This window comes from Deinococcus radiopugnans ATCC 19172 (assembly GCF_006335125.1).
In the GTDB taxonomy this organism is placed as follows: domain Bacteria; phylum Deinococcota; class Deinococci; order Deinococcales; family Deinococcaceae; genus Deinococcus; species Deinococcus radiopugnans.
Map to the genome: position 1 here is coordinate 1 of NZ_VDMO01000015.1, position 54,361 is coordinate 54,361.

At 67.8% G+C, this 54,361-nt stretch carries 58 protein-coding genes (1 of these 58 cut by a window edge); 24 read left to right on the top strand and 34 right to left on the bottom strand.

The window, feature by feature from the left end; translation table 11 throughout:
- Nucleotides 1-156 precede the first annotated feature (156 nt).
- The 4 genes from FHR04_RS13710 to hisF all read right to left on the bottom strand — a co-directional run bounded on the left by FHR04_RS13710 (nucleotide 157) and on the right by hisF (nucleotide 3,497).
- Nucleotides 157-1,221, bottom strand: a complete 1,065-nt coding sequence (locus FHR04_RS13710; protein ID WP_170213961.1) for a metallophosphoesterase — start codon at nucleotides 1,219-1,221, stop codon at nucleotides 157-159.
- Between the two features lie 67 nt (nucleotides 1,222-1,288).
- Nucleotides 1,289-1,870 carry a 5-formyltetrahydrofolate cyclo-ligase gene (locus tag FHR04_RS13715; protein ID WP_139403930.1) on the bottom strand — a complete coding sequence of 194 codons (582 nt, stop codon included), beginning with the start codon at nucleotides 1,868-1,870 and terminating at the stop codon, nucleotides 1,289-1,291.
- A 149-nt stretch (nucleotides 1,871-2,019) separates the two neighbouring features.
- A complete protein-coding gene (hisIE, locus tag FHR04_RS13720; protein ID WP_139403931.1) occupies nucleotides 2,020-2,694 on the bottom strand; it encodes a bifunctional phosphoribosyl-AMP cyclohydrolase/phosphoribosyl-ATP diphosphatase HisIE in 675 nt (224 codons plus the stop codon).
- Complete coding sequence (gene hisF, locus FHR04_RS13725; protein ID WP_139403932.1) at nucleotides 2,691-3,497, bottom strand: imidazole glycerol phosphate synthase subunit HisF; 807 nt, start codon at nucleotides 3,495-3,497, stop codon at nucleotides 2,691-2,693. Before hisF ends, hisIE begins: the two co-directional genes overlap by 4 nt.
- A gap of 410 nt (nucleotides 3,498-3,907) precedes the next feature.
- Between hisF and FHR04_RS13730 the strand changes: the two genes are divergently transcribed.
- Both FHR04_RS13730 and FHR04_RS13735 read left to right on the top strand, forming a co-directional pair.
- Complete coding sequence (locus FHR04_RS13730; protein ID WP_039681675.1) at nucleotides 3,908-4,345, top strand: response regulator; 438 nt, start codon at nucleotides 3,908-3,910, stop codon at nucleotides 4,343-4,345.
- 103 nt (nucleotides 4,346-4,448) lie between these two features.
- On the top strand, nucleotides 4,449-5,276 hold the full coding sequence (locus FHR04_RS13735; RefSeq protein WP_139403933.1) for a DUF72 domain-containing protein: 828 nt from the start codon (nucleotides 4,449-4,451) through the stop codon (nucleotides 5,274-5,276).
- A 9-nt stretch (nucleotides 5,277-5,285) separates the two neighbouring features.
- On the opposite strand, the gene FHR04_RS13740 is transcribed toward FHR04_RS13735, so the two are convergent.
- A complete protein-coding gene (locus tag FHR04_RS13740; protein ID WP_139403934.1) occupies nucleotides 5,286-5,729 on the bottom strand; it encodes a hypothetical protein in 444 nt (147 codons plus the stop codon).
- 37 nt (nucleotides 5,730-5,766) lie between these two features.
- On the bottom strand, nucleotides 5,767-6,978 hold the full coding sequence (locus tag FHR04_RS13745) for an ABC transporter substrate-binding protein (RefSeq protein ID WP_249039130.1): 1,212 nt from the start codon (nucleotides 6,976-6,978) through the stop codon (nucleotides 5,767-5,769).
- 121 nt (nucleotides 6,979-7,099) lie between these two features.
- Between FHR04_RS13745 and FHR04_RS13750 the strand changes: the two genes are divergently transcribed.
- Both FHR04_RS13750 and FHR04_RS13755 read left to right on the top strand, forming a co-directional pair.
- Nucleotides 7,100-7,786: a phosphatidylserine decarboxylase gene (locus FHR04_RS13750; RefSeq protein ID WP_139403935.1), complete on the top strand. Its 687-nt coding sequence runs from the start codon at nucleotides 7,100-7,102 to the stop codon at nucleotides 7,784-7,786.
- Between the two features lie 92 nt (nucleotides 7,787-7,878).
- On the top strand, nucleotides 7,879-8,829 hold the full coding sequence (locus FHR04_RS13755) for a hypothetical protein (protein WP_139403936.1): 951 nt from the start codon (nucleotides 7,879-7,881) through the stop codon (nucleotides 8,827-8,829).
- Nucleotides 8,830-8,919: 90 nt separating this feature from the next.
- On the opposite strand, the gene FHR04_RS13760 is transcribed toward FHR04_RS13755, so the two are convergent.
- A complete protein-coding gene (locus FHR04_RS13760) occupies nucleotides 8,920-9,489 on the bottom strand; it encodes an Hsp20/alpha crystallin family protein (RefSeq protein WP_081994785.1) in 570 nt (189 codons plus the stop codon).
- A 307-nt stretch (nucleotides 9,490-9,796) separates the two neighbouring features.
- Between FHR04_RS13760 and pyrR the strand changes: the two genes are divergently transcribed.
- From pyrR to FHR04_RS13775, 3 genes are read left to right on the top strand one after another with little or no spacing between them, the layout of a single operon-like run.
- Nucleotides 9,797-10,363, top strand: a complete 567-nt coding sequence (pyrR, locus tag FHR04_RS13765; protein ID WP_039681680.1) for a bifunctional pyr operon transcriptional regulator/uracil phosphoribosyltransferase PyrR — start codon at nucleotides 9,797-9,799, stop codon at nucleotides 10,361-10,363.
- Nucleotides 10,360-11,295 (top strand): aspartate carbamoyltransferase catalytic subunit, encoded by a 936-nt coding sequence (locus tag FHR04_RS13770; RefSeq protein WP_139403937.1) that lies wholly within the window; start codon nucleotides 10,360-10,362, stop codon nucleotides 11,293-11,295. The genes pyrR and FHR04_RS13770 overlap by 4 nt, the downstream gene beginning before the upstream one ends.
- Nucleotide 11,296: 1 nt before the next feature.
- Complete coding sequence (locus FHR04_RS13775; protein ID WP_139403938.1) at nucleotides 11,297-11,698, top strand: hypothetical protein; 402 nt, start codon at nucleotides 11,297-11,299, stop codon at nucleotides 11,696-11,698.
- Here FHR04_RS13775 and hisD read toward each other — a convergent pair.
- From hisD to FHR04_RS13790, 3 genes are all read right to left on the bottom strand, one after another.
- Entirely contained in the window at nucleotides 11,695-13,011 is a 1,317-nt protein-coding gene (gene hisD / locus FHR04_RS13780; RefSeq protein WP_139403939.1) for a histidinol dehydrogenase, read from the bottom strand. The genes FHR04_RS13775 and hisD overlap by 4 nt on opposite strands.
- Nucleotides 13,012-13,105: 94 nt before the next feature.
- Nucleotides 13,106-13,762, bottom strand: coding sequence for a hypothetical protein (locus FHR04_RS13785; protein ID WP_139403940.1), 657 nt, complete (start codon nucleotides 13,760-13,762; stop codon nucleotides 13,106-13,108).
- Between the two features lie 11 nt (nucleotides 13,763-13,773).
- Nucleotides 13,774-14,952 (bottom strand): phosphopentomutase, encoded by a 1,179-nt coding sequence (locus tag FHR04_RS13790; protein ID WP_139403941.1) that lies wholly within the window; start codon nucleotides 14,950-14,952, stop codon nucleotides 13,774-13,776.
- Between the two features lie 142 nt (nucleotides 14,953-15,094).
- On the opposite strand from FHR04_RS13790, the gene lptB reads away from it, so the two are divergent.
- Both lptB and FHR04_RS13800 read left to right on the top strand, forming a co-directional pair.
- Nucleotides 15,095-15,895, top strand: coding sequence for an LPS export ABC transporter ATP-binding protein (lptB, locus tag FHR04_RS13795; RefSeq protein WP_375782578.1), 801 nt, complete (start codon nucleotides 15,095-15,097; stop codon nucleotides 15,893-15,895).
- 16 nt (nucleotides 15,896-15,911) lie between these two features.
- Nucleotides 15,912-17,792 (top strand): DUF3084 domain-containing protein, encoded by a 1,881-nt coding sequence (locus FHR04_RS13800; protein ID WP_139403943.1) that lies wholly within the window; start codon nucleotides 15,912-15,914, stop codon nucleotides 17,790-17,792.
- A gap of 48 nt (nucleotides 17,793-17,840) precedes the next feature.
- Here FHR04_RS13800 and FHR04_RS13805 read toward each other — a convergent pair whose 3' ends face one another.
- Together FHR04_RS13805 and FHR04_RS13810 are read right to left on the bottom strand one after the other, a co-directional pair.
- The gene (locus FHR04_RS13805) at nucleotides 17,841-18,539 is read right to left on the bottom strand and encodes a peptidylprolyl isomerase (protein WP_249039131.1); all 699 of its coding nucleotides are present in this window, start codon (nucleotides 18,537-18,539) and stop codon (nucleotides 17,841-17,843) included.
- A 57-nt stretch (nucleotides 18,540-18,596) separates the two neighbouring features.
- Entirely contained in the window at nucleotides 18,597-19,067 is a 471-nt protein-coding gene (locus FHR04_RS13810; RefSeq protein ID WP_170213962.1) for an Lrp/AsnC family transcriptional regulator, read from the bottom strand.
- A 174-nt stretch (nucleotides 19,068-19,241) separates the two neighbouring features.
- Between FHR04_RS13810 and ald the strand changes: the two genes are divergently transcribed.
- The 3 genes from ald (at nucleotide 19,242) to FHR04_RS13825 (ending at nucleotide 22,454) form a co-directional block, all read left to right on the top strand.
- Complete coding sequence (gene ald / locus FHR04_RS13815) at nucleotides 19,242-20,369, top strand: alanine dehydrogenase (protein ID WP_139403945.1); 1,128 nt, start codon at nucleotides 19,242-19,244, stop codon at nucleotides 20,367-20,369.
- A gap of 86 nt (nucleotides 20,370-20,455) precedes the next feature.
- On the top strand, nucleotides 20,456-20,962 hold the full coding sequence (locus FHR04_RS13820; RefSeq protein ID WP_139403946.1) for a DinB family protein: 507 nt from the start codon (nucleotides 20,456-20,458) through the stop codon (nucleotides 20,960-20,962).
- Between the two features lie 97 nt (nucleotides 20,963-21,059).
- On the top strand, nucleotides 21,060-22,454 hold the full coding sequence (locus tag FHR04_RS13825; protein WP_211344202.1) for an 8-oxoguanine deaminase: 1,395 nt from the start codon (nucleotides 21,060-21,062) through the stop codon (nucleotides 22,452-22,454).
- Here the strand turns inward: FHR04_RS13825 and FHR04_RS13830 are convergent.
- Entirely contained in the window at nucleotides 22,451-22,909 is a 459-nt protein-coding gene (locus FHR04_RS13830) for a DUF6194 family protein (protein ID WP_139403947.1), read from the bottom strand. The two genes, FHR04_RS13825 and FHR04_RS13830, sit on opposite strands and share 4 nt — an antisense overlap.
- Before the next feature lie 77 nt (nucleotides 22,910-22,986).
- Between FHR04_RS13830 and FHR04_RS13835 the strand changes: the two genes are divergently transcribed.
- Complete coding sequence (locus FHR04_RS13835) at nucleotides 22,987-23,349, top strand: cupin domain-containing protein (protein ID WP_139403948.1); 363 nt, start codon at nucleotides 22,987-22,989, stop codon at nucleotides 23,347-23,349.
- On the opposite strand, the gene FHR04_RS13840 is transcribed toward FHR04_RS13835, so the two are convergent.
- On the bottom strand, nucleotides 23,346-24,350 hold the full coding sequence (locus tag FHR04_RS13840) for an AAA family ATPase (RefSeq protein ID WP_139403949.1): 1,005 nt from the start codon (nucleotides 24,348-24,350) through the stop codon (nucleotides 23,346-23,348). The genes FHR04_RS13835 and FHR04_RS13840 overlap by 4 nt on opposite strands.
- Nucleotides 24,343-24,933, bottom strand: a complete 591-nt coding sequence (locus FHR04_RS13845; RefSeq protein WP_139403950.1) for a nicotinamide mononucleotide transporter family protein — start codon at nucleotides 24,931-24,933, stop codon at nucleotides 24,343-24,345. Before FHR04_RS13845 ends, FHR04_RS13840 begins: the two co-directional genes overlap by 8 nt.
- Before the next feature lie 232 nt (nucleotides 24,934-25,165).
- On the opposite strand from FHR04_RS13845, the gene FHR04_RS21600 reads away from it, so the two are divergent.
- The gene (locus FHR04_RS21600; RefSeq protein WP_260170199.1) at nucleotides 25,166-25,291 is read left to right on the top strand and encodes a hypothetical protein; all 126 of its coding nucleotides are present in this window, start codon (nucleotides 25,166-25,168) and stop codon (nucleotides 25,289-25,291) included.
- A gap of 6 nt (nucleotides 25,292-25,297) precedes the next feature.
- Here FHR04_RS21600 and FHR04_RS13850 read toward each other — a convergent pair whose 3' ends face one another.
- From FHR04_RS13850 to mqnE, 8 genes are all read right to left on the bottom strand, one after another.
- Nucleotides 25,298-25,900, bottom strand: a complete 603-nt coding sequence (locus FHR04_RS13850; RefSeq protein WP_139403951.1) for a hypothetical protein — start codon at nucleotides 25,898-25,900, stop codon at nucleotides 25,298-25,300.
- Nucleotides 25,897-26,607, bottom strand: coding sequence for a TIR domain-containing protein (locus FHR04_RS13855; protein ID WP_139404009.1), 711 nt, complete (start codon nucleotides 26,605-26,607; stop codon nucleotides 25,897-25,899). The genes FHR04_RS13850 and FHR04_RS13855 overlap by 4 nt, the downstream gene beginning before the upstream one ends.
- Nucleotide 26,608: 1 nt before the next feature.
- Nucleotides 26,609-28,021 carry a nicotinate phosphoribosyltransferase gene (locus tag FHR04_RS13860; protein ID WP_139403952.1) on the bottom strand — a complete coding sequence of 471 codons (1,413 nt, stop codon included), beginning with the start codon at nucleotides 28,019-28,021 and terminating at the stop codon, nucleotides 26,609-26,611.
- Nucleotides 28,022-28,228: 207 nt separating this feature from the next.
- Nucleotides 28,229-28,714: a hypothetical protein gene (locus FHR04_RS13865; protein ID WP_139403953.1), complete on the bottom strand. Its 486-nt coding sequence runs from the start codon at nucleotides 28,712-28,714 to the stop codon at nucleotides 28,229-28,231.
- A gap of 82 nt (nucleotides 28,715-28,796) precedes the next feature.
- Nucleotides 28,797-29,537, bottom strand: a complete 741-nt coding sequence (locus tag FHR04_RS13870) for an enoyl-CoA hydratase-related protein (protein WP_139403954.1) — start codon at nucleotides 29,535-29,537, stop codon at nucleotides 28,797-28,799.
- A gap of 272 nt (nucleotides 29,538-29,809) precedes the next feature.
- Complete coding sequence (locus FHR04_RS13875; RefSeq protein ID WP_139403955.1) at nucleotides 29,810-30,652, bottom strand: menaquinone biosynthetic enzyme MqnA/MqnD family protein; 843 nt, start codon at nucleotides 30,650-30,652, stop codon at nucleotides 29,810-29,812.
- 115 nt (nucleotides 30,653-30,767) lie between these two features.
- Complete coding sequence (locus FHR04_RS13880; RefSeq protein ID WP_245616384.1) at nucleotides 30,768-31,127, bottom strand: nuclear transport factor 2 family protein; 360 nt, start codon at nucleotides 31,125-31,127, stop codon at nucleotides 30,768-30,770.
- Between the two features lie 41 nt (nucleotides 31,128-31,168).
- Complete coding sequence (gene mqnE, locus FHR04_RS13885; RefSeq protein ID WP_039681697.1) at nucleotides 31,169-32,299, bottom strand: aminofutalosine synthase MqnE; 1,131 nt, start codon at nucleotides 32,297-32,299, stop codon at nucleotides 31,169-31,171.
- An 83-nt stretch (nucleotides 32,300-32,382) separates the two neighbouring features.
- Between mqnE and FHR04_RS13890 the strand changes: the two genes are divergently transcribed.
- On the top strand, nucleotides 32,383-33,018 hold the full coding sequence (locus FHR04_RS13890; RefSeq protein WP_139403956.1) for a DUF1684 domain-containing protein: 636 nt from the start codon (nucleotides 32,383-32,385) through the stop codon (nucleotides 33,016-33,018).
- A gap of 11 nt (nucleotides 33,019-33,029) precedes the next feature.
- Here the strand turns inward: FHR04_RS13890 and FHR04_RS13895 are convergent, their stop codons facing one another.
- The gene (locus FHR04_RS13895) at nucleotides 33,030-34,397 is read right to left on the bottom strand and encodes a TldD/PmbA family protein (RefSeq protein WP_249039132.1); all 1,368 of its coding nucleotides are present in this window, start codon (nucleotides 34,395-34,397) and stop codon (nucleotides 33,030-33,032) included.
- Complete coding sequence (locus FHR04_RS13900) at nucleotides 34,394-35,818, bottom strand: TldD/PmbA family protein (protein WP_249039133.1); 1,425 nt, start codon at nucleotides 35,816-35,818, stop codon at nucleotides 34,394-34,396. Before FHR04_RS13900 ends, FHR04_RS13895 begins: the two co-directional genes overlap by 4 nt.
- Nucleotides 35,819-35,990: 172 nt before the next feature.
- On the opposite strand from FHR04_RS13900, the gene FHR04_RS13905 reads away from it, so the two are divergent.
- The 3 genes from FHR04_RS13905 to FHR04_RS13915 all read left to right on the top strand — a co-directional run bounded on the left by FHR04_RS13905 (nucleotide 35,991) and on the right by FHR04_RS13915 (nucleotide 38,270).
- Nucleotides 35,991-36,392, top strand: coding sequence for a DUF3006 domain-containing protein (locus FHR04_RS13905; RefSeq protein ID WP_249039134.1), 402 nt, complete (start codon nucleotides 35,991-35,993; stop codon nucleotides 36,390-36,392).
- The gene (locus FHR04_RS13910; RefSeq protein WP_139403957.1) at nucleotides 36,389-37,441 is read left to right on the top strand and encodes a ComEC/Rec2 family competence protein; all 1,053 of its coding nucleotides are present in this window, start codon (nucleotides 36,389-36,391) and stop codon (nucleotides 37,439-37,441) included. Before FHR04_RS13905 ends, FHR04_RS13910 begins: the two co-directional genes overlap by 4 nt.
- Before the next feature lie 61 nt (nucleotides 37,442-37,502).
- On the top strand, nucleotides 37,503-38,270 hold the full coding sequence (locus tag FHR04_RS13915) for a hypothetical protein (RefSeq protein ID WP_139403958.1): 768 nt from the start codon (nucleotides 37,503-37,505) through the stop codon (nucleotides 38,268-38,270).
- On the opposite strand, the gene FHR04_RS13920 is transcribed toward FHR04_RS13915, so the two are convergent.
- On the bottom strand, nucleotides 38,267-39,178 hold the full coding sequence (locus FHR04_RS13920) for an RluA family pseudouridine synthase (protein WP_183944807.1): 912 nt from the start codon (nucleotides 39,176-39,178) through the stop codon (nucleotides 38,267-38,269). The genes FHR04_RS13915 and FHR04_RS13920 overlap by 4 nt on opposite strands.
- 122 nt (nucleotides 39,179-39,300) lie before the next feature.
- Here FHR04_RS13920 and FHR04_RS13925 point away from each other — a divergent pair, with 122 nt between their 5' ends.
- Nucleotides 39,301-40,878 (top strand): Rqc2 family fibronectin-binding protein, encoded by a 1,578-nt coding sequence (locus FHR04_RS13925; protein WP_139403959.1) that lies wholly within the window; start codon nucleotides 39,301-39,303, stop codon nucleotides 40,876-40,878.
- 33 nt (nucleotides 40,879-40,911) lie between these two features.
- Here the strand turns inward: FHR04_RS13925 and FHR04_RS13930 are convergent, their stop codons facing one another.
- A complete protein-coding gene (locus FHR04_RS13930; protein WP_139403960.1) occupies nucleotides 40,912-41,721 on the bottom strand; it encodes a methyltransferase domain-containing protein in 810 nt (269 codons plus the stop codon).
- Nucleotides 41,722-41,967: 246 nt separating this feature from the next.
- On the opposite strand from FHR04_RS13930, the gene FHR04_RS13935 reads away from it, so the two are divergent.
- Entirely contained in the window at nucleotides 41,968-42,642 is a 675-nt protein-coding gene (locus FHR04_RS13935; protein WP_139403961.1) for a DsbA family protein, read from the top strand.
- Nucleotides 42,643-42,687: 45 nt separating this feature from the next.
- Here the strand turns inward: FHR04_RS13935 and FHR04_RS13940 are convergent, their stop codons facing one another.
- The 6 genes from FHR04_RS13940 to FHR04_RS13965 form a co-directional block, all read right to left on the bottom strand.
- Nucleotides 42,688-43,848: a GNAT family N-acetyltransferase gene (locus FHR04_RS13940; RefSeq protein WP_139403962.1), complete on the bottom strand. Its 1,161-nt coding sequence runs from the start codon at nucleotides 43,846-43,848 to the stop codon at nucleotides 42,688-42,690.
- A complete protein-coding gene (locus FHR04_RS13945; RefSeq protein ID WP_170213963.1) occupies nucleotides 43,830-44,891 on the bottom strand; it encodes an agmatine deiminase family protein in 1,062 nt (353 codons plus the stop codon). Before FHR04_RS13945 ends, FHR04_RS13940 begins: the two co-directional genes overlap by 19 nt.
- Nucleotides 44,892-44,914: 23 nt before the next feature.
- A complete protein-coding gene (thrC, locus tag FHR04_RS13950) occupies nucleotides 44,915-46,348 on the bottom strand; it encodes a threonine synthase (protein ID WP_139403963.1) in 1,434 nt (477 codons plus the stop codon).
- Between the two features lie 84 nt (nucleotides 46,349-46,432).
- Nucleotides 46,433-46,771: a hypothetical protein gene (locus tag FHR04_RS13955; RefSeq protein ID WP_139403964.1), complete on the bottom strand. Its 339-nt coding sequence runs from the start codon at nucleotides 46,769-46,771 to the stop codon at nucleotides 46,433-46,435.
- 38 nt (nucleotides 46,772-46,809) lie between these two features.
- Complete coding sequence (locus FHR04_RS13960) at nucleotides 46,810-47,082, bottom strand: hypothetical protein (protein ID WP_039681708.1); 273 nt, start codon at nucleotides 47,080-47,082, stop codon at nucleotides 46,810-46,812.
- Nucleotides 47,083-47,325: 243 nt separating this feature from the next.
- Nucleotides 47,326-48,708 (bottom strand): RNB domain-containing ribonuclease, encoded by a 1,383-nt coding sequence (locus FHR04_RS13965; RefSeq protein WP_139403965.1) that lies wholly within the window; start codon nucleotides 48,706-48,708, stop codon nucleotides 47,326-47,328.
- A gap of 239 nt (nucleotides 48,709-48,947) precedes the next feature.
- On the opposite strand from FHR04_RS13965, the gene FHR04_RS13970 reads away from it, so the two are divergent.
- The 3 genes from FHR04_RS13970 to FHR04_RS13980 all read left to right on the top strand — a co-directional run bounded on the left by FHR04_RS13970 (nucleotide 48,948) and on the right by FHR04_RS13980 (nucleotide 50,953).
- Entirely contained in the window at nucleotides 48,948-49,823 is an 876-nt protein-coding gene (locus FHR04_RS13970; protein WP_139403966.1) for a DUF4097 family beta strand repeat-containing protein, read from the top strand.
- A gap of 61 nt (nucleotides 49,824-49,884) precedes the next feature.
- The gene (locus tag FHR04_RS13975) at nucleotides 49,885-50,241 is read left to right on the top strand and encodes a hypothetical protein (RefSeq protein ID WP_139403967.1); all 357 of its coding nucleotides are present in this window, start codon (nucleotides 49,885-49,887) and stop codon (nucleotides 50,239-50,241) included.
- 37 nt (nucleotides 50,242-50,278) lie between these two features.
- Nucleotides 50,279-50,953 carry a hypothetical protein gene (locus FHR04_RS13980; protein WP_139403968.1) on the top strand — a complete coding sequence of 225 codons (675 nt, stop codon included), beginning with the start codon at nucleotides 50,279-50,281 and terminating at the stop codon, nucleotides 50,951-50,953.
- Nucleotides 50,954-51,201: 248 nt separating this feature from the next.
- Here the strand turns inward: FHR04_RS13980 and alaS are convergent, their stop codons facing one another.
- On the bottom strand, nucleotides 51,202-53,883 hold the full coding sequence (gene alaS / locus FHR04_RS13985; RefSeq protein WP_139403969.1) for an alanine--tRNA ligase: 2,682 nt from the start codon (nucleotides 53,881-53,883) through the stop codon (nucleotides 51,202-51,204).
- Between the two features lie 114 nt (nucleotides 53,884-53,997).
- Between alaS and FHR04_RS13990 the strand changes: the two genes are divergently transcribed.
- Nucleotides 53,998-54,361 carry the 5' portion of a hypothetical protein gene (locus tag FHR04_RS13990; RefSeq protein WP_139403970.1) on the top strand. 524 nt of this gene lie beyond the right edge of the window, so only the first 364 of its 888 coding nucleotides appear in the window; it begins with the start codon at nucleotides 53,998-54,000; the stop codon falls past the right edge of the window.

Genomic DNA, 54,361 nt, shown 5'->3' on the forward strand with positions numbered 1-54,361 from the left:
CACTTTCGGGTGGACATGCACATTGAACTCCAGTGCATGGAGCTGTTGGTCGGCGGCTTCGCTGATCTCGATCTGTCGTGCGGGACGACCCATCCCTAATTCTACTTCTTATTCGCGATCTACTTAGATGCTAGATGCCCCACCCCGGCCCACCGCCTACGCGCAGGCTGGGGCGGGTTGGCTTTGGACACATTCCGGGAGATCACGGATCATCTGTGACCAAGCCTGCGTGGGTACTCCATCCACTGCTACCGTAAAAACCCAAACGATCAGCGTCTGCGCCGACATTCCTAACCACAAAAACCCCGGCTTCCCATAAACCTCGGCGGCGGCGGCACGACTCCCCACCCTGCCCCCCTCGGTCTTGCCCGCCGCGCCGGAAACGGCAGTCCAGGTGCCGGGGCATTCAGGCTGGGGGGCAAACACTTCCAGAGCATGATCGTGACCGCTCAGCATCAAATCTGCCTTGCTACACGCCAGCCCATACAAATCGCGCACCGCGTCCCCCCGCTGGAAGGCGAAGGGCAGTCCGTCGTAGCTTCCGGCATCTCCATGCTTGCCGTTGGAGAAGAGCGGATGGTGGCCCAGCACGATTTTCCAGCGGGCGGTGCTGTTCCCCAATGCCTGGATCAGCCACGCGCGCTGCGCCATGTCCCACGGGCCGCCAGGGCGCTCGCTGGCGCGGCGGACGGGCAGATAGGCGGCCAGCGGCGCGGTATCAACCACGAAGAACTCGGCCAGGGTGTTCACGGGGGCGCGGTAGGTGCGCCCCGGCATTACCCACTGCGGGTTGAGCTTGCCGTAGGCGATCTGCGCCTCCGCGCCCCGCGCGTCCGAGCCGTCGCCGCCGAAGAAACCGCTCTCGTCGTGGTTGCCTGGAATCATCAGGAAGGGGATATTCAGCGGGCCGTACAGGTCTTCAAAACGGGTCTTGAACAGCGGCGAGTCGGCTGATTTCGGTCCCGCCGGGTAAAAGTTATCGCCCAGACCTATGCCCAGGTCACAGCCCTGCGCCGCGCACACTGCTTGCATGGCCGCCGCCACCTGCCGCTGTACCTCCGTCCCAGTGCCCTGATCGCCCATGACAATTACCCGCAGGCGTTCGGGATCGGGGATGGTGATGGTTGCGGTGAGGTCCGGGAGAGGCTGGACCGGGCCGGTGACGGTGGGGGCGCAGGCCGTCAGGAGCAGACCCAGCAGCGACAGAGACGAGCGCGACATGCCCGCATGGTACAGAGAGCATATGCGTTCGGGCGGGCGCGGCCTTACGGTATGGGCCTCTGGCCCGTCAGCCACCTCCATCCGAGCTGGCGACGGGAACGCGCAGCACGCCGTCCTCCGTCGCCAGCCACGCCACCGGGCAGTCGTGATCTTCGGCGGGCAACTCCGGCACGATTAGCGCGCCCGCAATCACGCCCACCGTCAGGCCGTGGAAGGCGGGCAGCAGGCGGTCATAGAAGCCGCCGCCGTAGCCCAGGCGAATGCCCCGCCCGTCGAAGGCGAGGCCGGGCAGCAGCACGGCGTCTATTGTGTCCAGCGAAACTTCCGGCGCGTCGGCGGGCGGCTGGAGCACCCCGAAACGGCTGGCTTCGGTGGCCGTGGCCCAGGGATGCAGCGTCAACCGGGGCGTGGGGCGGAAGCGGGCGCGAGGGGCCAGCAGTTCAAAATCGTGGGCCAGCGCCGACACGTCCGGCTCGCCGGGCAGGGCGCGGTAGGCCAGCACCCGCCGCGCGCCCGCCTCCCGCAGGAACTGTCCCAGGTGGGCGGTGATCGCCGCCGAGGGATCGGGGAGCTGTTCCCTGTGCCGCCACGCCCAGGCCCGCCACTGGCCCTTGTCCCACAACGCCCAGGCCTCCGGGGGCAGGGTCATGGGCGGGTCTGCATCGACAACCATAAAAGCGTGGCGCACAAAAAAGTGGAACGCGTGCCTCCCCAGGTGGACACGCGCTCCTGAACAGCCATATGCGGCGGGCGCGCGTTCGGATCACGGCGGGGCTTCATGTTTTTCTCACCGCGCCGTCAGCCTGCCTCTTTTGGTCCCTTCAGCCCGCTGCGGCCCTCGCGCTCCTGCAGGACGGCAGCCACGTCGCCCGGCGAGACGCCCACCTCGGCCATCGCGAACAGGGTGTGGAACAGCAGGTCGGCCACTTCCGTCGCCAGTTCGGCGCGGTCATTGTTCTTGGCCGCCAGCAGCACCTCGCCGCTTTCCTCGCTGATCTTCTTCAGCACCCGGTCCAGGCCTCCCGCGTGCAGGCGGGCCACGTAACTGCCCTCCGGCAGTGTGGCCAGACGCTCCGAAATGGTGGAATAGACGCGCTCCAGCGTGCCGTCCAGCCCGGTGGCGGGGGTCTGCTCTTCCAGCAGCGGCGTGTGGAAGCAGGAATACTCCCCGGTGTGGCAGGCGGCCCCGGTCTGCTCCACGCGGTACAGCACGCTGTCGCCGTCGCAGTCGAGGGAAACCCCCACCACGCGCTGGGCGTGGCCGCTGGTGTGGCCCTTGATCCACTGCTCGCCGCGCGAACGGCTGTAGTAGGTGGCCTCGCGGGTCTGCAGGGTGCGTTCCAAGGCGGCCCGGTCCGCGTAGGCCTGCATCAGCACCGCGCCCGTGCGCGCGTCCTGCGTGACCACCGGAATCAGACCGTCGGCGCCGAAGTTGAGGGCAGAGAGGTCTGCCGCCCGCTCTGTTCTGTTCATCTGGCTTCGCCTTCCAATACGGCTGCGGTCTCCTGCCACTCGGGCCGCACCGCCACGCCCTGTTCGTGCAGGTACGCCTTGACCTGCGGCACGGTCAGTTCCCCGAAGTGGAAGACGCTGGCCGCCAGGGCCGCGTCGGCCTGCCCACGGGTCAGCACGTCGTAGAAGTCCGACAGTTGCCCGGCGCCGCCCGACGCGATCACCGGCAGGTCCACGGCCCTCGCCACGGCGCGGGTGGCCTCCAGATCGAAGCCGGCCCGCGTGCCGTCGGCGTCCATGATGTTCAGGCAGATCTCTCCCGCGCCCAGCGTTTGCCCGCGCACGGCCCATTCCAGCAGGTCCAGCCCGGTGTCCACCCGCCCGCCCGCGCGGAACACGTTCCAGCCCGTTCTGTCCGGGCGGCGCTTGGCGTCGATCGAGAGCATCACGCACTGCGCGCCGTGGTGATCACTCGCCTCGCGGATCAGCTCGGGACGGGTCAGGGCGCCGCTGTTGACGCTGATCTTGTCGGCCCCGGCCATCAGCAGCTGCCGGAAATCGCTCAGCGCGTTTACGCCGCCGCCCACCGTCAGCGGCATCATGACTTGCTCGGCCACCCGCGCGGCCACGTCCAGCATCAGGCCCCGGCCCTCATGGGTGGCGGTGATGTCGTAGAAGACCAGCTCATCGGCCTGCTGCTGCTCGTACGCCTGCGCCAGCACCAGCGGATCGCCCGCGTCCCGGTGGTCCTCGAAGAAACGGACGTTCTTCACCACCCGGCCATTCTGCACGTCCAGACAGGGAATGATGCGCTTGCTCAACATGCCCAGGAGTCTACGCGAGGGCGCCGTGACCAGCGGGCCAGCGTCTACAGAAGTGCCGCCCAGGCCCTTGTGTTCTTGGCCAGTCCACAGGTGCTGCCCGGACGCGCCCCCGTACGGCTCCTCGTCAGGGCACGCCTGTCTGGCGGATGATGGAAAGAAAACTGAAAATGGATGAGAGCGGTACGCCGTTGGCCTTGGTGTGAAGAATGACCACCCTGCGCGGCTATTTGAGGGAAAAATCACTTTTCGCCCCCCTTCATGAAGGTCCCAAAACTTTAAGAATCCTTCATGCTCCGTGCTAAGCTGGGGGCACTGATGGCTTCCCCAGGCCAAGTCAGCCACAGCCGATTGCCCCCGTGACAATGAAAACGGCGATCACTCCGGCCCGCCCCCACGTTTTGGAGAAAGCCGTGAACACGCACCGAATTCTGCTCGTCGACGACAACCCGAATGATCTGGAACTGGCCCTGTCGGCCATCGGCGACGGCAAGGTGGGCGAGTCCCAGGCCGAAGTCGCCGTGGCGGGCGGCGGCCAGGAGGCGCTGCAACAGCTGCGCTGCGCGGCCCGGCACGGGAAGCCCCTGCCGGACCTGATCCTGCTGGACCTCAAGATGCCGCAGATGGACGGCCTGGCCGTGCTGGACGCCATCCGTGCCGATCAGGACCTGCGCGATATTCCGGTCGTGATGTTGACCACCAGCGGTGAGGACCGCGATATCCGCGACTCCTACGCCCACGGTGCGAGCGCCTACGTGATCAAGCCGCTGGATTTCGTCCAGTTCAGTGAGGCGATGCACACCATCCAGGCGTTCTGGACCCGGCTGAACCGGCACCCGCGCCTGTACTGAGGAATGGCAAGGTCAGGGGACAGACAGGCCACCATCAAGGGCACGTCTTGAACCCGCCTTCATGCCCGCTCTCCGGCAGCGGCGGGCACCGTACCCTGAAGCCATGCGCGTGTATCTCGGCTGCGGCGGTTACAGCAATGACGACTGGACGGCCCCCGGCCTGATCTACGAGGGCGTCAGGAAGGACGGCTACCTGGACGCCTACGCCCGGCATTTCGACGCCGTGGAACTGAACAGTTCGTTCTACGCCATTCCCGGCCTCAAGGCGTTCGAGGGCATGGCCCGCAAATCGGGCGGGCGCACGCGCTTTGCGGTCAAGCTGAACCGGGCCTTTACCCATGACCGCGCCCCCACCGACGCCGATTTCGACCGCATGCTGCAAAGCCCCGAACCGCTGCGCGACGCGGGCCTGATGGGGCCGTACCTGGCGCAGTTCCCGTACTCGTTTCACCGCACCGCCGACAACCGCAAGTACCTGCTGGGGCTGGCCGAACGCTTTGCCGGGCACGAGCTGGCCGTGGAACTGCGCCACGCCAGCTGGGACAAACCCGAGGTCCGCGAGGGCATGGGCGAGTTTGGCCTGATCTGGGTCAGCCCGGATTACCCGCCGGTGGGGGGCATGCCCGAGCCGCAGGTGCATGTCACCGGGGACGTGGGGTACCTGCGCCTGCACGGGCGCAATGAGGGCAGCTGGTGGGAAGGCAAGAGCGCCGCCGAACGCCACGACTACCTGTACAGCCGCGCCGAGATGGACGAGTGGGCCGAGAAGATCGCGCTGGTGGCCGAGGACCTGAGCGAGCTGTACGTGTTTTTCCAGAACACCACCAGGGGCCACGCCCTCAAGAACATCCCCATGCTGCGCGAGGCCCTGAACGCGCGCGGGGTGCCGGTGGCCACGCCTGATCCGGGAGACGACGGGCGACTGCTGTAGAGATCAGGCCTACGTCTTGCGTTCCCGAACCGCTTTCAGGTTCGGGCAAGTCAATTCGCCGCGCAGGGTCAGCGCCTCCACCACGGCCCGTGGGGGCATCGCGCCCTCCACCTGGCTCTTTGCGCCCAGTCGCAACGGGCCGCCGGGGGTGCTCAGGATCGCCTCGGAACGCAGGCGCACGGCGCGTTCCACGCACGCGGCGTCCATGAAGTCCAGCACCACCGCCCGCTTGAAGATTCCGTCCGAGATGGTCAGCGTGACCGGCCCCGCCGGATACGCCGCCAGCGTCCGTGCCGAGCGCGCCTGCACGCTCAGCGCCCCGGTCATGGCCGCCAGGAGGGGCAGCAGCGCCGCCAGCCCCCACACGATGCCCGCGCGGGCCGCCGGGCGCACCAGCAGCGCCAGCAGCACGCCCGCGAAGGCCAGGGTCAGCAGCAGATACAGAACGCTCATCGGGCCGTAGTGTAGCGGGCGCGCAAAGGCGGAAGCGTTATTTCAGGGCCTGCCGCTGCGCCTCGTCCAGTGCGGCCCTGGCGCTCTGCTTTCCGGTGGTGGCCCGGTTGATCGCGTCTTCCAGCAGCCGGGTCCAGCCCTCGTAGGCGGGCACGGCGGGGCGCGGCACGGCGCGGTTCAGCTGGGCGTGGGCGGCGCGCAGCTGCGGATTCTTGGTGTACCAGCCCTCCAGCAGCGGCGTGACCGCTTTGCGGGGCGGGGCGTAGGCGGTGACCTGAACCCAGTTCGCCAGCCGCGCCGGCTCGTTCAGAAACTGCCAGAAGGCCAGCGCGCCCGCCTGGGCCGCCGCGCTGTTGCCGCGCGGCACGCTCAGGGTGGCTCCGCCCAGCGGCACGCTGCAGGCTCCCGGCTTCTCGCAGGGAAACGGCGCGATGCCCAGGTCAAAAAACGGCAGCTTGCGGGCGTCGATCCAGTTGGCGACGCTGGCGAGGGCAAAGACGTTCTGCCCACGCGCGAAGTCGAAGGCGGCGCGGGTGGCGTCGTTCAGGGTGCGGGGCTGGGCGGTCTTTGCCGCGCTCATGCGGGCCAGCTGGGTCAGGGCCTCCACAGCGTCGGGACTGTTCAGGGCTGGTTTCGTGCCGTCCACCAGCGCCCCGCCTCGCGACAGCACGTTGGCCTCGAAGGTCCAGGCATCGGCAACCGCCACCAGCGGGCGCTTTGAGCCGCCCGCGAGTCTGGCGGCGGCCGCCTCCAGTTCGGCCCAGCTGCCCGGCGCTTTCACGCCCGCCTTTTTCAAGGCTCCCGCGTTGTACATCAGCACCGGCACGCTGACATTCCACGGCAGACCGTACTGTCGGCCCCCGAACTGGCCCGACTTCCACACCGCCGGATAAAAATCGCCGGTCAGGCCACCGGGCAGCGCGGCCACGGCGCTGGTGAGGTCCAGCAGCTGACCTCCTGCCGCCAGCGCCGGAAACTGCGTGAACTCCACCTGGGCCAGCGCCGGGGGCGTTCCGGCCCGGATGGCGGCCTCCAGTTTGGGCTGCAGCTCGCGGTAGTTGCCCTGCGATACCGGCACGATCTCGTAGGCGCTCTGGGCCTTGTTGAAAGCCTGGGCGTACCCGTTGACCGTGTCCTGCACGCCGGTCATGGCGTGCCAGAATTCCAGCCGCAGCGGCGCGGCCTGGGCAGAACTGTGCAGCGTCGGGGTGGTCAGCAGCAGGGCCGTCAGGGGGGCAAGGAGGCGCACGCGCCGAGTCTAACGGCCAGGGCTGACCGAACTTTGAAGGCCGGACCCCGTGGCCCTCTCCTGCCCACTCCCAGCGAACGCTGAAGCCCCGCCGCAGGCCCCGGCCCGGTAGACTGCCCGCATGCGTCTGCGCCGTCTGCTGCTTCCCATCGCTGCTGGAACCGCCGTGTGGTACCTGCGGAGCGTCTACCGCTTCCGCGATCCGGTGCGCGTGCCGCCGCCCCAGTCGGACGTGGTGCTCAGTCCGGCCGACGGCGTGGTCAGTTTCGTGCGGCGAGTCGAGGCCGGCAAGGTCCAGAGCGACGCGCTGAACGCGGCCCTGAACGTGGGTGACCTGCTGGGCACAGCGGCGGCGATACCGGACGGCTGGCTGATGGGCGTCTTCGTCGGCCCGCTGGATGTGCATTACGTGTATGGGCCGGTGGGGGGGCAGGTGACGACCGTGCAGCACACCGGCAGCCGCCGCGACGTGGCCCTGCTGGGGGCGGCCGAGGCCCTGTCGATGCTGGCCGGGCAGCCCACCGACCTGCTGGCCGGGCGCGGCACGTTGGAAAACGAGCGTCTGGGCGCCGTGATCGAGGGCGAGGTGGGGCCAGTGACCGTGACCCTGGTGGCCCCCGGCGCCGGGCTGCACGCCACCTCCTACCTCAAGCCGGGGGACAGTGCCAGCGCGGGGCACAAGGCCGCCTTTCTGGCCGAGGGCGGACTGGTGGTGGTGCACTTTCCCGCCGCCCTGATGCCGCAGGTCAGCGTGGGCGAGCGCGTCGTGGGGGCGCAGACCGTGATCGCCTCGGGAGCGGGCCGCTAGGCCAGAACAGACTCCCCGGACATCAGCTTGGCCTAGGGCGCGCTAGACTTCTGCGCTGGCCCGCTATGCTGGGCCTGGGAGGAAGACAAGCCGTGCCACCATCTGCATCCGCCAAACATTCGGACCGTCACCCGCCGGAGCGTCCCTCGCCCGAGCGGGTGGGCGAACGTCTGGTGGCGGACCGCAAGGTGCGGGCGGTGGCGCAGGCGGGCAGCTACGGCACCGAACTGGCCTGGGCGGGCAGCCACCCCACCTTCGTGACCTTCGAGCGCGACCTGCTGTCGCCGCAGACCGAGGTCCGCGCGGGCGTGAGCGTGGAGCGTTTTCCCTTCGGCAAGCTCGAAGCGTGGCGCGACTGGGACGCGGCCCGCGCTGAGGCGCCGCTGGCCCTGCTGGCGACAGGCCGGGTGCTGTACGATCCCACCGGCAATTACGGACGTATTCAGCGCACCCTGTGGAACCTGAGCGCGGCACAGCGCGCCGCCTACCGCGCCGACCTGCTGAACCTGGCCGAGGAGGGGCTGGCCCAGACCCGCGCCGCCCACACCGGGCCGGGCCACGGCGTGCAGGAGCAGCTGCTGGCCCTGGCCGACGTCCGCGAAATTGCCCTGAACCTGCTGTACCCGGCGCTGCTGACCCACCTGCACCTGTGGCCTGAATTCGAGGTCCGGCTGCCCCATGCGTGGCGCGCGGCGGCGGGACTGCGTTTTCCCAAGGCGATCTACCGGCTGGAACAGCTCTACGCGTTCGGCGGGCAGGAGGAGGCCCGGCGGGCGCTGCTCGCCACGCGCGGCCTGGGGCTGCTGACTCAGGAGCGCCGCGCCCGCACCGCCTACACGGCGGGCTACTACGACGGCGCGCTGCGTTACCTGAGAGACGAGACCGCCCGCACCCACCGCCCCGATCTGGCCCGCTGGTCCAGCCTGTCGAGCGCCCGCCGCGAGAAGCTGGGCACCCTGTTGGGCGTGACCCGCGCTCCCCTCGGTCCCGCCGCGCTGAATCTGGCCGGGGAACTGCTGGAAGCGGTGCGGGACGGGGCATAGGCAGCGGTTGAAAGGGCCGGGGGCAGGCCGGGAATCGTTCATCCCGGCCTGCCCCCGGCCTTCAAAGTTCAGGCTCCGCAGCCCACTGGCTCAGGCGTTCTGCGCCTTGCTTTTCTGTGCACTCGACTGGCCCTTGTGGGCGGTCATCTCGCCTGATTCGTCCGTGCTGGCGTCACGCTTTTGCTCGTCCTTGCCACTGCCGTGCCCGGCGTCCAGCGTTCTGGAACCGCTGGACGGGGTGTCCTGGCCGCCGCTGCGGACGCTGATGCTGCGCTTCTGGGCGGCCTCGCTGCGCGGCACGCTGAGGGTCAGGGTGCCGTGGTCGAAGTCGGCCTGCACTTTGCCCAGGTCGTACTTGGCGGGCACGCTGAAGGTCCGCATCAGGGTGCCGTAGGCGCGCTCGACGCGGTGGGCGGTGCGGCCTTCCGTTCGGTGGTATTTGCGCTCGGCCTGCACAGTCAGGGTCTGGCTCTCGGCCTCGATCTGAATGTCCTCGGGCCGCACGCCGGGCAGGTCCAGGGTCAGCTCCAGCCCGCGCTCGTCCTCATGCACGTCCACCGGCGGCGCGAGGCGGGCATTGTCGCTCATGCCCTGGCCGAAGGCGCGGTCCATGCGCTGGGTCAGTTCTTCAATGTCGCGGAAGGGATCGAATCGCATCATGTCAAAACCTCCTTTGAATGAGGGCGCAGGCGGAGTTTTCAATCACCCGAACCCATCTGTCTTGTATCCTAAAATCTGAGCGTAGCATTGTCAAGTTTAGTGCGCCTTGAATTTCCGTTCAGATTGCGGCGGCGACCTGCTACACTCCTGGGCGGCAGAGAAACGACTCTGGCTTCGCCCCTCTCTCGGCAGTCCTGTGAGGCTGCGCCCGCCCCGTGAGGCAGGAGAAGGAGTTCACTATGATCATGTCTGCAACAGGCCCTCGGCACGCGCTGAGCGGCGTTTTTTTTGTCCCGGGGCGCGGCGCATGAGCGGTCCCAAGGCGATCATTCTCAGCGACGACGAGACGCGCCGCGCCCTGACCCGCATTGCCCACGAGATTATCGAACGCAATAAAGGGGCGGACCGACTGGCGTTGATCGGAATCCACACGCGCGGCATTCCGCTGGCCACCCGGCTGGCCGCCAAGCTGTCCGAGCTGGAGGGCGTGGACGTGCCCACCGGGATGCTGGACATCACCCTGTACCGTGACGACCTGAGCGAGGTGGCGCACCAGCCGATCATCCGCGAGACTCAGGTGCCCTTCGACATCTCCCAGCGCCGCGTCGTGCTGGTGGACGACGTGCTGTACACCGGGCGCACCGTGCGGGCCGCGCTGGACGCCCTGATCGACCTGGGCCGCCCCGCCGGCATCCAGCTGGCCGTGCTGGTGGACCGGGGGCACCGTGAGCTGCCGATCCGCGCCGACTACGTGGGCAAGAACCTGCCCACCGCCGCCAGTGAGGTGGTCAAGGTCAAGCTGCAGGAGACCGACGGCGGGGTGGACAGCGTGGAGCTGTGGGATCTGGCGGACCTGAAGGCGGAGCTGCGATGAGCGCCCCCGCCCCCCGGCCCCGGCATCTGCTGGACTTTCAGGACTGGTCCCCCGACCGCCTGACGGCCATGCTGGACAACGCCGACACCATGTTGCAGGTGCTGGACCGCCCGGTGAAGAAGGTGCCTGCGCTGCAGGGCCTGACCGTCTGCAACGCCTTTTTTGAGAACTCCACCCGCACCCGCACCAGCTTTGAGCTGGCGGCCCGCCGCATGAGCGCCGACGTGCTGACCTTTGCCGCCGGAAGCAGCAGCGTCAGCAAGGGTGAATCGCTACGCGACACGGTCGAGGTCCTGACCGCCTACAAGGTGGACGCCTACATCGTGCGCCACCACGCCGCCGGGGCCGCGCATCTGGTGGCGCGCTACAGCGGCAAGCCGGTGATCAATGCCGGGGACGGCCGCCGCGCCCACCCCACCCAGGCGCTGCTGGACGCCTACACGGTGCGCCAGGAATTCGGCAGCCTGGAGGGCAAGCGGGTGGCGATCATCGGTGACATCCGCCACAGCCGCGTGGCGCGCAGCAACGCCGAGCTGCTGCCCAAGCTGGGGGCCGAGGTCGTGCTGTGCGGCCCCGCCACCCTGCTGCCCGCCGACTTGGCCGCGCTGCCCGGCGTGACCCTGACCAGCGATCCAAAAGAAGCCGTGCGCGGCGCCCACGCGGTCATGGCCCTGCGGCTGCAGAAGGAACGCATGAACGGCGGCTTCCTGGGCAGCCTGCAGGAATACGCCGACGTGTATCAGGTCAACGAAAGGTTGCTGGCAGAGGCCGAGAGCGGCGCCATCGTGCTGCATCCCGGCCCCATGAACCGCGATCTGGAAATCAGCGGCGAGGCGGCAGACGGCCCGCGCAGCCGCATCCTGCAACAGGTGGAAAATGGGCAGGCCATCCGCATGAGCGTGCTGTACCACCTGCTGGTGGGGCGCGACTGAGATGAGGTTCGGCGCGTTGCTGGTGGCTGTGGTGCTGTGTGGGTGTCAGCCGGTCCAGACCCAGGGGCAGGCCCCGCCGCCCGCCGCAGCGTCTGCGCTTCCGGCACAGCCCCCGGCATGGACCGAGGCCCGCGCCTACCTGGCCGACGTGCGCGCCGCGCTGAACGTCGCGTACCTGCGGGACCGCGAAACCACCGTGTCGGGCGACTGCGACAGCCCGCGCTTCGAGGACATCACGCCGCCGGCCACGCTGGCCGTCGAGGCCTGTCGCCTGTCCATCGGGTCCAGCGCCGAGTACCGCGTCGAGGCCCGTTTCAGCGACGGCTCCACCTGGATTGCCGATCCGGACGGGATTCGGCCGGCGGAACCTGCCGAACTCAGCCTGCTGAAAGAGTCTTCTTAACCCTCGCCCAGCCGGCTTTCAATCGCCCGCGCGTGGGCTTCGAGTCCCTCGGCCCGCGCCAGGGTGGCCCCGGCTGGCCCGATGCGGCGCAGGGTGGCCTGGTTCACGCCCACCACGCTGATGATGTTCTGGAAGTCGCGCACGTTGACCGGGCTGGCAAAGCGGGCGGTGCCGCCGGTGGGCATCACGTGGCTGGGGCCGGCGACGTAATCGCCCAAAGCCTCCATGCTGTACTCGCCGATAAAGACGCCGCCCGCGCGCTGCACCCGGCCCAGCAGGCTCCACGGATCGCGGGTCAGCAGGCACAGGTGTTCGGGGGCGTACAGGTTGGACAGCTCCAGCCCCTCGTCCACAGTAGCGGCCAGCACGACTTTCATGCGGCTGGCGACGCTGTCGCGCGCCCAGCCCCGGTTGGGTTCGGGCAGCGCTTCCAGTTGACCGCTGAGTTCGGCCTGCACCTGAATCAGCAACTCCCGGCTGGTCGAGACCAGCACCGGCTCCGCGCCCAGGTGCTCGGCCTGGGCCAGCAGGTCGGCGGCGACATGGCGGGCGTCGGCGCTGTCGTCGGCCAGCACCAGCGTCTCGGTCGGCCCCGGCAGGCTCTCGATGCCGGTCTGTCCGTAGACCAGCCGTTTGGCGATCACCACGAACAGGTTGCCCGGCCCGGCGATCTTGTCCACCGCGCCGATGCTGGGGGTGCCGTAGGCCAGCGCCCCAATGGCCTGCGCGCCGCCCACCCGGTAGACCTCGGTGATGCCCAGTTCGCGGGCGGCCACCAGAATCGCCGGGTTGATCTGCCCGCCCTTGCCCGGCGGCGTCGCCACCACGATGTCCGGCACGCCCGCCACCCCCGCCGGAACCGCCGTGTGAATCAGCGTGCTGATCAGCGGCGCGAGCCCCCCCGGCACGTACACGCCCACCCGGCCCAGCGGGCGCACCAGTTGCCCCAGCGCTCCATCCGGGCCGTGGTTCAGAAAGCCGTGCGCGGGCTGCTGCATATAGAAGGCGCGCACACGGGCAATGGCGAGGCGAATGGCGTCGTGAAGCTCCGGTTCCACCGTGGCCGCCGCAAGCTCGGCGTCGCTCACGGCCAGCGCCTCCGGGCGCGAGCCGTCCAGCCGCTCGGTCCAGTCGCGCAGGGCGTCGTCGCCGCGCGCCCGCACGTCGGCCAGGATGCGTTCGACAACCTGCTGGGGGGTCAGCGCCTCGCCAAACATCGTTTCGATGCGGGCCAGCACGCTGCCGGGCACGGGAATCTCGTTGAAGCTGCGGGTCAGGGCGGCGCGGGCGGCGGGGCCTTCGAGAACTTGCATGGGAACTCCTGAAACGGATCAGAGATTGAAGGGCTGGCCCCTGGGCGGGGGCGTACAGGGGCAGGGACGTGTCGGGCGCAGGGCTGGCCGGTGACTACTCCCGGCCCCGCCGCCGTCGCCGCTCATTTGCAGCCGGGCGGCGGGCGGCGGCGGCCTGGGCATTGGCCTCGATCACCCCAAAATCGGTGGGCTGGATCAGGCGGGTCAATCGGTGTGGGGCCTGGCGTTCCACGTACACGTAGGCGTTGCCGGGTCGCAGGTAGTAGCCGTAAACTTCCGCGTCCCCGATCAGGCTGTCGGGCAGGCGCTGGATCAGCACGCGTCCGCCGGTCAGGTGGACGTAGGAGCGTTCGGGGCCGCCGTTCTGCGACGCGGCGCGGGCACGCAGCCACAGCAGCAGGCCCACCGGATCGTGGTGGTCGGTGGTCAGGGGCGTGCTGGCCTCGTCCTTGCCCTGGCGCAGCGTGACCAGCCCTTCGCGGCGGTCGAAGATGGTCTCGAAGGCCGCTCGGCCGCGCCCGTCGCCCTCGGCGTAGCTCAGGCTGGTCAGCGTGCGCGGATCGAGACGGCTGGTCTGCACCCGGCGCAGGTCTGGCAGCATGCCGCTGAAATCGGTCTGGACCCGCACCACCACCGCGCCGCGCTCCGGGCTGACCGTCCACGCCTGTTCCCCGGCGTAGCGCCCCCCCAGCGTCAGCGTCAGGCTGAAGGCGTCGGCCTCCAGGCGGGGAAAGCTGCCCGGCTGCGCCACTCCGGACTGAATTACTTCAGCGCCTGCCAGAAGCTCTCACCCGGCCCGGTCCACGTCGCGCCCAGCGCTTCGGCAGCCGTCGCGCCGATGTCGGCGAAGGTGGCACGCTCGCCCAGATCGACGCCGCCATCCATGCCCGGCCGGTACGCCAGCAGCAGCCCGTACTCGCGGGTGTGGTCGGTCCCCGTCCAGGTGGGATCGTTGCCGTGATCGCTGGTGATGATCAGCGCTCCGTCCTGGGGCACGCTCGCCATAATTTCAGGCAGCGCCGCGTCGAATTCGGCCAAGCAGTTGCTGTAGCCGGCCGGATCGCGGCGGTGGCCGAACTTGGAGTCGAAGTCCACCAGATTGGTAAAAATCAGCCCCGAGGTGCCGTCCTGGCCCGCCTGTTTCATGCGGTCAATCGTCTTGCGGAGGCCGTCGGCGTTGCTGTCGGTGTGGATTTCCTCGGTAAAGCCCTGGTGGGCGTAGATGTCGGGAATCTTGCCGATGCCGATCACCGCCTCGCCCGCGTCCTTGACGGCGTCCAGCACCGTGGGCGGCGGCGTCAGGCTGAAGTCGCGGCGGTGTTCGTTGGCGCGCTCGAAGGGCCACTCGCCCCGGAAAGGCCGGGCGATCACGCGGGCCACGGCGTACGGGCCGTGCAGCAGGGCGCGGGCGGCCTCGCACCACGCGTACAGCGTCTCCAGCGGCACCACGTCCTCGTGCGCGGCGATCTGGAACACGCTGTCGCCGCTGGTGTACACGATGGGATCGCCGGTTTCCAGGTGCTCCCGGCCGTAGTCGCGGATCACTTCCGTGCCGCTGTACGGTTTGTTGCACAGGTGGCCGTGGCCGGTGGCGGCGTCGAAGGGGTCCATCACGGTCGGCGGGAAGCCGTCGGGGAAGATCTGGAAGGCGTGTTCCAGCTGCACGCCCATGAATTCCCAGTGCCCGGTGGAGGTGTCCTTGCCGGGGCTGACCTCGCGCAGCCGCCCGTAGGCGCCCTCGGCCGGCACGTCCGGCACGGTCTCGGGCGAGGTGTGGACCGTGGGCACGCGGCCCAGCCCCAGCCGCGCCAGGTTGGGAAGCCGCACGGGTGCGGCCTCCAGCGTGTGGTTGATGGTGTGGGACCCCACGTCCCCGAACGCCTGCGCGTCGGGCAGCTCGCCCGCCCCCACGGAATCCAGCACGATAATGGTCAGCAACATGCGCTTCAGTGTAAGGCGTGGTCGCCTGTGGGCAGGGGGTTGATGGATGGACCTTGAAGGCCGGTGGGCCGGGGCCGGGCGGGCCGCCGCAAATCCCCCTTCTCTCACGGCCTTCAAACCCGCTGCGTGGTACGCTGCCCGCGTGACCGCGCCCGCCCCACACACCCCGAGTTCTCCGGCCACGACGCCGGTTTCCGCCGAGGCACAGCTTCAGGTGCGGCCCGATCTGGTGGCGCGCGGCCTGAGCAAAGCCTACGGGCGGCGGGCGGTGGTGCGGGACGTGGACTTCACGGTGCGGCCCGGCGAGATCGTGGCGCTGTTCGGCCCCAACGGGGCAGGCAAGACCACCACCTTCTATATGCTGGTGGGCTTTATCCGTCCGGGCGGCGGCACCATCACCCTGGGCGACCGCGACGTGACCCGCCTGCCCATGCACGAGCGCGCCCGCATGGGCCTGGGCTACCTGCCGCAGGAACCCAGCGCCTTTCGCAAGCTCTCGGCCCGCGACAACCTGCTGGCGATCTTGGAGTACCAGAACCTGTCAAAAGCCGAGCAGCTCGAGCGCGCCGACGCGCTGCTGGCCGAGTTCGGCCTGAGCCATCTGGCAGACAGCTTCGCCTACCAGCTGTCGGGCGGGGAGCGCCGCCGCCTGGAACTGGCCCGCGCCCTGACCACCGATCCGGACTACCTGCTGCTGGACGAGCCGTTTACCGGGGTAGACCCCAAGAGCATCCGCGAGATTCAGCGGCTGATCCGCGAGCTGCGCGACCGCCGGGGCATCGGCGTGTTCATCACCGATCACAACGTCCGCGAGACCATCGCCCTGACGGACCGCGTCTACCTGATGTTCGACGGTCAGGTCAAGTTCGAGGGCACGCCCCAGGAGTTCGCGCGGGACACGCACGCCCGCAACGACTACCTGGGCGACGACTTTGAGCTGTAGCGGGAGGCATTGAGGCGTGCTGTGGCTGTTTCTGCCCTTCGTGGTGGTGTTGTCGGGCGTGGTGGCCTACGCGGCCGACACCATTGCCCGCAAGGCCGGGCGCAAGCACATCCGCCTCTTCGGGCTGCGGCCCAAAACCACGGCGCTGCTGGTCGCGGTGGCGTCGGGCATGGCGATCAGCGCGGCCAGTCTGGCGGCCTTCTTGCTGCTTAACCGGAGCGCCGTGGCCACCATTGCCGAGGCCGATCAGCTGCGCCCACGCATCGAGTCGCTGCGCCAGGAGGTGGGCGCGGTGCAGGGTGAGCTGAAGTCGGTGCAGCGGGAGCGCGATCAGGCGCAGCGCGAGGCGGACCAGTCGGCAAAATTGCAGGCCCAGGCCGAGGCCAGCCTGAAGACGATTCGCAGTCAGCTGAACACCACGCGGGCCGCCGAAAAGACCCTGCGTGAGGAGACCAGAACCCTGCAGGGGCAGGTCGACGAGCAGACCGCCACCCTGAAGACCCTGGAGGCCCGCGCCGCCGAGAACCGTCAGAAGCTCGCGGCCTCCGAAAAGGCCCTGAAAGCCAGCCGGGCCCGCGCGCAGATACTGGACAGTCAGGTGGTGGAACTCAACACCCGCGTCGCCCTGGCCGAACAGGAGGCGCAGTCGGCCCAGGAGCGCGCGGATGGGGCGCAGGCCACGGCGCAGGCGCAGCAGGACCGGGCGGCGGCGGCGCAGGCCAGTGCCCGGGCCGAGCAGGACAAGGCCGTGGCCGCCCAGGCACAGGCCCGGAAGCAGGTGCAGGCCGCGCAGGCCCAGGCCGAGCAGCAGGTGGCGGCGGCCCAGGCCAGCGTGCAGCAGGCGCGGCAAAGCGCCGCCGCGCAGATCAGGGCCGCCGGGAGGCAGGTCACGGACCTCAAGGCCCAGGTGGCCACCCTGGAACAGTCCCGTCAGCAGGCGGCCAACGCCCTGACCGTGGCGCTGGCCGCCGCCAGCGCCGCCAAACAGCAGCAGCAGGCCGCCCAGCAGGCCCGCGATCAGCTCACGGCGCAGCGCGACGCCCTGACAGCCCAGCGCGACAAGCTGGTGGCCGATCAGGCCCGGCTGGTCCGGGAGCGCGATCAGGCGGCGCGGGAGCGCACCCAGGCCACGGCGGACCGCGACAAGGTCCGCCGGGACCTGACGGCCCTGCAGCAGCAGCAGCGCCAGCTGCAGGCCAGCAACGACGAACTCAAGAACAGCAACGACTCGCTGGCCCGCGCCCTGGCCGACGCCCGCGCCAGCCTGGGCAAGCTGCAGGACGAGAACCTGTCCAGCCGCACCGAACTGAGCGCCAGCCGCAACACCGATCTGGCCTATCCCAAAAACGAGCTGGTCTACGCCGCCGTGGTGCCGGGCGTGCGCAACCTGGACCAGTTTCTGAAGGACGCGGCGGGGGCGGCCCAGGCGCGCGGCGCCCGCGGCACGGCCAGTTCCCCCAGCGCCCGCCTGAGCGGCAGCGCCCGCACCGCGCTGGAGACCAAGCTGCGCGGCCTGAACGCCAGCACCTTCGTGCAGTGCCGCGCTGCCCAGAACGCCGCCGTGGGCTTTCCGGTGGACCTGAGCTGCGACGCCCGCCCCAACACCGTGCTGTACCGCGGGGGCGAGATCATCCGGCGCGTCAACGTCACGCTGAGCAGCGACCCGCGCGTTCTTCAGGACCAGATCAACGACCTGGTGCGCGACGCCGTGACCGACATCACCACGCGCGGCGTGCCCAGCGAGTACATCCTGAACAAGGGGCTGGACGTGTCCGAGCTGGTGACCCTGCTGGAGCGCCTGGGCCGGCGCACCGGCACCACCGCCGTAGTGGGCGTGGCCGCGCGGGACGACGTGAGGCCCAGCATGCGGGTGGACCTGTACCCGGTGCTGCCGTAAGCAGAAAAAAGCCCTCTCCGGGGGGAGAGGGTCGGGCGAGGGAACGGCTCAGCTGCCGCCGGACACCAGAATCTCCACGCTCTTGAGTTCGTCTGCCGCTTTCCCGACAACCGGACCCCGACCGTCGTCGTTGCGGGTCAGTTGGTCCAGCACATCCTGGCCCGCGATGACCCGGCCAAAGACCGTGTACTGCCCGCTCAGGAAGTCGGCGGGGGCCACGGTGATGAAAAACTGGCTGCCCTGCGAATCCAGGCTGGCGGCCCGCGCCATGCCCAGCACGCCCGCCGCGTCGAACTTCAGCCCGTTGGCCGGTTCCGCCGAGAAGCTGTAGCCGGGGCCGCCGGTGCCCCAGCTGCTCTTCTGCGCCGGGTCTGCGCTCAGTGGATCGCCGCCCTGCGCCATGAAGCCGTCGATCACCCGGTGAAACCGCGTGCCGTCGTAGAAGTGGTTCAGCGCCAGGAACACGAAGTTGTTGACCGCCTTGGGCGCGGCCTTGGCGTTCAGTTCCACGGTGATGTCGCCCTTTTCAGTCTTCAGCACGGCGCGGTAGATCTTGGCCGGATCGACGACCTGCGCGGCCTTCTCGAAGGTCCGGACCGGCTGCTCGCTCAGCGGCTTGACGGGGGTGAAGGTGGGTGCGGGGGGGACCGGGGGCGGCGGGGTCTGGGCCTGGGTGGCCGGGGCGCAGGCCACCAGCATCAGCAACGCGGCGGACAGGACCAGGGCGGCGGGTCTGGTGGGGTTCATGGGGGCCAGTATTCCAGGCTTTGATGGGAGAACGGGGAGAGCCTCAGTCCAGGAGGTTCAGTCCAGCGGCAGGCTGGTGGTGTACTTCTCCTGCTTGACCAGAATGGTGCTGGCGGTGTTGCGCACGCCGGGAATGGCGGCCAGCGTGTTGACCAGAAAGTGCTGATAGGCGTCCAGGTCAGGCACGCTGACCTTCAGCAGGTAGTCGATGTCGCCCAGGCACAGGTAGCATTCCAGCACCTCGGGGCGGGCCTGCATCTGCGCGGCGAAGTCGTTGAAGCCCTGGCGGGTCTGCTTGTCCAGCGTGACGCGCACCAGCACCAGCAGGTCGCGCCCCACCTTCTTGTGATCCAGCAGGGCCACGTAGCGCTGAATGATGCCCTCCTCCTCCAGCCGACGCACGCGGCGCAGTGTCGGCGCGGGCGTCAGGCCGATCTCGTCGGCCAGTTCGGTGTTGGGCAGCCGGGCGTCGCGCTGCAGGATGGTCAGAATCTGCTTGTCCGTCGAGTCGAGGGTGTTTTGAGACATCTTGCGTCCCATCTTCGCACATGGGCGCAATAGAATTGCTGTAAGCCCCCCTTAAAGCCGCTTTCCAGCAATCCAAAACGGTGGCAAAGTTGCTAGGATGCGCCGTTCGAGCGTTTTTCATTCCAGCACTTTTCAGTACTTTTCTGGCCCCCCGAGCGGCCCAGGAGGATTCCCATGCAGATCGGACTTCCCAAAGAAATCAAGGTCAAGGAAAACCGCGTCGCCCTCACGCCGGGCGGGGTGGGCACGCTGGTGCGGCGCGGCCACAGCGTCGTCGTTCAGGAGGGCGCAGGGGTGGGCAGCGGCCTGCGCGACCAGGAATACATCGACGCGGGCGCCACCATTGGCAGCGCCGAGGACGCCTGGGCCGCCGAGATGGTGGTCAAGGTCAAGGAGCCCATTGCCGCCGAGTACAAGTATTTGCGCGATGACCTGCTGCTGTTCACCTACCTGCACCTGGCCGCCGACCGGCCACTGACCGAGGCGCTGCTCGCGGCGGGCACCACTGGCGTGGCCTACGAGACCGTACAGGCCGAGGATCTCAGTCTGCCGTTGCTGACCCCCATGAGCGAGGTGGCGGGCCGCCTGAGCGTGCAGGCCGGGGCGTACCACCTGCAGAAGCCGGTGGGCGGGCGCGGCGTGCTGCTGGGCGGCGTGCCCGGCGTGCAGCCGGGACATGTGGTGATTCTGGGCGGCGGCGTGGTGGGCACCAACGCGGCCAAGATGGCGATGGGCCTGGGCGCGCGGGTCACCATCCTGGACGTCAGCCACCGCCGACTGACCTACCTGGACGACGTGTTCTTTGGCCGCCTGCGCACCATGATGAGCAGTGAGGGCAACATCCGCGCCCTGCTGCCCGAGACTGACCTGCTGATCGGGGCCGTGCTGATTCCCGGCGCCAAGGCCCCGCATCTGGTCACCCGTGACATGCTGGGCCTGATGCAGGAGGGCAGCGTGATCGCCGACGTGGCGGTGGATCAGGGCGGTTGCGTGGAGACCATTCACGCCACCACCCACGACGATCCCACCTACGTGGAAGGCGGCGTGGTGCATTACGGCGTCGCCAACATGCCGGGGGCCGTGCCGCGCACCAGCACCTTCGCCCTGACCAACGCCACTTTCCCCTACGTCCAGCTGCTGGCCGATCACGGCCTCGACGTGCTGCGCGGTCATGCGGCGCTGCAACTGGGCGTCAACACCCACCGGGGCCAGCTGACCTACCAGGGCGTGGCCGACGCCTTCGGCCTGCCGTATGTCCAGACTGAGGAAGCCCTGGGCCGGTGGAGCGCCCAGGCGCAGTAGTCCCAGCCCACAGGGTCAATCCTGGGGGTGAACGGAGCGGAGGCTCCCGGCCACACCCCTGAGAAGAGAGGGCTACAGTGAACTCTGTGACCCGTCCCCGATCCGGCGACTATCCGCCCTTCTACGCCCGCTACGCTGGCCTCGCGCCCGAGGATGACGTGGTGGGCGCGATGCTGGCGCAGGCCCCGCTGACCCGCGCCGCGATTCTGAGTTTCGCGGAGCGCCCCGACTTCCGCTACGCCCCCGACAAGTGGAGCGTGAAGGGGGTGATGGGTCACATGGCCGACACCGAGCGTGTGTTCGGCTTCCGGGCGCTGTGGTTTGCCCGCGCCGATCCCTCGCCTCTGCCCGGCTTCGAGCAGGACGGCTGGATGGCCGCCAGCGACTTTGAGGCGCAACCGCTGGAAGCCCTGCTGGCCGGCTTCGAGGCCGCCCGCACCAGCAACCTGCACCTGCTGCGCCAGCTTGCGCCGGAGGCCTGGGAACGGCGTGGGCAGGCCAGCGGGCATGACTTCACGGTGCGGGCCTACGCCCACCTGTTGCTGGGCCACGAGCGGGCGCACCTTCAGATTCTGGCCGAGCGGTATACTTGACCCCGTCGTTCCTGAGACAACAGTCGCATCAATTTCTGGCCCTGACCGTCGTGGTTGGGGCCAGTTCTGTTTCTCAGACGCTGAACAAGGAGGCCCCATGAACCCCACCCGCACCGTCCTGCGCCGCATCCACGCCCTGATTCCCATGACCGGCGAACGCCTGTCGCCCACGCCGCCGCTGTCCGACGCCGCCCTGGTATTGGAGGGCCAGCAGATCGTCTGGGTGGGGCTGGATTCGCAGTTGCCCGCTGAACTGCTGGGCGGCGCGACCGTGCGTGACCTGAGCGGCCACGTCGTCCTGCCCGGTCTGGTCAACACCCACCACCACCTGTACCAGACGCTCACCCGCTGTCTGGCGGTGGATTCCGGGCTGTTCGACTGGCTCAAGACCCTGTACCCCATCTGGCTGAACCTGACCCCCGAGGCCGCCTACGACAGCGCCCAACTGGGGCTGGCGGAACTGGCACTGAGCGGCTGCACCACGTCCTCGGATCACCTGTACCTGTACCCCAACGGCGTGACGCTGGACGACACCATCCGCGCGGCGGGTGACCTGGGCCTGCGCTTTCATGCCACGCGCGGCAGCATGAGCCTGGGCGAGTCCCAGGGCGGCCTGCCGCCAGACCGCGCGGTGGAGCGCGAGGACGCCATCCTGGCCGATTCGGCGCGGCTGATCGACACCTTCCACGATCCGGCCCGCCTTGCCATGACGCGCATTGCCCTGGCCCCCTGCTCGCCGTTCTCGGTGACCGGTGACCTGATGCGGGAGAGTGCCGTGCTGGCCCGCGAGAAAGGGGTGATGCTGCACACCCATCTGGCCGAGACCGCCGACGAGGACGCCTTCTGCCTGTCCAAGTTCGGCCTGCGCCCGCTGGACTACGCCGAGTCGCTGGGCTGGACGGGGCCGGACGTGTGGTTCGCTCACGGCGTGCATTTCAGCGCGGGGGATGCCGTGCGCTTGGGCGCCTGCGGCTGCGGCGTGGCGCACTGCCCCAGCAGCAACATGCGGCTGGCCAGCGGCATTGCGCCCACCCGCACGCTGCTGGAGGCCGGGGTGCGGGTGGCGCTGGGCGTGGACGGCAGCGCCAGCAACGACGGCTCGCACCTGCTGGCCGAGGCGCGGCAGGCGCTGCTGAGTTCGCGGGTGCGCGGCGTGCCGGGACAGGCTCCCAACGCAGCAGACGCCCTGACCGCCCACGACGCGCTGTGGCTGGCGACACGCGGCGGGGCGTCGGTGCTGAACCTGGACGACATCGGGCAGCTCGCGCCGGGCTTCGCCGCCGACGTGATCGCCATTGACCTGCGCGATCTGGGGTATTCGGGGGCACGGCACGATCCGCTGGCCGCCCTGACCCTGTGCGCGCCGCCGCGTGTGGCCCTGAACATCGTGAACGGGCGCGTGATCGTGGATGGGGGAGAGGTGCTGGGCGTGGAACTGCCCGCGCTGGTGGAGCGCCACGACGCCCACAGCCGCCGGATGATCGGAGGTTAACCCAGCGTTTGCTTACGGGCCAGCCGAGCTTTTGCCATTTGGTACGCCTCATCGAGCAGGGGGCCGAGCCTGTCAAATGTCGCGGTGCTGGGATTCAACACGCAGACCCAGTGGGCGCCGGCATACACCGGGTGCGGCATCAGGGTGTCCAGCGCGGTGAACGCCTGCGGCTGTTCTCCAGCAAACAGCTGCTGAAAGGTGGAGCGCCCCACCCCGATGTTCAGCCGGAAAACGCCGGGCCGGTTCAGGTCTGAGGCCGCATCATGGTCATCGCTGATCACGAGGGTGGCGAAGGGCCTGCGGTGATCGGCGGGCTGCCTGGCATCCGGCGGCGCGAAGAAGAACAGGGCCGACAGGGCCTCCGTGACCTCGGCGTGGTAGGGAGGCGCAGTCAGGTAGGTGGCAATTGCGGCGACATCTGGCGAGGTCATGACCTTAGCTTTCTTGAGATTCATGTGCAAATTCCGGGGCGAGCTCTTGGGCGGAGCTTCATTTTTCGCTAGTCCGAGGCGGGCAGCGTAGCCTGAACCGCATGAAACACATCCCCAGCCAAGAACTGACCGCCCGCCCCGCTCCCGAGGCCAATTTCACCGGACAGGTCTGGATGGAACGGCAGGCCGAGGGGGTGCTGCGTGTGACCTTCACCCCCGGCGCGCGGACGGCGTGGCACACGCACCCGCAAGGGCAAACATTGGTCGTCCTGAGCGGCGTGGGCCGGGTGCAGAAGCGCGGCGAGGCGGCCCTGACCATGACCGCCGGGGACGTGGTGCAGATTGACGCGGGCGAGGAACACTGGCACGGCGCGGCCCCCGATTCGCTGATGCAACACCTCGCCATCAACGCGGGCGAAACGGTGTGGATGGCGAAGGTGACGGACGCGGAATACGGTGGCTAGAGCTTCAACGCCGCCCGCACCTGTGCCACCCGCGCCGCCACACCACCCTGCACTTCCAGGAATGGGATGCCCCTGGTCCCCAGCTCCTGCCGAATAAAGCCCTGCTGCACGGTGCGAACTGCCGCGTTGGCCCGCCAGCCGTCCTGCTCGTGGGCCAGATCGTCGGCGCACAGGACGGTGTGGGCGTAGCGGGCGCGGCAGGCATCGGCCAGCGCGTGCAGTTCGGGTAGGGCCGTGCCGGTCAGCAGGTAAGACCACATCAGCGTGGTGGCGGCATTGGTGTCGCAGAAGACCCAGCGATTAACGCCAGGGGTGCGGGCGGCCTCATCCTCCAGCGCGCGGTGGCCCAGGGCGATTTCCAGAAAGTGTTCGGGCGACAGGTGGCCGTCCTCGCGCTCGTACACGTCGCGGCCATACTCGCGGGCGGACGTGGTGCCGCAGCTTTTGGCCAGCGCCCGTGTCAGCGTGCTTTTGCCGGTGCTTTCCGCGCCCAGCAGCACGACCCTCTGCACGAAATGGGCGTAAATGGCGGGATCGAGAAACTGACGGTGGGTATGAATGTCGGCCCTGAGCCGCGTGCCGCTAATCGGCACCGCCGTCCGCGCCGCATCCACACACACATGCGCCGCGCCCAGTTCCGCCGCCAGCGCGTCGCCGTAGCCCTCGCTGGTGTACACGGCGTCGGGGTGAATCCCCCAACCGTCCAGAACGCGGCGGACGTAGGCCCGGTGAACGGCATCCGGCTCGTCGTTCATCGGCGGATTGGGCGCGTCGGGCAGCAACTCCAGACCTGGAAACAGCCGGGCAGGAAACAGTTCGCGGATCCAGCCCCGGCGCAGCGGCGAGGGCATGTGCGGAAAGTCCGGGCGGCTGTAGACCCACACGCTGACCCGTTCGCATTCGGCCAGCGCCCGCTCCAGCAGCCGCATGTGGCCCTTGTGGAAAGGAGCGAACTTGCCGACGATCAGGGCGTGTCTGAATCTTGATGTGGAGTCAGGCAAAGGCCACTTCCCGCGCCTCGTCCTGTCGCCACTGTTTCCAGCCGTAGAGGCTCATGGCCGCCAGAATGAATTGCAGACCGAACAGCACCCAGTACCCCGTGTGCCAGAAGTACACGGCCTGCACGGCATTGACCACCACCCACACCGGCCAAGCCCAGGCCCAGCGGCGCGTCGTGGCGAAGTTGGCGACTAAAGCCAGCGTGACCGCCGCGAACTGCACGCCGTTCCACACGTCGGCAAAGTCGGTCAGAACCACCGTGTACGCGAAGATCAGCAGGCTGGCGGCCCAGGTCACGCCGTACCATCCGGCCTCGTTGAAGCGAATCTCGCCGCGTGCGCGCCGGGCCTCCAGATGCCACAGGTACAGGCCGTGAATGCCGAACAGCAGGTAGGTGACCTGCAACCCCGCCAGCATCCACTGCCCACCCGCCAGGAACAGCAGGAAGTACGGCAGCAGCGAGGCGTTGCTCCAGTGCCAGTACGTGCTGGCCTTGCCCCACAGGTAATACAGGCTGACCAGGACGCACAGGCCGCCCGCCAGATCAAGGGCGAGGGGCGGAAGGGTGAGGCCGAGAATGTTCATAAATGCTCCTCAAAGGAACTGGGCTGTGCCAGAGCGGAAAGAGTGTCGTCCGTAGATTGCGGGCATGTCGGCAGCGGTCTTTCTGGCTCTCCTGGCCCTGTTCTGGGCCGTCTTGTTGCTGCTCAGCCGGGGAAAGGTGGGGAAATCTGTCGCGGGGCGGCGTGGTTCCCCGCGCTCTGAGGGCCTGCCTTCACCTTCACAGGAGGAGTTCTGGCTGCAAAAACTGCTGACCGTGACCCGGAACAATCGTGGAGCCATTGAGCGCGGCGTGACGGCCAAGCGACGCAATTTCCCCCACGCCAGCCGGGCCGAACTGCTGGAGCGTGTGCATACCGACTACATGCGAGACCTACGCTAGACGGGGTCAATCGATCTCCCCTCCAATCCTCGTCAGCGCACCCATCTGCCGCGCCAGTGCCGTGAGTTTCCAGTCGCTGTCCTCCCGCACCAGCACCCCCAGTTGCCCCAATCCAAGCAGCGCCGCCGCGAATTCCTGCCGGGACAGGCCCGCCACCGTCGCTGTTGTGCCTGCGGGAAGACGATCCTCGAACGGCTCTATCGGGTCAAGCAAATCGAACAGGCCCACAAACACATGCGTTTCGCGGTCCGACAGCTCCCCAATAATCCGCAGCGTCTGAAACTTGTCGGGCGCGGGTGGCGGGAAATTCAGCAGGCAGCCGGCCAGGGCGCGGGCGATGAAGCGCAGTTTGGCCTCCGACTCGGCCACCTCTGCCGTGCGTACCGCCTGAACCACGTTGGCCCGGAAGGCCTCCGAGCGCAGGTAGGCGTGATCCACGCTGTCCGCGTAGGCCCCGGCCAGCGAGCGGAATTCGGCCTCCAGATGCCGGGCGAGGCGGGCGGCCTGTTCGGGGTTGGCCGAAGCGAACCACGTTTTGAATGATTCGGACGGCAACCCTAAAGGTTCGAGGGTGTGCAGGGCGGGGAGGAGGGGGGTGAGGGCGTTCACAAGTGTTTCAGTTCGCGTGTAATTCCTCCCAAGGCAGCTTCAATTCCTCCCTCGGGAAAAGGTATATAAACCCATCCGGCAATGTTGGTGGGTATATTTACGCCCTCTTCGTGTAAAAGGCAAACCCTATCTGGCCCATACTTTCCCTGAAAATAGCCAAGCTCGTGAATGACGTTCTCTCTGGCTCTTATCTGTTCATCGGTAGTCAGGTCATCTCCAGTCATTATTATAATTGCGTAGCCGCAACTATCTGACTCGTCGACGAGTTTCTGAAAGATTGTCCTGCCCTTATTTGCCTCTTGGGCCAATTCAAGAGTTGGAATCTCTAGAGTACGCTCGACGTACTCCTGAACTTTTCGCCAATCTTCTTTTCTTCCATGAGATATAAATACTTTTTTCGGGAGAGGGGAGATGGACGTATTTTTTGAATTGAGTGTTGACCAGAAATCAAGAAAAGCTTTAGTCTCTACTTCTATTGATTTTATTCCCTCCGACTTAGCGTAAGAGCCATACTCCGTATGCTTAGTTTGCGGGAGAGTAATTCCAGGCATGAATGAGAAAATATGAGGAAATACTTCTTGAAGATCAGGCCTCAGTTCGGAGTATTTAAGCGCAACAGCGAATAGAGATATATCTGATTTATCGTCTGTTTCCGAAATTGATCTGTAGACGCTTGCGATATATGCAAGAGCTGATTTTGTATCCATATTACCCACGCCCCCGAATCTCCTCCAGTGAATCCCGCACCAGCAACTCTCCATCCCTGTACACCGTCCGCATCAACGAACCGGGAAAATCCGTGTCGAAGGTGTAATAGGCGCGCGTGGTCATGCGGCCATTTTCCATGACCAGGTCCAGCACGCCATCCTTGCTGCGCTTGCCGGGATCGGTCACGGGATCCTTGTAGATGCCCCGGTACGCACCGTCGATCAGGCCCGCGCTGGCCTTGTAGGCAAAACGCTGGGTGTCGCGGTCTACCTTTTGCAGCAGCGCCCCGCCCATGCCGAAGGTGACGTTCTCGGCGGAAAAGCCGTCGATCAGCAGGTTTTGCAGAATCTGGGTGATGGTCTGCTCGTCAATGCCGTCGCCCTGAATCACGCGCACATGGTTGAGCACCTGATAGCCCTTGCCGTTCACTGTGGTGCCGAATTTGGCGGCCAGGGCGCGCACCGCCAGCCTGACCATTGCAGGCGGCTCGCCGCTGTCGGGGCGCACCACCAGCGTGCCGCCGCTGTCGATGACCATCTGACGCAGCGTTTCGCCCCAGTGGGTGTTGATGGCGTATTTCAGGTCATACGAGTCGCTGACCACCGAGTACAGCCCGCCCGGCTTGCCGAACTGCGCCACCAGATTGCGGTAGGCATCCACCTCATGCTCCTTGCCCCAGCTGGTAATCGTGCTGTGTTCGGCGGCGGGGATGGAAAAGCCCGCGATGTCGGCGTCGTAGTGGTTGCGGGCCACCCGCAGCGCTTCCAGGGTGTCGCTGCCCTGAAAGTTGACCAGATGCGCCAGGGCGCCCAGGCCCGCGCTCTCGCGGCTGCTCACGCCCCGGCTGCCGAAGTCGTGCAGTTTGAAGGGCAGTTCCGTCGCCGGGTTGTCGCAGGTTTCCTCCAGCGCCTTGCCGATGATCTGGCGGATGTGCCAGCTCTGCGTGCAGACGGTAGTCGGATACCACACCCGCATCAGCATGGTCTCGAACCAGCCCACCAGCCACGGCAGCTCGGGATCGGTGTTGGTCACGCTCATCAGGACGTTGTGGATGGGCACCAGCGTCCCCTCGGGCACGGCCCGCACCTCCAGCGGGAGCCGCCCGCCGTGGACGTTGACCACCCGCATCCAGCCGTCGTAGGGGAACGGTTCGCCGTGCGGTTCGATCACGCTGCGGGCTTCCTCCACCATCTCGGCGGTGATGCGGCGCGTCAGGTACCGGTCCAGCAGGTATTGCAGTCCAAAAAAGCGCGTAACTGGGTAGCGCCCGCCGCGCGATTCCAGGTACGAGAACAGCCGGGTGGTGCCGGGGGGGTACTGCAGGAAGTGGCTGCTCTTGTAGCTGTCGGTGTCCAGAATCAGGTTCTCGTCGCTCAGGTGGGGGAGGGGGGCCGTGCGGGTGGTAGGGGTCATCGTGGAGCCTCCTGTGGTCTTGCCTTCTGGCGCTCATAATCCAAAATCAGACTATGAGTAATATGATAAAAGTGACTCTCCGCTCTTGGTTTTGTGGGCTACAGCTGTCTCTGCTGCAGTACCCACTCCGCCTTTGCGGCAAGACTGTGAATGGCTGGGGCCGGGAGTGACTGTGCCAGGGAGCAGGTATGGGACTTGACCCTCGCCTTAGCGCCAACGTCCTGGAGGGGCAAGCGAAGCGTCGGTCAGGCGGAGCGGGCGGTCCTGACCAGTCTCACCCACCGCCACCACCTGAAGGCTGACCGGTACCTTCGCTTCCCGCTGGATGCACAGCCCACGGTGCTGATTGCAGGTGAACAGGCGGGCGCTCAAGCTGGCTGGGTACAGGCCCGGCCGGGTCCCCGGCGGCACCCGCACCTGCAGGCTCAGGGGCCGCACACGGCCGTAATACTCGCGGTACTTCGCGTCGAGATGCGGCGGGCCATTGACGGCTCCGCTGACCTGTCCCCAGGGGGTGGTGAGCCGCACGGTGTTGGGGGCGTCCCGGTTCACCAGCAGGTCACGCAACCCGAAGATCACGCTCAGGGTGGCGGTCTGTCCGGCCGGCGCTGCGGCCTGAGCGGTGCCCACCGCCTGCGCCGCGCCCACGGCCAGCAGCAGGCACAGGGACAGGGGGCGGGCAAGGTGTCTCACGGGCCGCAGCATAGCGCCGACGGCAACAAGGCCACCGACGATTTCGCGGTGGCCTCGGGGCGGGGCTGAGTCTTGCCCTGAACTACTTCTTCAGCGCGTTCTGCAAACCTTCCAGCGTCATGTGATGCGCGTTCCACTCCACGGCATTGCTCAGGCTCTGGGCGTGCGGCAGATCGTCAGTCAGGGCGCGTTTGGTGCCTTCCAGCGCTTTCGGGGACAGGGCCACCAGCTGGGCGGCCAGTTCCTCGGCCCGCCGGAACAACTCGTCGGGCGTGTCCATCACCTCGGTGACCAGGCCCCAGATCTCGGCAGTCTCGGCGTCGATGGGTTCGCCGGTCAGCGCCAGATGCGCGGTGCGCCCGCGTCCGATCAGGTGCGGCAGGCGCTGCAACCCGCCCAGATCGGCGGCAATGCCCAGCTTGACTTCCGGCAGGCTGAAGCGGGCGTCGCTGCTGCACAGCCGGATATCCGCCCCGCTGATCAGCTCCAGCCCCGCGCCGATGCACCAGCCGTGCACAGCGGCGATCACCGGAATGGGCAGTGCGGCCAGCCCCTCGGTGGCGGCGTGCATCTCGGCCACCACGGCCTTGAACCCCACCACGTCACCCAGCACCGGCCCGATCTGGCCCGCGTTGGTCTTCACGTCCAGCCCGGCGCTGAAGATTTTCTCGCCGCGCACGATCAGCACGCGGGCGTCCCCCAGTTCGGCCAGCGCCTGCGGCATCTCGCGCCAGAAGTCCGGCCCCATGCTGCCCATCTTGGCGCTGAGGGTCAGGGTGGCCACCTCGCCCTGCCGCGACAGGCGAACGGTTTGATACGTCATGCCCGGCAGTGTAGCGCCTGCGGTTGAACCGGGTTCAGGATCAGGCGTGCTTGACATTTTTGCGGCCACGGAATATATTGAGCGTTCTGGCTTGAAAGAGCCATGCTGTGCAGACCACGATGTACATATGCACTTGAGGGCGACGTCCACCTCCGGGAACCTTAAAAACGGACGTGCGAACAGAGGAGCGGGGAGAGACCCGTGAGCTTTGAACTTCAAAAAAGAGGGAGCCTTGCGAGGCTCTCTTTTTTATGGCTGTGGTGGCGTGCAGCTCAGCCCTCCCCTGGCCTCTGGCCGAAGCACAGTGGCGCGTGGCCAGGCACGGCTTTGGCGGCGAATTCCTTCAGGCCCAACCGATCTGGCGCTTCCAGGTGGTACCGGAAGTTCCACAGGTAGTGCTGCACCACCCGCTCGGGCAGCCCCAGTTTGGCCGCGTGCCGCCCCGCCACGTCGGCCAAGTGCCCGATGCCCTCCCGGCGGGCCACGCGCATGGCCTGCACCAGCTCTGGCGGGGGCGGGCGATTCTTGCGGTAGGCCCACACGGCGAACACGAAGGGGTGCCCGGTCAGACGAAACCAGTCCTCGGCCAGATCGGTGACCGTGATGCCGCGTCCGCTGTCCGGCAGCGTGGTCATAGTGCGCTCGTTGGTGAGTGGCCCCACCACGCGGTACCACTCGCGCAGGGCGCTGTCGCCAATTCGCAGCACGCCGTCGTAGCCCTGCTGGAGCAACTCCTCGGCCTCGCCCTCGGCGCGTTCCAGCACGGGGGAGAGGCCGCGCTCACGCAGCAGCACCTCCAGCAGCGCCACGCTCATGGCCGACTGCGCGGTTAGGGCGATCCGGCGCAGATCGGCCAGCGGACGGGTGTGGAACAGATTGACCGAGTACACCGGCCCCAGCACGCTGACGCTGAAATCCGGCAGTGCTTCCAGAATGTCGGCGTGGCGGATAAATTCCACCGCACTGATGTTGGCGATGTCCACCTCGCCCGCCAGCAGCGCCGCGTTCATCTGCGTCGGCACGCCGGTAATGGCACTGACGCCCGGCGGCAGGTCCAGCGAATCGAGAATCGGGGCGACGTTGGTGAAGTGAATCCATCCAGCTCGGTAGGTCATGGGGCGCTCCGCGTCGGTCTAAGGGTCTGAGGGTCTAAAGGTCTGAGGGATGGGGGATCGCCTGCCCCTAGACCTTTAGTCTGTTTGACCCTCAGACCACGAGCGCAGCGAGTCTTCATGGCACCACCTGCACGCTCACCGCGTGCCATTCGTCTGTCCGCCGGGCGTACACCCGCAGGAAGCTCTGGATGCGTTCACCGTCGGCGTACAACGTGCCGCGCGTGATGGCCGTGTCGCCGAACACGCGCGAGGCGTGGCGCTCGAAGACGAGGGTAGAGGGCGGGTTGCGGGCCATGCCGTCCAGCGCGTCCCGCTTGAAAACCACCTGACCGTCCGGGAAGAAGGCCAGCCAGTCGTCGGCCAGCACCTCTGCCATCTCCTGCGGGCTGCGGCGGTGATAGGCGGCGTTCCAGCGGTCATCCAGGAGCAGCACGGCGTCGAGATCCGCCTGGGAGGTGTCATTGAGCGGCAGCACGGTCAGGCTCCCAGGCGGCCAGAACAGGGGAGGGCACCGCGTTAATCGGCGGCCTCGGCTCCGGTCTTCGCAAAAGTCTGCAACTCGTTGTAGTACGCGTCGCGCAGCACCGGGGTGCGTCCGGCGTGCTGGATCATGCGGATCATGCCCGCCTCCGAGAGCGCCATCGGGCTGGTGGCCCCCGCCGCGTGGGCGATGTGTTCCTCCTGAATGGTGCCGTCGATGTCGGAGACGCCCCAGTCCAGGGACACCTGCGTCAGCTCGCTGCCGATCATGACCCAGTAGCCCTTGATGTGCGGGAAATTGTCGAGGTAGATGCGCGCCACCGCCAGATTTCGCAGGTCATCCAGGCCGGTGGTGAAGTCGGTCTTGCCCAGGTTCTGCGCCAGCGTGTTGCCCAGCGGCTGAAAGGCCAGCGGGATGAAGGCGTGAAAGCCGCCCGTCTCGTCCTGCACTTTTCTGAGGCGATCCATGTGATCCAGCCGTTCCTCCAGCGTCTCGATGTGACCGTACAGCATGGTGGCGTTGGTGCGCATGCCCAGGCTGTGGGCCTCGCGGTGAATCTGCAGCCACTTGTCGGCCTTGACCTTGTTCTTCGCCACCTGCTTGCGAACGCGGTCGGCGAAGATCTCCGCGCCGCCGCCCGGCATGGCGCTCAGGCCCGCATCCTTCAGCTCGCGCAGCACCTCCAGCGTGGGCTTCTTGCTGATCTTGCTCAGGTGCTCGATCTCGGCGGCGGTAAAGGCCTTGACCTGCAGGTCGGGGAACGCCTCGCGCAGCCCGCGCACCATCGCGGGGTAATACTCCCACTTGTGGTTGGGGTGGTGGCCGCTGCTCATGTGCAGTTCGGTGATGCCCGGCAGGTAGCGGCGGCGCACCTGGGCCACCACTTCCTCGGGGCTGTAGTCCCAGGCGCGTTCCTCGTTCTTGTGGGCGGCGAAGGCGCAGAAGGTACAGCCCACGTAGCAGATGTTGGTAAATTCCAGCCGCATCGAGTGGACGAAGAACACCTTGTCGCCGTGCATGCGCTCCTTGCGGATGTTCGCCAGCCGCATCAACGCGTTCAGGTCACGGGTGTGGAACAGGCGCAGGCCGTCCTCGAAGGTCAGGCGCTCGCCCGCCTCTACCTTGTCCACGACATCGCTCAGGGTCTGGTCACGAAGCCACTTCATGAGGGGAGGATACGCCCCAGGTCTGCCTCAAAGTGTCCCTTTGACCCGATAAGAGGGCCATGAAGACCGCGTAGGGTGTCGGCATGTCTTCTGGCGCACCCACGGCGTGGCTTGACCTCCTTGACTGGCGGCGTGAGGTCAGCGCCCTGTACGCCCGCGTGCGGGCCGAGTTGCCGCGTGATCCACAGGCAGCGCATCAGTTGTGGCAGACGGGCCGCAATGCCCTGTTCAAGGCCCACCCGCAGTCCCCGCTGGACGCGGCGGCGCGGGCCGCTTTCGCGTCATTGCCGTGCTGGCCCTACGATCCGGCGCTGGCGTTCAGCGCGCGGGTGGATACCTCTGGCCCGCAGGAACGCCTGACCGTCCCCTCTTCGACAGGCCAGGACATGTCCCTGGTGCGCTTCGGGCAGGTCACGTTGCCGATAGGCACGCTGGACGTGTACTGGATCGACGTATATGGCGGCGGCGTGTTTCTGCCGTTTCGGGACGCCACCAGCGGGCAGGAAAGCTATGGCGGCGGGCGCTACCTGCTGGACACCGCCAAGAGTGCCGATCTGGGCAGCCTGTCTTTGAATGGCACGGCGTCGGGCGCACTGCGGCTGGACTTCAATTTCGCCTACCACCCGTCCTGCTTTTACGATTCCCGCTGGAGCTGCCCGCTCGCGCCGCCGCAGAACGTGCTGGGCGGCCCGGTGCGGGCAGGCGAGCGGTTATCGTGATCCAGTCTGGCTCAGCTTCCGCCGATGCCCAGCGCCCCCACGCGCACGGCGGGCGCCCCGGCAGACCACTCTGACCACTCCAGCTCGTCGCCCACCGCCTCGATCCCTGCCAGCACGTCCAAGATGTTCCCGGCCACGGTAAAGACCTCCAGGGGATGCTGTTCCGTGCCGCCCTCGAACCAGAAGCCCTCGGCCTCCAGGCTGAAATCCCCGGTAATGGGGTTGGCCCCTGCGTGGCCGCCCGACACGCCGGTCACGCGCACGCCGGTCAGCCCCGCCGTCACCTGTGCTGTGGGCGTCTCTCCGGCCCTCAGCATCAGGTTGCTGGGGCCGACGCCCACGGTGCCCTGGTACCCGTGGCGGCTGGCGTGGCCGGTGCTGACGGTGCCGGCGCGGGCGGCGGTGTCCTGGTTGTGCATGAAGGCGCTCAGGCGTCCGGCGTCCACCAGCGTCAGCGGGGCGCTGGGGCAGCCCTCGGCGTCGAAGGCGCGCGAACTCAGGCCGCGCGGCAGGGTGGCGTCGTCCACCAGGGTCACCAGCGGGCTGGCGATGCTGTCGCCCAGGCGGCCCGCTAGCGGCGACTTGCCCTCCTCCACCATGCGGCCACTGAACATCGGCGAGAACAGCATCAGCAGCTCAGCCAGGCACTCGCCGCTGAAGACGACGGGAAAGGTGCCGCTGGGCGCGGGCCTGGCGCCCAGCAGGCGGGTGGCCTTCTCCACCGCGCTCAGCGCCGTGCGGGTGGGATCGAGATCGGTGAACTCGCGGGTGAACTGCCAGTCGCCGCTCATCTTGGTCTGGCCGTCCTCGCTGACCAGCGGGTAGACGTACTGCATGGCGTACAGCTGCGCGTCCTGGCGTTCCAGCCCCTGGGTGTTGGCGATCAGGCCGTGCACGTCGCCGTCCTGATAGCCGCCGTAGGCGACGCTGGTTACGCGGGCGTCGGCCCCCTTCGCCGCCGACTCCAGCGCCAGGGCCACCCCCACCTTCTGCTCCACGGTCACGCCGCTCAGGCCCTCGCCGTACAGATCCAGGGCGGGCGGCTCGCCCCAGGCCACCAGCGCCGCGCCGCGTTCAGGTGCGGTGAGTTCGGCGTTTTCCACGGCGCTGTCCAGCGCCCGGTCCAGTGCGGGGCGCGACAGGTTCTCGCTGAAGCTGTAGCCCCACGCGCCGCCCACCAGTGCCCGCAGCCCCACGCCCTGACGGTTCGCCAGCTTGAACTCGCTGACCTCGCCGCCGAACGCCTGAACGCTGGTGCTGCTCTGGCGCTGGGCGAAGACTTCCAGGGCCACGCCCCGCTCCCCGGCCCGCGTCAGCAGGTGGCTGCGGGCGGCCTCAATCGTCAACTGTTCGGTGCGGTCCGGTTCCATTCGGGTCATGCGCGGCCTCCCACGGTGATTTCGCTGATCAGGACGTGCGGCTGCCCCACGTCGGTGGGAATGCTGCCCGAGATGCTGCCGCACATGCCCTGGCCCAGCGACAAGTCGTCTGCCACGCCCACGATGTTCTTCAAGTCCTGCGCGCCGTTGCCCACCAGCGAGGCGCCCTTGATCGGCTCGGCAAGCTCGCCGTCGCGGATCATGTACGCCTCGTTGACGGCAAAGTTATAGTCCCCGGTGCCGGGGGTCACGCTGCCGCCGCCCATCTTGCGGGCGTAGAGGCCGTGTTTCACGCCCCGGATCAGCTCGTCGGGGGTCTGGGTGCCGTTGTCGATGAACGTGCTGCGCATGCGGCTGGCCGGGGCGAAGGTGTAGTTCTGCCGCCGTCCGCTGCCGGTGCGGGCGTGGCCGGTTTTCAGGGCGCCCACCTTGTCCACGATGAACGAGGTCAGCACGCCCCTATCGATCAGCACCGTGCGCTGTGACGGCATGCCCTCGTCGTCCACGTTGACCATGCCCCACGAGCCGGCGATGGTGCCGTCGTCGATGGCGGTGACCGATTCGTGGGCAATGCGCTGGCCCATCTTGTCGGCGAAGACGCTGGCGTTCTTCTCCACCCCCGTCGTTTCCAGGCTGTGGCCGCAGGCCTCGTGGAAGATCACGCCGCCGAACTCGTTGCCGATCACGACGGGCAGCTTCCCGGCAGGGGCGTAGTCCGCCCGCAGCATGGCGTTGGCGATGCGGGCGGCCTCTGCACCGACGCTCTCAGGGGTCACTGTTTCAAAGAATTCCAGGCCCTGACCCGCGCCGGGGCCGTAATGGCCGTTTTCACGGAAGGTGCCGTCCTGCGCGATGGCGCTGACCACCAGCCGCGTCCAGACCCGCTCGTCCTCGGCCCACAGCCCGTCGGAGTTGGCGATCAGCACGCGCTGCACGCGGTCGAGGTAGGTCACGTCCACCGTCTTCACGTCGCCTACGCCCGCCGCTGCCCCGTGTGCCCGGCGCATCAGGGCCAGCTTCTCGCGGCGCTGCACGGTCAGCGGGTGTTCGCGGGCCACGTACAGGGGCTGGACGTCTACGGTACGGAAATCCAGCCCGCCCACGCCGTCACGGCTGACCTCGCCCTGCCCGGACTGGGCGCGGGCCACCGAGTCGGCCAGCGTTCTCAGGCCGTTCGCGGTCACGTCGTTGGTGTAGGCGTAGACCACGCGCGTGCCGTACAGCAGCCGCAGGCCCGCGCCGAACAGGTTGCCGCCCCCGGCGTCCTTGACCTCGCCCTGGTGCAGGCGCAGCGTGGTGTTGACGGTGTCTTCCACGAACAGTTCGGAAAAATCGGCCCCGCCGGCGCGGGCGGCCTGCAGAACCTCGGCGGCCAGGTGGGGGTCGAGCAATCGGGGGGTGGAGGCGGTCGGTGCAGTCACGGGTTCTCCTGTGGTGGGGTGGTGGCCTGGGTTGTTGAACCCTCCCACTTTGCCGCGAACGGGGCCGAAAGGGAAGCGGGAATGTGAGCCGATGGCCCCGTTAGGCCAGATCGCCTAGGCCCACCGGCCAGACCGTCAGGTTTGTGGATGGGCGGGGCGCTACGCTGTGGACGTGAAGAAAGCGGACCATCATCAGAACGCTTTGCCAGAGGATGCTGCGGCGGCTGCGGCGGGTGAACGTCAGACGGTCGAATCTCTGCCTGCGGTGTCGCCGCCTGCCACACACCGGTCCCCGGAACGCTGGACCGTGGACGGCATCGAGGACGGCCCGCACGGCCCGCTGGCCCGGCTGGAACGCGAGGACGGCACGACGTTCGATCTGCCGCTGCGTGTGTTGCCCGGGGCCCTGCGTGAGGGTGACCTGCTGGACGTGCAGGACGGCCCGGACGGCGTGACCGTCCGTATTCTGGTGGCCGAGACCATGGAGCGCCGCGAAACCGCGCAGGCGCGGCTGGAGGCCCTGAACAACGCCGAATCTGATTTGCGTGAAGAGGATGGAGAGATCACGGTATGAGCGACAAGCCTCCGAAGAAGAAAGCGCCGGGGAAGAAGGCGGCTGGGAAGAAAGGCGCTGAAAAGAGTGAGACTGGGAAGCGGGCGGCTGGAAAAAAGGCCGCCCCCAGAACTGGCGGGGCCGCCTCCCGCAAGGCAGCCGCCCGCAGGCCTGCCCGCTGGGGGCGCAGGCGCGGCCCCAGCCCGGCGGATATCGCGGGCCTGGTTGTGCTGGCGCTGACCGTCTCGCTGGCGGCGTGTAACGGCATGACCGGCAAGGGCAAGGACAAGGCTGAGGGCGGCGCGACCCCCCAGGGCCAGGTCACCGTGCGCTTTCTGGATGTGGGTCAGGGCGACGCGGTGCTGGTCCGCAGTCCCGAGGGCAAGACCATGCTGATCGACGGGGGCCGCAGCATATCGCGCATGGAAGACCACATGAAAACCTACGGCATCGACAAGATCGACGTGATGGTGGCCACCCACGCCGACGCCGACCACATCGCAGGACTGGTGGCGGCGGCCCGGGCCAAACCGACGCTGTTCATCAACAACGGGCTGGGCGGGACCACCAAGACCTGGGAGCGGCTGGTGGACGCGTTGCAGGCCCAGAAGACCACCTTCAAGAAGGCCAGCAACCAGCTGATCAACCTGGGCAGTGTGAAAGTGCAGGTGATTGGCCCGCCCTCCGGCGTGGGCGACGCGCAGAACGACAACAGTGTCGGCGTGGCCCTGCAATTCGGCGACTTCCGCGCCCTGATGACCGGCGACAGCGAGCTGAAGGAGACGGCGGCGTGGCTGGAGCAGGACAGGGACGAGATCCGGGGGCCGTTCCAGGCCTACAAGAGCATCCACCACGGCGCGGCCAACGGTGATAGCGCGGCGTGGCTGGCGGTGGTGCGCCCGGAAAACGTGGTCATCAGCGTGGGCGAGAACAATTACGGGCATCCCACGAAGACGGCGCTGGACCTGTACCGGCAAAACGGCGTCCGCATCTACCGTACCGATCAGAACGGCACGGTGACCTTCACAGGCAATGCGGACGGGACTTATACGGTGAACACGCAGCGCTAGCTGTGGCCGGGCAGTCCAGAAATGTGCGTCCAGGTAAAGGACAGGTGTGATCTACTCCAGCATGTCGCGCATCGGTCTGCCCATCGTCCTGGCACTCGTCCTCTGCGGTTGCGAGGCGTTCAATGTACCCAGCGAACCCAGTCTGGCCGTGTCGGACGCGGATTTTTCGGAGGTGCTGGCAAAGGCTCCGACGAGCGGCCCGCTGGGACGGACACCGACGCTGAGCGGGCACGTCGCCCGCTGGTCCATCTCCAGTTCCCGTCCCGTGTCGCTGGACTGGCCGCAGAAGACGGTGGTGGGCACCATCGACGGCGGAGGCAACTACACCGTCGTGCTTCCCGCGCAGCCGCCTGCCCCCTTGCCCTCTTCAGGGCTGCCCGCCACTGTGCCCCTGCGCCAGCTTGTGCGGGCGTTCAACATCTTTGGGGACGCCGACTGCTCCGTGGACACGCTGGTGGTCAGTGTGCCGGACGCGGAGGCCGCCGAGTTGACCGGGTTCTACGTTGCCCGCAACAGCGCCGATGCGGCGGCACCCCTTCAGCCCCAGTTCTCGCCTCTGCCACCCTATACCACCTTCAGGCCGTTCACGCAGTATTTCAACGCCTCCGAGATGCTGCTGTACTCCAGCGTCGCCGCGACGGCGAAGGGTGAGCTGTCCTGCACCAGCCAGTACTCGTCAGGCAGTCGTTACCACCTGTTTGTCAATATTGCGCTTGCTCAGGGCTGGAATTCAGCCACGTTAATCTACGGCGAGGAGTTCACGGTTGGCGACGAGCGCCTCCAGAAAATGCTGCTCAAGGGCGGTCTGGGCAGAAGCGGCCTGGATTAACCGACGTTCAGTTCGTCGGGCGCTGGGGTCTCAAGCGTCATCTGCTGACCAGTCACCGGATGGACGAACCCCAGCCGGTACGCGTGCAACAGATAGCCGCCGTCGCCCGGCAGTCCTGGCAGCTCGCCCAGCGGCAATCCACCCGGCCCGTACAGTGGATCGCCCACCAGCGGGTGCCCGATAGACGCGAGATGAATCCGGATCTGGTGCGGGCGGCCCGTGTGGATGTCTACCTCGAACAGCGTGCGGTCTGAGCGCCGCTCCAGCACCTGCGCCGTGGAGTGGGAGGGTTTGCCGCCCGCGCTGGCCGCGTACACCTCGCCTAATGTTGGATGCGGCACCGGGCCGATGGGCGTGGTGATCGCGTATCTCTCCTGTTCGGCCACGCCCTGGGCCAGCGCCCGGTAAACCTTCCGGACGCGGTTCTCGCGCCAGTCCCGCGACAGCGCCGCCCCCGCCTGGGGGGTCAGGGCAAACAGCACCAGCCCCGAGGTGCCGCGTCCCAGTCGGTGCAGCGGCGACGCCTGCGGCCACTGCCGGCGCACCAGCGTCAGCAGGGTGTGGTTCAGAAACCCGCCCGCCGGAACTGTGGGCAGCCCGGAGGATTTGGACACGGCCAGCACTGCGGCGTCCTCGTGCAGTACTGCAAAATGCAGCGGCACGGCGTCCTCGGGCCACGGTGGACGGTTCCAGACCAATGTCTGGCCGGTCCTTAAAACCTCCGTGCCCTGAACCGTGACGCCGTCCAGCACGACTTCGCCGCGCCGTAGCCGGGACTGCCAGGCCTCCACGGTGGAATGCCCATAGCGCCCCGCCAGATACGCCAGCACGCCCACGCCCGCGCCGCGTGGGGCAATGCGCTCGGTGTAGGCGTAACCGTCGTTGAGGGTAGGGGGCAGGTTGAGCATAGGCACGCAGTCTGACAGCTGCGGCGGAAGCAGAAACTGAGCCATGATGCGGAGTCGCCCCCAGCCCTCCGGCGCTAGCATGCCCGGATGACCGCCTGTCCCCACGTTTTCCGAGGTGCCGCATGGAAGGGCTGATGCTGGCCAGGGTGCTGGGCGAACTGACCCCGCACCTGCCGCTGCACACGCTGGGCTGGGTCTTTCCCGACGAGACCACCGCCGCCCTGCTGCTGGACGGCCCCGGTCCCGGCGAGCGCCGCAACCTGGTGCTGGCCTACCGCCCGCCGCAGCCGGTGCTGTTCATCTCGCGTGAGCGGCTGCGGGGCGATCCGCGCAGCCCCTTTCAGCGCTTTCTGGCGGCGCGGGTGCGCGGGCCACTGCTGGGCGCCGAGCAGCTCAAGTTGGACCGCGTGCTGGTCCTGCATTTCGGCGGCGAGGCCGGATTCGTCGATCAGGCCCCCACCCGGCTGCTGTTCGAGGTCACGGGCCGCAACGCCAACCTGCTGGTGCTGGAAGAGGGGGAAGGCTTCGAGGGCCGGATTGTCATGGCCGCCCGCGAGATCACCGGCAGCCGCAACCGCTTCCGCACCATTCGCAGCGGGGGACAGTACACGCCGCCGCCGCCCTACGACAAGCTGGACCCGCGCACGCTGAGCGAGGCCGAGGCGCGTGCTCTGGCCGCCCTGCCGATAGGACGGTGGCGTGAACGCCTGGACGGTCTGGGGCCGCTGCTGGGTGCGGAGCTGGCGCGGCGGGCGAATCTCCCTGCCGCGCAGGCACCCGAGGAAAACTGGCTGCGGGCGCTCGAAGCGCTGCGTTCCCTGGTGCAGGACCCCACCGTCAGCGAGGGCGTCATGCAGGACGGCGCCCGCGAGGCCGCCCGCAGCGAGAAGGCCGCCGCCCTGCGGAAAGCGCTGGCCGAGCCGCTGAACAAACGCCTGACCCTGATCCGCAACCAGCTGGCCGACGTGTCCCGCGCCGAGGCGGGCCTGGACGCCGCCGCCATTGACCGCGAGGAAGCGGACCTGCTGATGGCCTACGCCTCCACGGTGGAAGCGGGCAGCGCCAGTGCGGAGCTGCCTGCCTTCGACGGCAGCGGCCTGCGCCCGGTGGCGCTGGACCCCAGCCTCAGCGCGGTGCAGAACGCCGAGAAGCGCTATGGCCGCGCCCGTCGCCGCGAGGACGTGTACGAGCGCCTGCTGGAGCGTGAAGGCGCCCTGCGCGCCGAACTGGCCGAGGCCGAGGCCCGCGTGGACCATCTGGAACACGCGACTCTGGAAGAGCTGGACGCGCTGGCTGCCACCCTGCAGTCCGAGCGCCCGGAAAAGAGCCAGTACGGCCTGCGCTTCACCACTCCCGGCGGGTACGAGGTGCTGGTGGGCCGCAACAACAAGGAAAATGCCACCCTGACGCACCGCATCGGGCGCAGCATGGACTACTGGTTTCACGCGCAGGGCTATCCGGGCAGCCATGTTGTGGTGCGGACCGGGGGCAAGGAGCTGGCGCAGCCGGACATCCTGTACGCCGCCCGGCTGGCCGCCGCGAACAGCAAGGCGCGCGGCAGCAGCAACGTGGGCGTGGACTACACCCGCATCAAGTACGTGTGGAAGCCGCGGGGTGCGCCCGCCGGACAGGTGCATTACACCGATCAGAACACGGTGTTCGTGGACGGCACGCCGCCGGACGAGGGCGCCGCGGAGTAGCCCTCGACAGCCTCAGAGGCTGCCCCGGTGTGTTTATCCTGGCCGCACACCCGCCGCCACCAGCACCGGGATGGGCACGGTCAGCGCCTGTCCAGCGAACAGGGCCTCCAGTTCGGCCATGTGGTCGTTCTGAAGCTGTTGGCGAACATCCGGCGGCAGGGAGGCCAGCGGCGCCCCTTCCATGCCTGCCTCGATGTCGTTCCAGCGGTCCTGCGGGGTGGGCAGCGTGTAGGGCAGTTCCTGAAGGTCCACCGCGACCCCCTCAAAACCCGCCGCGCGCAGCAACTCCGCTGCCGCGTCCGGCGAGGGCAGGCGGCCCAGCGGCGGAAAGCCCGGATGGAAGCCCACGCCTTCCAGGGCCACGCGCCAGCGCCCCGACAGGTCACCCATCAGGCCCTTGCCAAAGGAGCTGAAGGCCACCCGTCCGCCCGGACGCAGCACCCGCCGCCACTCGCGCAGGGCCGCGTCCATGTCCGGCACGAAGAACAGCCCCGAGGCGCAGGCCACGCCGTCGAATTCGGCGTCCGCGAAGGGCAGGGCCGTCGCGTCCGCCTCCGCGAATGAAAGCTGGGGCTGCCCCGCCGCCCTGTTCCGTGCCACGGTCAGCATGCCCGGCGACAGGTCCGCGCCCACCACCCGCCCGCCCGCGCCCACCGCGTCGGCCAGCGCCAGGGCCAGCGTCCCGGTGCCGCACATCACGTCCAGCAGCGTTTCATCCGGCTGTGGCCTGAAACGCCCCGCCAGATACCGCGCCGTCAGCGGCAGAAAGCCCAGGCGGTCATAGTGCGCCGCAAGCGTGTCGAACAGCCGGACATTCTGCGCGGTGCGCTCGTCGGGGTTCATGGTGGCTGTAGCTTAAACCTCGACGCGGCCTGGCTTGCCGTATCCCCTGGGGTGAAACCATTCCCTTTTCGCCTCCGCCACCCGCACGGTGCTGGGCCTGTCTCCCGGCGATTCGGACGGCCCCGACAGCTGGAAACACACCTGATCGGCGGGTCCTTGAGTGCAGGAGTCGCAAGGGTCATGCGCGGCGCGGTGGCGTTGCAAGCCTGACAGTCCCCTCGCGGGCAGCGTGCTAGCGTCCCCCCCATGACCCCATCCAATGACGTGTTCTTCGATTTCGTCTGTCCCTACGCCTGGCGCGGGGTGGAGCTGGCTCAGGTGCTGCGGCAGGCGGGCGAGCAGACGTTCACGCTCCGGCACTTCTCGCTGGTGCAGGGCAACCACCCCGACAACGCCGGTCAGTCGGAACCCGTGTGGTGGCTGACCGATCAGCCGGCAGAGTCGGGCGAGCGGTTTCAGCAGTCCAGCCTGCTGGCCTTTCTGGCGGCGGGGGCGGCGGCAAAGCAGGGCGAGGAGCAGAGCTGGGACTTCACGCTGGCCCTGTTCCGGGCCGTTCATGCGGAGAAAAAGCCGCTGGACGAGGACGCGGTGATGGCCGCTGCGAGGGCTGCAAAGCTCGATCTGGAGCAGTTTTCTGCGGACCGCCAGGATGATGAGGGCCTGCGCGCCAGCCTCCGTCAGGATCTGGCTGAGGCCGCCGGGATCGGGGTCTTCGGCACGCCCACCTTTGTGTTGCCCGGCGGAGAGGCCGCCTACTACCGCTTCGAGAATCTGACCCGCGAACTGGACACGGCCCGCCAGTGGTGGAAGCTGTACGGCGAGGTTCTGCACTCCGGTGCAGGGATCGCCACGGTCAAGCGGGCGAAGAACCGTCCCGCGAAAAAGGCCGCCCACAAGGAGCTGGCGCAGCAGACGGCGTAACGCTTCGCCTCCATTCGTCCTCTGCCGTCTACGCAGAGGGCTTTTTTACGGCTCCTCCAGCCCCAGCGCCCGCGCCACCTCGCCTGCCGGACGCTTCAGGCCGCTGCGGACGTCCATGTACTCGCGGTACAGTCCCTCAAAGCTGAAGATCAAGACCGCCATGACGCCGTGATCGTCCACCTGAAGGCCCTGCACGCGAAAGCCCGCGCGCAGTTTGGGAACCAGTACGGCGTTGTTGGTGGCGTGGTGGTGACTGCGGACCAGCGCGTAGCCCCTGGCCCCCAGCGCGGCCAGCACGGGCGGCAGCAGGCGGGTGTACAGCCCCTGGCCCCGGTGCGCGGGCAGCAGCCCGGTGTTGACCATGTAGGCCGTGCGGGCGTCCCACTGGCGGGAAGACTGCCAGCCCACCACCTGCCCGCCGTGACCGATCAGCCAGGCGTAGCGCGGCGATTCGGGCGGCTCCAGTCGGGGGGGCGTCGGCCAGTCCAGTGAAACGCTGCTGTACACGGCGTCTTCCAGCCCGGTGTAGATGTCGTAGTACACCTCGTAAGGAACGGGGCGCAGAACGTAGCCGCCGCCCAGATTGGTATCTTCGCCCTGACCCTCAGGTAGCGGAACGGCGATGGAAGGGACCGTCTCCTCCAGTGGAATGGAGGACAAGCCCAGCCGCTGCGCCACGTCGCCCCGCGCTGCCCGCAAGCCGCTGCGGACGTGCATGGCCTCCCGATACGTGCGGTCCAGGCTGAGCGTCAGGGCCACGTTCAGCCCGCCCTCGTACAGGTTCAGGCCCTGAATGAAGAAGCCGGCGCGCAATTTGGGAATGATGACGGCGTTGTTGGTGGCGCGGTGGTGGCTCTGGACCAACGTGTAGCCTGCGTCCCGGAAGGTGTCCAGCAGATGCGGCAACAGGCGGGTGTACAGCCCGCGCCCCTGATGCTCGGGCAGGATGCCGGTGTCGGCCATGGAGACCGTGCGTTCATCCTTCTGGTGCGCGAAACTCCAGCCGATCAGGTCCTCGCCTGTGGAGATGCCCCAGGCAAACGTTTCGCCGGGCGGCGGCGGCGCTTTGGACGGTGGATCAAAATCGTACAGCGAGCCGCCGCCGAAAATCTGGCCCTCCAGCCGGGCGCAGGCGGCGCGGTAGGTGTCCAGCGCGATGGGCCGGGCGCGGTAGCCGCCGCCGAGGTCTAGGCCTGCCCGGTCCACACCGTCCCCACCGGCTGCTGCTGCGTCATGCAGTGAAACGAGCCGCCGCCCTCGATAATCGCGCGGCTGTTCAGGCCGATGACCTCGCGGCCCGGAAACAGCGGGGTCAGAAGTTCCAGCGCACGGGCGTCGTTGGGATCGCCGTACTGCGGCACCACCACGAAGCCGTTGCCGATGTAGAAGTTGGCGTAGGTGGGCGGCAGGCGGCCTTCCGCCCCTTCCAGATACTCGGCAGGCAGGGGCAGTTCCACGATGCGGAAGGGCTGGCCGTCGGCGTCGGTCATGCCCCGCAGCGCCGCCAGATTGGCCGCCATTGTCGCGTGGTTGGGGTCTGATGCGTCCGCTTCCACGCTGGTCACGATGGTGCGCTCGTCCGTAAAGCGGGTGATGGTATCGATGTGACCGTCGGTGTGGTCATTCTCCAGCCCGCCGCCCAGCCACAGCAGCTTTGTAACGCCCAGGTACTCGCGCAGCCAGTCGGCGTATTGGCCCTCGTCCAACCCCAGGTTGCGGGTGTCGGTCAGCAGGCACGAGCGGGTGGTCAGCGCCATGCCCGCGCCGCCGAGTTCCAGCGCGCCGCCCTCCAGCACCACCGGCACGTCCCAGTGGGCGGCCCCCAGGATGCGCGCCACCGCCTCCGGCACGCGGTCATCCTCGGCCCACTCGAACTTGCCGCCCCAGGCGTTGAAACGCCAGTTGACGAGGGACACCTCGCCGGACTCACGGGTCACGAATAGCGGGCCGTTGTCCCGAATCCACACGTCGTTCAGCGGCACGTCGTGGAAGGTCACGTCGGCCCCGGCCAGCCGCTCGGCGGCGTCCTGGCGGCTCTCCGCGTCCCTGACCAGCAGGTGCACCGGCTCGAAACGGGCAATCGTCCGCACCAGTTCGGCAAATTCGCCGCGCACGGCTTCCAGGTGCCCGAACCACAGCTCGTCGCCTTGCGGCCAGCTCATCCAGGTGGCGGCGTGCGGTTCCCACTCCGGGGGCATGGCAAACCCCAGGGCGCGCGGCGTGACATCGGTGGCGGAGAGGTGCGTCATCCCCCCAGTGTAGGGCGGGGGGTTCAGGGTGTGGCTTGCAGGGTCTGGCCCAGCTTCCCGGCCACAAAAGCTTTCAGCGCGGCGGCGTCGTTGTCCAGCAGGGTGAAGTGGCGCGGCAACGCCTCGATGCCCTTGAAGCGCTGGGGGCGCGGCGGCGTGCGGCCCACGGCCTCCTGCACGGTGGCCTCGAACTTGGCGGGCAGGGCGGTTTCCAGGCAGACCATCGGCACCCCGGCCCGCGCGTACTGTTCGCCCACCCGCAGGCCGTCGGCGGTGTGAGGATCAATCAGGCGGCCGAAGCGCTCGTCGGCGCGGCGGATGGTCTCCAGGCGCTCGGCGTGACTGCTGCGCCCGCCCACCAGACCGCTGGCCCGCACCGCCTCCCAGTGGGCCGTGCCGCGCAGATCGACGGGGCGCGAGCCTCCCACCTCGGCCCACCACGCGCGGGTCTGCACGCCGTCGGCCCCCGCGATCAGGTACAGGTAGCGCTCGAAATTGGACGCCTTGCCGATGTCCATGCTGGGGCTGGAGGTCTGCGCCACCTGCGCCGAACGCCGCACCCGGTAGACCCCGGTGGAAAAGAATTCATGAAGCACGTCGTTCTCGTTGCTGGCGACGGCCAGTTGCCCGATGGGCAGGCCCATCTGCTTTGCCAGGTACCCGGCAAACACGTTCCCGAAATTGCCGGACGGCACGCTGAAATCCATCGGCTGCCCGGCGGGCAGGTTCAGTGCAAGGTACGCCTTGAAGTAGTACACCGCCTGCGCCAGCACCCGCGCCCAGTTGATCGAGTTCACGGCCCCGATGGTGTACCGGGCCTTGAACTCGGCGTCGGCATTGACCTCTTTCACCAGATCCTGGCAGTCGTCGAACACGCCCCGCACGGCGATGTTGAAGACATTCGGCTCATCGAGGCTGAACATCTGCGCCTGCTGAAACGCGCTCATGCGCCCGTGCGGCGAGAGCATGAACACGTTGACGCGGGCCTTGCCGCGCATGGCGTATTCCGCCGCCGAACCGGTGTCGCCCGACGTGGCGCCCAGGATGTTCAGCCGCTCGCCGCGCCGCTCCAGCACGTACTCGAACACGTGGCCCAGAAACTGCATGGCGATGTCCTTGAAGGCCAGCGAGGGACCGTTGGACAGTTCCAGCAGGAACAGCCCCGAGTCGCCCAGCGGCGTCAGCGGGGTGATGTCGGCGCTGTGAAACACGTCCGGGTGGTAGGTGGCCCGCAGCAGGGCGCGCAGGTCACTCTCCGGGATGTCGTCGATGTAGGGGCGCATCACCGCGTACGCCAGGTCGGCGTAGTCCAGGCCGCGCAATCCCTCCAGCTCATCCGCGCTGAACGTGGGAATGCGTTCCGGCATGGCGAGGCCGCCGTCCGGGGCCAGGCCCATCAGCAGCACCTCCGAAAAGCCCCCTAGATCACGCCGGCCGCGAGTCGACACGTACTTCATGCGGCCACTGTAGCGAGTGCGGTCTGGGGCGGTGCGGCGGGGACTAGGGGAGGGGCAGGCCCGCGTCCACCGTCGCTTGACAGATTACTTCCCCACCTCGAAGGTCAGCCGCTGGGGTGAGCCGCTTTCCCGCCGCGTGGCCGCCTTCAGGGTCACCCTGCCCGCCGCCGTCTGGACGGGCACACCCGGCAGGTAGACCGTGTACAGCCGCGCGGAGGTTCCCCTCACCACGAACAGGCTGGCCTTCACGTTGCCCGCCATGACGCAGATGGCGGTCAGCGGGCAGCGGCTGTCGGTGACACGCAGCAGCGTGACTTTCGCGCCGTTCAGCGCCGCGCTCTGGCCCGCCCCCAGCGTCACCGAAGAGGCGGAGGCGGCGGGCAGGGTCGCCAGGGTCAGCGTGAGCAGCAGCGTTCTGAACATGTTGCCAAGTACGTGTGTCGGTGGCTGTGGGTTGCGCTTCAGCCCAGCAGACCCGGCAGGTCCTCGACATTCGCCAGGGCGCGGAAGTGCGCGGCCTTTTCCGGCAGACCCATCTGCTCGTAGCAGCCCGACAGCTTCAGGGCGAAGAACTGCACCGCCTGGCAGTCCTGGCGGCACTCGGCGGCCTCCAGACAGGCGCGGTAGTGCTGCACGGCCAGGTGGTACTGGGCGGCCCCGGCGGCCTGTTCGGCGCGACAGTGACTCATGCGCAGGGACACGATGTCGTTCAATACCCGGCTCACGGCGGTCATGTCTGGCAGTTTAAGCAGAGGAGGGGCCGCATGAATGAAAGATGAAGCAGGTTTCGAGGCGTGAAATGTGCGTGTTCAACGTTGTTTTTCGTGTCTGGGTTAAACATCACGGGTGCATTTCTGTTCTGGCTGTATTGAACTGAGTATGAATAGCACTTCCCTCAAAGGAAGTGAGGTGCTGACGAGGCGTAAAGCCTGTTCAGGTCGTCAGCCACTCATTCGGGGCGCGGGTGGGATGAACCCTTAAACGGTGCGGGCGCGCATGCTCAGGGCAGGCAGATTCACGTCCACCAGCCGGACCTTCAGCACCGTGCCCACCGGCGCGGGTGTGCTGAGGGGCAGATCGTAGGCCAGTTCGGGAATCAATAGGGTGGCCTGCGGACCTCGGCGGTCCACCACCACCGCTTCCCACTCGCGCTCCGGCTGGGTGGCGGCGTAGCGCAGGGTGTGGTGCTTGCGGCTCAGGCGCTCGGCCTGTCGGGTGGCGTCGGCGTTCAGGGTGGCCTGGGCGATGTGGGCGGCCACCACCTTGCCGTCCAGGGGTTCCCGGCCCGTCAGCGCGGCGCGCAGTTGCTGGTGCACCACCAGGTCCAGGTAGCGCCGCATGGGGCTGGTGGCCTGGGCGTACAGGTCCAGGCCCATGCCCGAATGCGGCCCCGGCGACGGCTGGAAGCGGGTGCGGGCCAGCGTCTTGCGCCGCGCCCACTGCGCCCCCAGCCCATCGCCGCGCACCTCGCGGCTGGGGTCGGCCTGCGTGGCAAACGGCAGCGGGATGTCGTGGTCGTCGGCATAGATGGCGGCGGCCCAGCCGGCCAGCGTCATGCACTCCTGCACCACGAAGCGCATCTCGGGCTTGGGCAGTGGGGTCACAGTCGCGCCGTGCTCGTCGGCCCTGATCTTCACTTCGGGCAGATCGATGGACAGCGCCCCCTCGGAATCGCGCAGTTCCTTGCTGGCGCGGGCCAGTCTCGCCAGGGTCACGAAGGGTTCCTCGCCCGCCTCCAGCCGCGCCTGGGCGCCCAGGTACGTCAGGCGCGTGATTCGCACGGTGGTCAGCGCCACGTCCACGGCGTCGGCGTTGCCGTCGGCGTCCAGATCCAGCGAGATCGACAGCGCGGGCATGGTCTCGTGCAGGCCCAGCCCGGTTTTTTCCACCAGGGCGTCGGGCAACATGCCAATCGTCTGGTCCGGCAGGTACAGCGTGGCGCCGCGTGCGCGGGCCTCCAGGTCCAGTTCACTGTCCGGCGGCACCAGCGCGGCCACGTCCGAGACATGCACCCACAGGCGCGTCAGCCCGCCGGGCAGCGCCTCGATGCCGATGGCGTCGTCCGGGTCGCGGTTGCCCTCGTCGTCGATGGCGTAGGCGGGCAGGTGGCTCAGGTCCAGCCGCTGCTCCGGAGCAAAGTCAGGGACGTCCAGCGTCAGGTGCGTCAGCGACGCGCCCAGGCGGTCGGCATAGGGCGTCCTGGCCTCGTTCCACACGCCCAGGCGCAGCAGCAGGGTGTGGGCCGATTCCGGCGTTTCGGGCAGCTTCAGGTCGCGCAGGGTGCGGCTCTTTTCCGCCTTGCCACGCGCCAGCAACTCCACTTCGGTGCGCTGGGCGGGAGTGAGTTCGGGCAACGTCATGGCCCCAAGGATAGGGGAGAGGAAGGACCGACGCGCGACGGATGGCTCCCGCGCTGCGGCTTTTGCGATTTGAGAATGACTGAATAGAAGGTCCGATTTAGCAGGTGCGGTTTATGGATGCTCCGGCCATTTAATTTTCCCCGTGTCAGACGGCCTGGAATACCAAGTGAAAATAGGATCGTAAAACCCGTATTGACATTCTGCTAAATTTATGTTTCTATTTGTCCAAGGAGACGGATATGAATGAACAGCAACAGCCCGCCGAGGATTTCCGTTCGCAGGTTCAGCGTCTGGTGGCCGAGGGCAAACTCACCGCCGAGGAAGCCGCCGGGCTGCTGGAGGGCACCCCCGCCGAGGCCCCTGAAGCCCTGATGCCCGCCCCCACCGCTCAGCAAGGCAGCGCGGGCGAGATTCCGCCGGACCTTGTGCTCAAGGTCAGCGGGTACACCCTGACGGTGCTGCATGACGTTTCGCTGGACACGCCACGGCTGAGTGCCAACGAGGACGGCGTGCTGCGCCTGACCGGCACGCCGCAGGGCTGGCAGGTTCAGCGTGTGGATCATTTCGGGGGCCACTGGGGCAGCGTCAAGGCGATTCTCTCGCTGCCGTTTCTGCCCCGGCAGGTGCGGGCCACCGTGGAGGGCGGCAACCTGACCCTGCCCGATGCGGGCGGCGAGATGACGGCGCAGATCAACGGCGGCAACATCCGCATGGGCCGCGCCGCGAGTCTGGACGCCGAGGTCAACGGCGGCAACCTGACCGCCACCGAGATCGGCGGCCCCACCCGGCTGGGCGTCAACGGCGGCAACCTGACCCTGACCGGCGCGCACAGCCTGAACGCCAGCGTCAACGGCGGCAACCTGAAATGGGCCGGCGTGCTGGCGGGCGGCCACCACCGCCTGGAGGTCAACGCGGGCAACGCCACCCTGCACCTGCAACCCGGCACCAGCCTGCGCGTGGACGCCGACGTCACCGTGGGTGCGTTCAAGGCCGACTTTGCCACCAGCAAGAGCGGCAGCTTCATGAACACCCGCCACGCCGGACAACTGGGCAGCGGCGAGGCCACGCTGTCGTGCCGGGTGGCCGCCGGTCAGGTCAAGCTGCTCACCGAATAACAGCTCCTTGCCCCTCGCCCAGCCGCCCCCCGCCTGCTCCCACGTCCCTGGAGGATTCAAGATGAGTGTGACCTCTGCTTCCCGTTCCGACCGTACTGCGCTAGCCCAGTCCGGCGCTGCCCAGCCCCGCCGTGCCCAGCGTCCGGCCGGCCCCGCTGCGAAGGGCTACCGCGTGATTCGCCCCGCGCTGCCTGTGGCTGCGGCGCCGGAGGCAGGACTGGCCGCCCGGTTGTGGCAGCGTCTGTGCGCCGCGCTGCGGGTGACGCCGGAGCAGTGGGCCGCCCATCAACTGGCCCGCCAGACACACCTGGACGTGGGGCAGCGGGTGGTGGTGCTTTCGGGAGGCCAGCCGGTGCTGATGACGCCGCCGATTCCGGCCACCACCGGCCGCCGCGCCGCGCAGCCGGATCTGGCGTGACCGCTTCTCCCGAGAACTATCCCAAGAAAGAGGCCCTATGAAAGAGAAAGTGAAACGCATCCTGGATCTGGTGCGCGCGGGGCGCCTGAATCTGGAAGACGCCGGGCCGCTGCTGGCCGCCCTGAGCGCCAAGCTGGCCCTGACCGACAGTGACCGCGAACTGATCGACTCGCTGCTTAAGCGCGAGGAACTCGACACCGGACAGGTGGCCGAACACCTGCTGTTGCTGCGCGGCGTGCGTGATACCCCGCCCGCCCCACCCCGCCCCCCTCAGCCGCCCGGATTCGGCCCGGAAGGCAGCCAGCGCGGACCGGCCTGGACCTGGGAGTCCGGCCCCCGTGCCCGTTCGGGAAGAGGAGGGATCGAGGGAATGGTCGACCGCATTACAGAGACCGTGGAACGCGCCGTTGAGGGCGTGGTGGAGGGAACGAAATCCGGCTTCGAGCAGCATGAGAAGGCCCGCACCGGTTCGGCGCGCATTCTGCGGATTCAGGTGGAGTCCTCGGCAGGCGACGAGTACAACGCCAACCTGCCGGTCAGCCTCGCGCCGCATCTGCACAGGCTGATTCCGCCGCACGGCATCCGCGCGCTGGAGAGTGCCGGATTCAGTCTGGAGACCCTGCAACTGCTGATCGAATCGGACCCGCCCCCCGGCGAGCTGATCAGCGCCGAGGACAGCGCGGGCAACGAGGTCCACATCTCACTGAAATGACAGCGCTGACCTCGCCCGTCCGCACCACAGCGCTTGCGCCCGAGAATATGTTTTCTCGGGCGCAAGCGTTGTTTGTTGCTGAAGGTCTTCGTGTCAGCGGGAGGTGATACGGATTCCGTTTGTTTCGTGTGGAAATCGGAGCTGTCCCGATTTTCACACTCCACGTCCGGAACCCGTTTTTCTTCTGCTCGCTTCGCTCGGATTTCCAAGTGTTTTTCAACACCTTTCAACCGGAATCGGAGTCCGTATCAGAAGGCCGTGTCCAGCGCCCCCAACGCTGCCCCCGCGTCGGTAATCCCCGCCTGTGCCATGTCCGGGCGGCCCCCGCCCTTGCCGCCGCCCGCCGCCGCCAGTTTGCCCACCAGTTGCCCGGCGTGTGCCCCGCGTGCCACGGCGTCCTTGGTGGCTTTAACCACCAGCCCCTTTTCCCCGGCGATGACCACCAGATCGGCCCCGCTCTGATCCAGCAGCTTGTCGGCCGCGCCGCGCAGCTCGTTGCCCTCGATGCCGGCCAGTTTCAGCGACGCCACCTTGAAGCCGCCCAGCTCGCGCACCGGGGAGGCCGCGCCACCCCCGCCGCCCATCTGTGCCTCGGCCAGCTGACGGCGCACCGCCACCGCTTCCTTCTCGGCGGCCTTGAGCTGGGCATGCAAGCCGGAGACGCGGCCTTCCAGACCTTCAGGGTTGGTGTTGAGCAGGGCCGCAACTTTTGCCGAGGCGTTGAGGCGTTCGCGCAGCCATTCGGTGGCCGCTTCACCCGCCAGCGCCTCGATGCGGCGCACCCCGGCGGCCACGTTCTCGTCACTGAGGATCACGAACGCGCCGATGTCCCCGGTGCGCTTCACGTGTGCGCCGCCGCACAGTTCCATGCTCGCCACGGCCTGCCCCTCGTAAGACACGTCGCCGCCCACCTTCACCACGCGTACTGTGTCGCCGTACTTCTCGCCGAACAGGGCCGTTGCGCCCGCCGCCCGCGCCTCGGCAATCGGCATTTCCTGCCACGTCACCGGGAAGTTGGCGCTGACCCAGCGCGACACCAGCCGCTCCACGCCCGCAATTTCGTCGGCGGTCATGGCCGCGCCGTGCGCGAAGTCGAAGCGCAGGCGATCCGGGGCCACCAGCGATCCGGCCTGCCGCACCCCCGAACCCAGCACGGCGCGCAGGGCCGCGTGCAGCAGGTGGGTGGCGGTGTGGTGCCGCTGCGTCGCCTGCCGCTCACCCGAAACCACGCCGCGCACACTCTGGCCGGTCTTGAGTTCGCCCGCCTCTATCGCCACGTCGTGCAGGAACACGCCGCCGGGGGTCTTGCGGGTGTCGCGCACCACGCCTGAGCCGCCCTCCCATTCCAGGCGTCCGGTGTCGCCCACCTCGCCGCCTCCCTCCGCGTAGAAGGGCGAGCGGGACAGCACCACCGTCGCCTCGTCGCCCGCCGACAGGTGTTCCAGCCGTTCGCCCGCCACCAGCACGGCCAGCACCTCGCCGTCGGCCTCCAGCTCGTCGTAGCCGACAAATTCGGTGGGGGAGAGGTCTTCGAGCGCCTCCTGCGCCCCGAACAGTTCGGACTTGCCGTACTTGCTGCCCGCCCGCGCGATGTTCTGGGCATTTTCCAGGCTCTCGGCGTACCCGGCCTCGTCCACACTGACGCCGTACTCCTCGGCAATTTCTTTCGTCAGATCGACGGGGAAGCCGTAGGTGTCGTAGAGGATAAAGGCCTCGTTGCCGCCCAGCACCGCGCCCTTCTCCATGCCTTCCAGCAGCCCGCTGAGGCGCTGGATGCCGCCTTCCAGCGTCTTCAGGAAGCGTTCTTCCTCGCTTCTAATCGTCGCCTCCACCCGTGCCTGCTCCGCCCGCAGTTCGGGGTAGGCGTCGCCCATGCTCTCCACCACCAGCGGCACCAGTTGGTACAGCGTCGGCTCGCGCAGGCCCAGCAGGTAGGCGTGGCGGGAGGCGCGGCGCAGAATCTTGCGGATCACGTAGCCGCGCCCGGTGTTGCCCGGCGTGCTGCCGTCGGCAATGACCATGCTCACGCTGCGGAGGTGTTCAGCCACCACACGGTGCGAGACGTTCTGCGGCCCCTCGTAGGGCTGGCCGCTCAGCTCGGCAATCCGGGCGATGATCGGCGCGAACACGTCATTGCTGTAGAAGTCGTACACGTCCTGCACGACGGTGGCGAGGCGTTCCAGGCCCATGCCGGTGTCGATGTTCTTGAACGGCAGGTCAACCAGGGTGGGCGTGCCGTCTGCCTGTGGTTCCTGGCGGTCATACTGCGGGAACACGTTGTTCCAGATTTCCAGAAAGCGGGCGCTCTCGCGGGTCTCGGCGTAGTCGGCCCAGATGTCGTCGCCGTACTTCGGCCCCCGGTCATAGAAGATCTCGCTGCACGGGCCGCAGGGGCCGTTGGGGCCTTCCTTCGGCGCGTCGGCGGGCCAGAAGTTCTCGTCGGCCCCGAAGCGCAGGATGTGATCCTCGGGCAGGCCAATCTCCTTTGTCCAGATGTCGAAGGCCTCGTCGTCGTCCTCGTAGATGGTGGCGTACAGCTTGGAGCCGTCCATCCCCATCCACTCGGGCGAGGTCAGGAATTCCCAGGCCCAGGTCAGCGACTCGCGCTTGAAGTAGTCGCCGAAGCTGAAGTTGCCCAGCATCTCCAGCAGCGAGCAGTGCCGCAGCGTGCGCCCCACGTTCTCGATGTCGCCGATGCGCAGGCATTTCTGGGCGGTGGTCACGCGCTTGTTCGCGCCCTGCTCGAAGCGGGCGGGGGCGCCCATGAACTGCGCCTTGAACGGCTGCATTCCGGCCACGGTAAACAGCGTGGTGGGATCGGGGGCCACCGTGCTGTAACTGGGCAGGCGCAGGTGGCCCTTGCCCTCAAAAAAACTCAGAAATTTCTCGCGAATCTCGGCAGTGGACAGCGTGGGGGATGGAGCAGTCATAGTGGGGAGTTTAGCGCGGGGGCTGGGGGTGAAAAGGGCGCGCGTGGAGTGGCTGGGCATGGGCAATTCACCGCCGCCTCACCTCGCATCAGCCTGGGTCAAGCACGCTGGGGCATGTCCTGGAAACACGTTTCGCTGCTGGCGCTGGCCCTGTCGGGTGGCTCTGTCCTGGCCCAGACCACGCCGTCCAAACCCGCCGCGCCCAAGTCCATCTCGCCGGAGCGTGAGTTCCTGGAGCGCTTGGCGACGCCTTTTTACGCCCCAGGCTCCACCACTGCCCAGGTGCTGGTGGGCAAAGCTCCGGCTGATCTGGGCTTTGCCCTGCCCGCAGGCAGCCGCGTGATCGGGAGCGTCACCACGCAGAGCAAAGACCCCAGTTTTCCGGCGGGCGCAACGGTGTATTTCGACACCGTGCAGACGCCAGCGCAGGTGGAGGCCTACTTTGCCAGGGCCTTGCCGGGTGCGGGTTGGAAGGTCT

Coding starts and splice junctions, on each gene's coding strand:
- FHR04_RS13835 (WP_139403948.1), top strand. CDS start 22,987: ATGAAACACATCCCCAGCCAAGAACTGACCGCCCGCCCCGCTCCCGAG.
- FHR04_RS13830 (WP_139403947.1), bottom strand. CDS start 22,909: ATGAATCTCAAGAAAGCTAAGGTCATGACCTCGCCAGATGTCGCCGCA.
- FHR04_RS13790 (WP_139403941.1), bottom strand. CDS start 14,952: ATGTTGCTGACCATTATCGTGCTGGATTCCGTGGGGGCGGGCGAGCTG.
- ald (WP_139403945.1), top strand. CDS start 19,242: ATGCAGATCGGACTTCCCAAAGAAATCAAGGTCAAGGAAAACCGCGTC.
- FHR04_RS13735 (WP_139403933.1), top strand. CDS start 4,449: ATGCGCGTGTATCTCGGCTGCGGCGGTTACAGCAATGACGACTGGACG.
- FHR04_RS13825 (WP_211344202.1), top strand. CDS start 21,060: ATGAACCCCACCCGCACCGTCCTGCGCCGCATCCACGCCCTGATTCCC.
- hisIE (WP_139403931.1), bottom strand. CDS start 2,694: ATGAACAGAACAGAGCGGGCGGCAGACCTCTCTGCCCTCAACTTCGGC.
- FHR04_RS13810 (WP_170213962.1), bottom strand. CDS start 19,067: ATGTCTCAAAACACCCTCGACTCGACGGACAAGCAGATTCTGACCATC.
- FHR04_RS13860 (WP_139403952.1), bottom strand. CDS start 28,021: ATGACCCCTACCACCCGCACGGCCCCCCTCCCCCACCTGAGCGACGAG.
- FHR04_RS13925 (WP_139403959.1), top strand. CDS start 39,301: ATGGAAGGGCTGATGCTGGCCAGGGTGCTGGGCGAACTGACCCCGCAC.
- alaS (WP_139403969.1), bottom strand. CDS start 53,883: ATGACTGCTCCATCCCCCACGCTGTCCACTGCCGAGATTCGCGAGAAA.
- FHR04_RS13965 (WP_139403965.1), bottom strand. CDS start 48,708: ATGACGTTGCCCGAACTCACTCCCGCCCAGCGCACCGAAGTGGAGTTG.
- FHR04_RS13805 (WP_249039131.1), bottom strand. CDS start 18,539: ATGAACCCCACCAGACCCGCCGCCCTGGTCCTGTCCGCCGCGTTGCTG.
- hisD (WP_139403939.1), bottom strand. CDS start 13,011: ATGCAAGTTCTCGAAGGCCCCGCCGCCCGCGCCGCCCTGACCCGCAGC.
- FHR04_RS13855 (WP_139404009.1), bottom strand. CDS start 26,607: ATGGATACAAAATCAGCTCTTGCATATATCGCAAGCGTCTACAGATCA.
- FHR04_RS13970 (WP_139403966.1), top strand. CDS start 48,948: ATGAATGAACAGCAACAGCCCGCCGAGGATTTCCGTTCGCAGGTTCAG.
- FHR04_RS13760 (WP_081994785.1), bottom strand. CDS start 9,489: ATGATGCGATTCGATCCCTTCCGCGACATTGAAGAACTGACCCAGCGC.
- FHR04_RS13920 (WP_183944807.1), bottom strand. CDS start 39,178: ATGCTCAACCTGCCCCCTACCCTCAACGACGGTTACGCCTACACCGAG.
- FHR04_RS13955 (WP_139403964.1), bottom strand. CDS start 46,771: ATGTTCAGAACGCTGCTGCTCACGCTGACCCTGGCGACCCTGCCCGCC.
- FHR04_RS13710 (WP_170213961.1), bottom strand. CDS start 1,221: ATGTCGCGCTCGTCTCTGTCGCTGCTGGGTCTGCTCCTGACGGCCTGC.
- FHR04_RS13770 (WP_139403937.1), top strand. CDS start 10,360: ATGAGCGCCCCCGCCCCCCGGCCCCGGCATCTGCTGGACTTTCAGGAC.
- FHR04_RS13870 (WP_139403954.1), bottom strand. CDS start 29,537: ATGACGTATCAAACCGTTCGCCTGTCGCGGCAGGGCGAGGTGGCCACC.
- FHR04_RS13980 (WP_139403968.1), top strand. CDS start 50,279: ATGAAAGAGAAAGTGAAACGCATCCTGGATCTGGTGCGCGCGGGGCGC.
- FHR04_RS13895 (WP_249039132.1), bottom strand. CDS start 34,397: ATGACCCGAATGGAACCGGACCGCACCGAACAGTTGACGATTGAGGCC.
- FHR04_RS13740 (WP_139403934.1), bottom strand. CDS start 5,729: ATGAGCGTTCTGTATCTGCTGCTGACCCTGGCCTTCGCGGGCGTGCTG.
- FHR04_RS13750 (WP_139403935.1), top strand. CDS start 7,100: ATGCGTCTGCGCCGTCTGCTGCTTCCCATCGCTGCTGGAACCGCCGTG.
- FHR04_RS13960 (WP_039681708.1), bottom strand. CDS start 47,082: ATGACCGCCGTGAGCCGGGTATTGAACGACATCGTGTCCCTGCGCATG.
- mqnE (WP_039681697.1), bottom strand. CDS start 32,299: ATGAAGTGGCTTCGTGACCAGACCCTGAGCGATGTCGTGGACAAGGTA.
- FHR04_RS13975 (WP_139403967.1), top strand. CDS start 49,885: ATGAGTGTGACCTCTGCTTCCCGTTCCGACCGTACTGCGCTAGCCCAG.
- FHR04_RS13890 (WP_139403956.1), top strand. CDS start 32,383: ATGTCTTCTGGCGCACCCACGGCGTGGCTTGACCTCCTTGACTGGCGG.
- FHR04_RS13910 (WP_139403957.1), top strand. CDS start 36,389: ATGAGCGACAAGCCTCCGAAGAAGAAAGCGCCGGGGAAGAAGGCGGCT.
- FHR04_RS13930 (WP_139403960.1), bottom strand. CDS start 41,721: ATGAACCCCGACGAGCGCACCGCGCAGAATGTCCGGCTGTTCGACACG.
- FHR04_RS13715 (WP_139403930.1), bottom strand. CDS start 1,870: ATGACCCTGCCCCCGGAGGCCTGGGCGTTGTGGGACAAGGGCCAGTGG.
- hisF (WP_139403932.1), bottom strand. CDS start 3,497: ATGTTGAGCAAGCGCATCATTCCCTGTCTGGACGTGCAGAATGGCCGG.
- FHR04_RS13915 (WP_139403958.1), top strand. CDS start 37,503: ATGTCGCGCATCGGTCTGCCCATCGTCCTGGCACTCGTCCTCTGCGGT.
- FHR04_RS13845 (WP_139403950.1), bottom strand. CDS start 24,933: ATGAACATTCTCGGCCTCACCCTTCCGCCCCTCGCCCTTGATCTGGCG.
- FHR04_RS13775 (WP_139403938.1), top strand. CDS start 11,297: ATGAGGTTCGGCGCGTTGCTGGTGGCTGTGGTGCTGTGTGGGTGTCAG.
- pyrR (WP_039681680.1), top strand. CDS start 9,797: ATGAGCGGTCCCAAGGCGATCATTCTCAGCGACGACGAGACGCGCCGC.
- FHR04_RS13945 (WP_170213963.1), bottom strand. CDS start 44,891: ATGACGCACCTCTCCGCCACCGATGTCACGCCGCGCGCCCTGGGGTTT.
- thrC (WP_139403963.1), bottom strand. CDS start 46,348: ATGAAGTACGTGTCGACTCGCGGCCGGCGTGATCTAGGGGGCTTTTCG.
- FHR04_RS13935 (WP_139403961.1), top strand. CDS start 41,968: ATGACCCCATCCAATGACGTGTTCTTCGATTTCGTCTGTCCCTACGCC.
- FHR04_RS13875 (WP_139403955.1), bottom strand. CDS start 30,652: ATGACCTACCGAGCTGGATGGATTCACTTCACCAACGTCGCCCCGATT.